We start from the raw sequence: 41,610 nt of genomic DNA on the forward strand, positions 1-41,610 counted from the left end.
TCGCGCGTGAACAGCGGCTCGCAGAAGAAGGGCTTGTCGGCCTGCACCACGTAGTCGATCCAGGAACCAGGGATATCCACGCGCGGCAGCCCGGCGGGGTCGTCCACGATCTCGTTGACCTGGGCCACCACGATGCCGTCGCGGAAAGTGGCGGCCTCCACCAGCGCGGGCGTGTCCTCGGTGCTGGCACCGGTGTAGAGGTTGCCGTCGCGGTCGGCCTTGTAGCCGGCGATCAATACGATGTTGGGCGTCAGGTCCACATAGAGCCGCGCGTACAGCTCGATGTAGGTGTGGATGGCGCCGACCTCCAGTTGGCCGTCTTCGAGGAACTGCGAGATGCGCAGGCTCTGTGCGCCGGCATAGGCAAAGTCCAGTTTCCTGGCGATGCCGCGCTCGAACAGGTCGAGATGTTCCACCCGGCTCACGCTCGGGATGATCATGTGCAGGCCGTGCACTTTGGCCGGATCCACCTCGGCCAGCGAACGCGACAAGAAGTCGGCCTGCTTCTGGTTGTTGCCCTCCAGCACTACGCGGTCGCCCGGCGCGGTGATGGCTTCGAGGAATGGGACGATGTCGGCGGTGGGCACGACCCGTCCGCTGGCAAAGGCGGCGCCGCGTGCCATGCGGCGGCGCTTTTCGCTGCGGCGGGTGTCCCACTGTCGGTCCGTGGCTGGGTTCGGCATCGCGTCTCCGGTGTGCTTGATGCAAGGAATGGCACCAAGATACGCAGCGCGTGCGGCGCAAGCAATGACGCCCGGCGCGGCATCGTTACTCTAGGTGTAAGTGTTCGCGGCCCGACATGCAACACGTCTGGTCCCTGCCCGGGGCGCACAGTACGCCGCCGTGCGCGCCGCGCAAGAGCCGGTCAGGTCACCAGTGCGCCGGATGCCGGCTTCCCGCCATTAATCCCACGCTAACGATTCTCCCGCCGGGTTGATTGATGCAGCGCGATGGCTGGCCTAGATTGCATCCATCAAACCTAGAACCAGCCCGCGCGCAACCCTGCCGACGGGCCAACAGGAGACAGCAACATGATCATCTACGGAACCGCCTTGCTGGCGCTCTGCCACCTCATCGGCTTGTTCCTTGGCGAACTGCTAGGCATTGCGATCGGCGTCAAGGCCAATGTGGGCGGCGTCGGCATCGCCATGCTGCTGCTGATCTCGATACGGCTCTTCCTGCACGGGCGCGGCCTCCTGCCCAAGGAGACCGAGGCGGGCGTTGGCTTCTGGGGCGCGATGTACATCCCGGTGGTGGTGGCGATGGCGGCGCAGCAGAACGTGGTCGCAGCGTTGCGCGGCGGCCCGGTAGCCCTGATCGCGGCAGTCGGCGCGGTGCTGGTCTCGGCCTGCTGCATCGCCGTGCTCAGCCGCACCGGCGACCACGCGCCATTGCCGCCGCTGCCCTCGCCGGAAGCCACCCCCAGCCACGCATCGCGCTAAGGACGCCGCCATGCCGCATTCCATTTCGCACATTATCGAGAACATCCTGCTGCAGAACGCCCTGGTCACCGCGTTTGCCGCGGTTGGCATCATCATGTGGCTGTCGTCAAGGCTCTCGCGCTGGCTGACCTTCGGGCGCGTCCACGGCTCCGCCATCGCCATCGTGATCGGGCTGCTGCTGGCCTACTACGGCGGCATCGTCACCGGCAAGGAAAAAGGCCTGGCCGATCTCTCGCTGTTTTCCGGCATCGGCCTGATGGGCGGCGCCATGCTGCGCGACTTCGCCATCGTCGCCACCGCCTTCGAGGTGCAGGTGACCGAGGCGCGCAAGGCCGGGCTGGTCGGCGCGGTGTCTCTGTTGCTCGGCACCATCCTGCCGTTTATCGTGGGTGCTGCCGTGGCGCGCGCCTTCGGCTACAGCGATGCGGTCAGCATGACCACCATCGGCGCCGGGGCGGTGACATACATCGTGGGGCCGGTGACCGGCGCCGCGCTGGGCGCCAGCTCCGACGTGATCGCGCTGAGCATCGCCACCGGGCTGATCAAGGCCATCATCGTGATGGTGGGCACGCCCATGGCGGCAGGCTTCCTGGGGCTGAACAACCCGCGCGCCGCGATGGTGTTCGGCGGCCTGGCGGGCACCGTCAGCGGGGTATCGGCGGGGCTGGCGGCGACGGACCGCAGGCTGGTGCCTTACGGTGCGCTGGTGGCTACGTTCCACACCGGGCTGGGGTGCCTGCTGGGGCCGTCGTTGTTGTTTCTGGCGACCAAGGCGATCGTTGGCTAGGCCGGTTGCGGCACCCGCATCGTCAGCCGGCAAACCGCCGCCAGCGCCAGCAAGTTCGGATCCCGCTCGCGCCGCCGCAAGAAGCTCAGCCCAATGGTCTGGCGCAGCCGGTACTGCGAGGACAGCGGAACCAGCGTCACCTTGTGCGCAAACACGTCGCGCACGCGGCCGGGCAGCAGCGCGTAGCCCACGCCGCCGCTGACCAGGTTCATCAGCGAGAAGATATCGCCGACCTTCATCACCACATTGGGCGTGAAGTCGGCGATGCGAAAGGCGTCCATGAAGCCCTGGTAGGTGATGAAACCTTCGCTGAGCGTGACGAAGGGTTCGTCCCGGCATTGCCGCAGGTCGATGGAGGCTTGCCGCGCATAAGGCGAATCCGCCGGTGCGGCGAAGTAGATTTCGTCTTCGAACAGCGCAATGGACTCGATCTCGGGGTCCGGCTCGGGCATGGCCATCAGCGCAGCGTCGATGGCGCCTTGCTTGAGCTTGAAGAGCAGGTCGGCGTTGGAGCCGAGCACCAGTTCAGCCTGCAGTTCCGGCCGCCTGACCTTGATGCCGATCACCACGTCGGGCACCGTGCGGATGGTCAGCGAATAGAGCGAGCCGATCTTCATGTGATCGGCCGAATATCCGGCGGCCTGGCGCGTGGCGCGGATGCCGTCGGCCATGGCCTTGATGACATCGGTGGCCACATCCGCCAGCACGTGCGCCGCTTCGGTCGGCTGCAGGTTGCGCCCTTCGTGGCGGAACAACGCGCAGCGCATGCCTTCTTCCAGCGAGTGCAGTGCGCGGTGCACGCTGACCGTGCTCACATCCAGCGCCTCGGCGGCCTTGGCGAGGTTGCCGGTCTCCATATAGGCGAGCAGGACTTCGAGCTTGCGCAGGGTGATTTCTTCGTTGATCCGGTTTCGCATAGGAGGCGCGTCGCGCATGCTGGCGGTGATGGTGACCGGAGCATGATAACCAGATTCGAAACCGGATGGCCCGGGGAGAACCCCGGGGCCTTGCGCGAGCGGCGCCTTTAGCGCGGCGCCATGCGGATCGCGTTCTGAATATAGGTGGCCGGCTCAGAGCCGTTCGATGATGGTGGCGTTGGCCATGCCGCCGGCCTCGCACATCGATTGCAGGCCGTAGCGCTCGCCGCTGTCTTCCAGCGCGTGCAGCATGGTGGTCATCAGCCGCGCGCCCGACGCGCCCAGCGGGTGGCCGAGCGCGATCGCGCCGCCGCGCGGGTTCAGGCGCGCCGGGTCGGCGCCCAGCGCGCGCTGCCACGCGAGCGGCACGCAGGCAAAGGCCTCGTTGATCTCGTAGTGTGCAATCGCATCGAGCGTAAGGCCGCCTTTGTCCAGCGCGCGCTTGCTCGACGGGATCGGCGCCGTCAGCATGGTCAGGGGGCTGTCGCCGCAGGCATCGAAGGCGACGAAGCGCGCGCGGGCGTTCAGGCCCAGGCGGGAGGCGGCGCGCTCGCTCATCAGCAAGATGGCGGCGGCGCCGTCGCTGATCTGCGAGGCGTTGCCGGCGGTCACATGCCAGCCGATCTGCGGGAAGCGCTGGCCGAGCGTCTCGTCGCGAAAGGACGGCGCCAGCGTGGCCAGGCGCTCGGCGGTGGTGGCGGGGCGGATGGTTTCATCGTGCGCGACGAGGCCCGCGGCGGTACGGATCGGCAGGATCTCGCGGCGGAACGCGCCGGCCTCGCGCGCCTGGTGCGCGCGCTGGTGCGATTGCGCCGCGTACTGATCGAGATCGTGGCGCGACAGTTCCCACTGCGCCGCGACCAGCTCCGCCGCGACTCCTTGCGACACCAGCCCGGGCGCATAGCGCGCCTCGAACGACGGGCCGTACGGATTCTGCCCAATGCGTGCCGAGCCCATCGGCACACGGCTCATGGACTCGATGCCGCAGGCAACCACGATGTCGTAAGCGCCCGCCATGATGCCTTGCGCGGCAAAGTGCACGGCCTGCTGGCTGGAGCCGCATTTGCGGTCGATGGTGGTGGAGGGCACATGCTCGGGGAATCCCGCCGCCAGCCAGGCCACGCGGCCGGGCGTGGCGGATTGCTCGCCCACCTGGCTCACGCATCCGGTGATGACGTCTTCCACCAGCCCCGGGTCCAGCTTGTTGCGCTCGACCAGCCCCGCCAGCACCTGCGCCAGCAGCTCCGTGGGATGGAGTTCGGTGAAGGCCGAGCCGGGCTTGGCGCGGCCCATGGGCGAACGGATGGCGTCGACGATGACGGCTTGCTGCATGGCGGGTCTCCGATCTCTCTTGATGGCAATGGGAACGACGATGGATCAGCTCCCGGTGAACTCGGGCTTGCGCTTGTCCAGGAAGGCCGACACCGCCTCGCGGTGATCCGAGGTCTGGTGCGACAGCGCCTGGAAGCCCGCCGACAATTCCAGCAGCGTATCCAGCCGGGTATGCAATGCCTCGCGCAGCAGGCGCTTGGCCAGCCTCACCGCATGCGGCGGATTGGCGGCAATGCGTTCGGCCAGTTCATTGGCCGTGGGCAGCAGCTGATCCGGCGGCACCACGCGCGACACCAGGTTCCACTCCAGCGCCTGGCGCGCATCGATGACCTGTCCGGTGAAGGTCAGCTCGGCGGCGCGCGCAAGGCCGATCACGCGCGGCAGCAGCCAGGCGCCGCCATCCCCCGGAATGATGCCCAGCTTGACGAAGCTCTCGGCAAACTGCGCCTGCTCGGACGCAATGCGCATGTCGCACATGCAGGCCAGGTCCAGGCCCGCGCCCATGGCCGCGCCATTGACGGCGGCGATCACCGGCACCTCCAGGTTGAACAGCGCCAGCGGCAGGCGCTGGATGCCCAGGCGATAGTCCTGGCGAATCTCCATGCCGGGCACCTGGCCCGAAGCCTGGCGTTCCATGTCGCGGATATTGCCACCTGAGGAAAACGCGGTGCCAGCGCCGGTGATGATCACCGCGCGCACGCTGGTGTCGCGGTGGATGCGGTCGATGGCCTCCAGGAAGTCGGCCACAGCGGTGTTGCCGGTGAGGGGGTTGCGCCGCTGCGGCTCGTTCATGGTCAGGGTCACGATGTGGCCCTGCTGCTCATAGCGCAGGAAGCTTGTCATGCGGGTCTCCGGTCTTTGTTGTCGTAGTCGTCGTCGCCTTGGCTCGGGACGGCCGGCGCAGCGCGGTGCCGCCGACAATCGCTAGCCCAAAAGGCTAAGGGACCGTGCCCTCGGGTGTCCAATATTCATTTCGGCGATGCCGATATCCCGCGTATATCAGTCCCGATGATCGGCGCCGATGCCCGGACGCGCAAGGCAGGTTCAAAGGTGATGCCATCTTCATGTGCTTCTTGCGGCATTTCGCATCGTCTTGTTTCAACGGGGATTGCTTTGTAATGTGATAATTTGCATCCTAACTATATGGCTGCTATCATTCCGTCCATGCCTGCCATCGACGCCCTCCGTTTTGCCTTTACCGGCCAGCTCATGCTGGCCGGGCGCCAGTGGCGCCACATTTCGCAGGGCGCCGTTACCGCCTACGGGATTTCCGCGGCGGCGGCGGGGCCCCTGCTGTTTATCCGCCGCCTTGGCGGCGGCGTGCGCCAGGTCACCCTGGCCGACTATGTCGGGCTGGAAGGTGCATCGCTGGTCCGTCTGGTTGACCAGCTCTCCGCCGCCGGCCTTGTGCGCCGGGAAGTGGATGCGAACGATCGCCGGGCCAATGCGCTCTGGCTCACCGACGCCGGCGAGGCGCTCGCCGAAAAAATCGAGGTCGAGCTCAAGCAACTCCGCGCCAGCGTCTTCGCTGGCGTCAGCGAGCAGGACTTCGAGGGCGCCATGCGCGTGCTCAACGCGCTCGCCCAAGCCGCCGAGTCCGCGCCCACCACTGCTTTCGGGTCGTAAGAACATGGTCAGCTGGCCCACCGGACGGGACTGGATCTTCTCCCTCAAAGCCTTTGCGGCAGCCATGCTGGCGCTGTTCATCGCGCTGTACCTTGGTCTGCCGCGCCCGTACTGGGCCATGGCCTCCGTGTATATCGTGGCGCATCCGCTCACCGGCGCCACGCGCTCCAAGGCGCTGTATCGCGTGCTTGGCACGCTGCTTGGCGCGGCCGCATCCGTCGCCATCGTGCCGCCGCTGGTCAATGCGCCAGTGTTGCTGATGGCCGCGGTGGCGTTATGGACCGGCATCCTGCTCTATGTCGCGCTGCTGCACCGCACGCCGCGCAGCTATGTGTTCATGCTGGCGGCCTATACGCTGCCGATGGTGGCCTTGCCCTCGGTGAGCGATCCCTCGGGCGTGTTCGACATCGCCGTGGCGCGGGCCGAGGAAATCTGCCTGGGCATCGTGTGCGCGAGCCTTGTCGGCTCGACCATCTTCCCCGCCAAGGTGGCCACGGTGCTCGGCCAGAAATCCGCCCAGTGGCTGGCGGACGCCGCGCTGTGGGCCACCGATATGCTCTCGGCGCAGCCGGCCGCGAAGGTGTCGCGCCATCACAGCCGCCATCGCCTGGCCGCCGACATCCTCGCGCTCGACCAGTTGATCAGCCATCTCTCCTACGACGCCGAAAGCGCCGCGCGCGTCAAGCACGCGCAGGAGTTGCGTGGCCGCATGACCATGCTGCTGCCCGTGCTGTCGTCGCTGGCTTCCGTGGTGGACGCCTTGCACCAGCACGCCGCGGGCATTCCGCAACGCCTGTCGCACAACATGGCGCTGGTGTCGGCATGGATCAGCGCGGGCGCGCTGGCGCCGCTGCCGGCGTTGCAGCTATCCGCCCACGCGCCGATCGACGACGCCGGCCTGGAGCCTGGCAGTGCCGGGCCAGACTGGCACGCGGCGCTGGCCGCCACGGCCGAAGGCCGTCTGCGTGAGCTGATGGAGTTGTGGCAGGACTGCGTGTCGCTGCAGCGCTGTATCGGCGAGGCGGCACCGCAGGGCGACTGGGCGCCGGTGTTCCGGCGCTGGGGCGTGGGCGCCGCGCGCCACTACGATCACGGCATGCTGCTGTTCTCCACCGCCACAACCGCTCTGGCGATCTTCAGCATGGGCATGGTGTGGATCTGGACAGGCTGGGCGGATGGCGCCGGCGCGGTCGCGCTGGGCGCGGTGTCGTGCTGCTTCTTTGCCGCGATGGACGAGCCGGCGCCGATGATCCGCTCGTTCTTCCGCTGGAACGTGGTCTGCCTGGTGCTCGCTACCATCTACCTGTTCGTGGTCCTGCCGAACGCGCACGATTTCGAGATGCTGGTGCTGATGTTCGCGGTGCCCTACCTGATCATCGGCTTGATGATGGCGCAGCCCCGGCTCGCGTTGATCGCCATGCCGCTGGCCGTGATCACGGCCAACGATATCGGCATCCAGGGCGCCTACAACGCCGACTTCAACGCCTTCTTCAACGGCAACGTGGCCGGCATCGCGGGCATTCTGTTCGCGCTGGTGTGGACCCTGGTGGCCCGCCCCTTCGGCACCAGGGCCGCGGTACGCAGGCTGGTGCGCGCCAGCTGGGGCGATATCGCCCGCAACGCCACCGGGCGCGAGCCGGGCGAGCACGCGCATCTGCGTGCCCGCATGCTGGACCGCCTGGCGCAACTGGTGCCGCGGCTGGCGGCCAGCGAGGATGAAACCACCGGCGACGGCTTTACCGAAGTGCGCGTGGAGCTCAGCACGCTGGCGCTGCAGCGCGAACTGCCCGCGCTGGCGCCGGAGCACCAGCACTCGGTACGGCGCGTGCTGCAGGGCGTTGCCAGCTACTACCAGGCACGCCTGGACGCCCGTGCCGACACGCCGCCGCAAGTGCTGCGCGACCGGCTGGCCAAGGCGATCGGCAAGGTTGCCTCGCGCGCCGACCAGGCTTCGCGCGAGTCCTTTGCCGCGCTGGTGGAAATGCACGTCGCGCTGTTTTCGGCGGCGCCCGTGGCAATGAGCGCGGCGGGTGCCTTGCCCGCGGGCCAGGCGGCAGACCCAATGAGCAAGCAAGCGAGCAACAAGCAATGAGCGGTGAAGTCGACGTCTATGGTGTGTTTGTCCCGAGCCTGCTGGCGTGGATGCTGGTGGCGTTCCTGATCACCGCGTGCGCGCGTGCCGTGCTGGCGCGTGTGGGTTTTTATCGGCTGGTCTGGCACCGGTCCCTGTTCAATCTGGCGTTATATGTGATCGTCCTGGGTGGCACCGTCTACCTGGCCTATCGGCTGCAGTCATGAAACTGAATCTTCGTACGCTTGGACCCATCGTCCTTACCCTTGTCGTCACCGCGGCCGCGGTCGTCGTCGTCAAGCACCTGTGGGATTACTACACCGTGGCGCCATGGACCCGCGACGGCCATATCCGCGCAGACGTGGTGCAGATCGCGCCGGACGTGTCCGGGCTGGTGACCAAGGTCCTCGTCAAGGACAACCAGCGCGTGCAACGCGGACAGCCGTTGTTCGAGATCGACCGCGACCGCTTCGCGCTGGCCTTGCAGCAGGCGCAGGCCACGGCGGCGGCGCAAAGCGCCGTGCTCGCGCAGGCGCGCCGTGAAGCCCGCCGCAGCCAGACCCTGTCCGAGGTCGTCTCCAAGGAAGTGGTGGAAGAAGGCCTGGCCAAGGTCCAGCAAGGCGAAGCGGCGCTGGCGCAGGCGCAGGCCGCGGTCAACCTCGCCAAGCTCAACCTGGAGCGCACCAGCGTGCTCAGCCCGGTCGACGGCTACCTGAACGACCGGCTGCCGCGCCTGGGCGACTACGTCAACACCGGCCGCCCGGTGCTGTCGATGGTGGATGCGAATTCCTTCCACGTGGAAGGCTACTTCGAAGAAACCAAGCTGCACGGCATCCATATCGGCAATCCGGTGGACATCCGCATCATGGGCGAATCCCGCGTGCTGCATGGCCACGTGCAGAGCATTGCCGCCGGCATCGAGGACCGGGACCGCACCAACGGCTCCAACCTGCTGCCGAATGTGAACCCGACGTTCAACTGGGTCCGCCTCGCGCAACGCATCCCGGTGCGCATCGCGCTGGACGAGCCGCCCGCCGACTTGCGCATGGTCGCAGGCCGTACCGCTACCGTGTCGGTGCGTGAGCCCTCGGCCCGGGACAAGGCGCAGGCCGGGCCCGAAGGCCAGAAGGATCAGAAGGACAAGCTCGCGCTGGCCGGCAAGGGAGCCGCCAGCCAGGGAGGCGCGCGGTGAACACGTTGCGCAAAGCCCTGCTGCCCGCACTGGTGCCGTTGCTGTTTGCCGCCTGCACCACGGTCGGGCCCGACTACCATGTGCCGGACAACGCCGCCGTGAAGGCGCAAGCGGCCAACGGCCCGCTGCTCGGCACGAACAACCCCGCCGTATCGATTGCCGAGGTGCCCGATGGCTGGTGGCGCCTGTATGACGATCCGAAGCTCGACCAGCTGGTGCAGCAGGCGCTTGTTGCCAATACCGATTTGCGCGTGGCCGCGGCCAACCTGAAGCGCGCCATCGCGGTCTACCACGAGGTGGAGGCAGAGAACCTGCCGGAAGCCCGGCTCTCCGCCAGCGCGGAACGCGGGCAGATCGCGGGCGAGCCGCTGCTCAAGGAAGAGAAGATCCCGGTGATGAACTTTGGCGATGTCGGCTTCAAGGTTTCCTACCTGATCGACTTCTTCGGCAAGCTGGCGCGCGCGGATGAAGCGGCGCTGGCCGGTGCGCAAGCCAGCCAGGCGGCACTCGACCAGGCCCGTGTTGGCGTGGTGGCCGAGACCGTGCGCGCCTACGTGCAGGGCTGCGCCGCCACGCATGAACTGGTCGTGGCCGAGCATCAGCTGGAGTTGCAGCGCCGCGGCGTCGAGCTGGCCCGCAAGCTGGTCGATGCCGGGCGCGGGCAGCCGGTGGACCTGCTGCGCTCACAGGCGCAGGCCGACGTGCTGCGCGCGGCCTTGCCGCGCTTCAAGGCCGAGCAAGAGGGCGCGGCGTACCGGCTGGCGGTGATGCTGGGCAAGCCGCCCAGCGCCACCTCGCAGGCGGAGTACGCCTGCCACGAAGAACCCAGGCTGCGCCAGGCGCTGCCCGTGGGCGACGGCGCCGCGCTGCTCAAGCGCCGCCCCGATGTGCGCCAGGCCGAGCGCGAACTCGCCTCGGCCACGGCCAAGATCGGCGTTGCCACGGCGGATCTGTACCCGTCCATCCGCATCGGCGCCTCCGCCGGCTTCACCGGCATCCTCGACCACCTCGGCCAGGCACCGACCGCGCACTGGGGCTATGGCCCGCTGATCACCTGGAACATCCCGACCAGCGGCACCCGCGCCCGCATCCATGGCACCGAAGCCGGCGCCGAAGCGGCGCTTGCCCACTTCGACGGCGTGGTGCTCAAGGCGCTGCGCGAAACGCAGTCGGCGCTGAGCAGCTACACGCGTGAGCTGGAGCGCACCCAGGCGCTGCGCGATGCCCGCGACAAGGCCAACGAAGTCGCGCGGCAGAACCGCCAGCTCTACCAGGCCGGCCGCTCGCCGTACCTGTTCAGCCTGGATGCCGACCGCACGCTCGCCAGCACCGAAGCGTCACTGGCGGCGTCGGAAAGCCAGGTCGCGCTGGACCAGATCAATCTCTTCCTTGCGCTGGGCGGTGGATGGCAAAATGCGCCCAAGGTCGAGTCGCGCACGATGAGCGAGCAGGCGCACTGAACGTGCATCGAACGTGTGCTGGGCTGTCATCATGGTTAAGGCCATGCAAGCTGGCGCGCATGGCGGAAAGGAACACAAGCAGCATGTCCAACTTTTCTGGTTTTTCCGGTTTCTCTTATCCCTCCCTCCGGCAAGCGCTGTCCGTCGCGGTCGCCGCGCTCGGCATCGTGGCATCGGGCGCTGCGATGGCGCAGGAGCAGACCCTGCGCGTCGGTACCGTCAGCGGCCCGGACGCGCAAGTCTGGCAGGTGGTGCAGAAGGTCGCCAAGCGCGAAGGGCTCAATATCAAGGTCGTCGAGTTCAACGACTATGTGCAGCCCAACGCCGCGCTCGACGCCGGCGACCTCGACGCCAACAGCTTCCAGCATCAGCCTTACCTGGACAGCCAGGTGAAGCAGCGCGGCTACAAGATGGTCAGCGTGGGCTACACGTATATCTCTCCGCTGGGCATCTACTCGCAGAAGCTGAAGTCGCCCAAGGACCTGCCGCAAGGCGCCAAGGTCGCCGTGCCCAACGATCCCTCCAATGAGAACCGCGCGTTGCTCCTGCTGGCCGCGCAGGGCGTGATCAAGCTCAAGAGCGGTGTCGGTACCAACGGCGTCAACGCCACGCCGCTGGACGTGAGCGACAACCCGAAGAAGCTGAAGCTCGTCGAGCTCGACGCCGCGCAACTGGCGCGCTCGCTGCCCGACGTGGCCGCGGCGGTGATCAACACCAACTACGCGCTCGCCGCCGGCCTGCAGCCCACCCGCAACGCCATCGCGCTGGAAGACATCCACAGCCCGTACGCCAACATCATCGCCGTGCGCACGCAGGACAAGGACAAGCCGTGGGTGAAGAAACTGGTCGCGGCTTACCAGTCAGAAGAGGTACGGCAATTCATGAAGAACGAGTTCAAGGGCGCAATGGTGCCGTCGTTCTGATCGGGCAGGTGGCCGTGGACATTAAGTTGTCCCGGTTGCGCAAGCCTGACAGTCAAGCCCTTTCGGATCGCAAGGACCGAAGGGGCTTTTTGTTTGTGGCCGGCCGCTATTCCCTGGGCATGAACGTGATGTTGACGCCGGGGGGCGCCACGCCGTTCTCGTCGCGCGGCAGCGGGTCGGATCGCTCCACCGCGCGCAGCACGGCGTTGTCCCAGCCGGCATTGCCGCTGGATTTGGTGAGCCGCACCGACAGCAGCGAGCCATCCGGCGCCATGCGCACCGCGACCACCGCGGCCGGGTTGCCGGCGATCTCTTCGGTAAAGATGATGTTCGGCTTCACGCGGCGCCGCACGCGGTCCGCGTAGCCGGGCGAGGCGTTGCCGCCAGCACCGGCGCCGGTGCCCGCGCGGCTGCCTACGCCACCGGTGGTGGGAGCGCTGTTGGCCATGGCCTGCAGGCGCGCTAGTTCGCTCTTGCGCTGCTGCTTCAAGGCCGCCTGGCGCTCCGCCTCTCGTGCCTGGCGCTCGCGCTGGTCGGCCTGCCTGGCTTCCTCGGCCGCGGCGGCCTGCTTGCGCTTCTGAGCCTGCAGGGCGATGTCGGCGTTGTCGTCCGGCTCCGGCTTCAACACGGGCTGCGGTTCCACGGGCGTCGGCTGGACCACCGGCTGGGGCTGCGCAATCTCGGGCACGGTGTCCCACAGCTCCGCCTCCACGCCGGCCGGCGTGCGGCTCTGCCAATGCACCCCGTAGTAAAGCATCAAGCCCAGCAGCATATGCATGAACAGAGCCAGCAGGAAACACTTCAGCGTTCCTCGCTCCTGCACCTGTTGATACGGATGGGCGATGGTCATCATGACGCGCGGCAGGCCACGGACGGGCGATGCATAGTCAGTGCTGTGTCACTCTGGAATCACTCTCACATCCCTGTGGAAGGAGGTGGTGCAATGCTCTGTGCGCGGCCCCGCGCATGGCATCCACTGCATGCAGCTTAGGTCGGCATCGTTGCGGTAGGCAAGCGGGAGTCTCCGCCGCGGGGTGCTCTGAAGGTGGAGCGTAGATCCGGCGAGGATAGAAATCGATCGCAAGAAAGCAGAAGCCCCAAAAGCAAAACCCCTCCCGATCTTGCGATCGGGAGGGGTTTTTGTTGTAGCCCGTTTCCAGGCTTCAACGAATATGGTGGCGAATCAGGGACTCGAACCCCGGACCTGCGGATTATGATTCCGTCGCTCTAACCAACTGAGCTAATTCGCCGAACAAGACCGAGATTATACATGGCATTTTGAGGCTGTCAACACCACTTCTTCAAAAACTTTTGAGGGCGTCGAATGGCACGGCATGCACCCTGCAGCCTGCAAAAAAAAGGCGGGCCTTGCGGCCCGCCGGTGGAGCGACTGACTACCGGATCAGTCGTGCATGAGGCTGGTGCCCTGGACGACGGGCCGGCTCACGCGCCTTCAGTCGTTGGCGTAGATATCCACGTCCTTGGTTTCACGGATGAACAGCGAGCCGAGGACCAGGGTGATGCCCGCGATGATGATCGGGTACCAGAGGCCGTAGTAGATGTTGCCGTTCTGTGCCACCAGCGCGAAGGAGATGGTGGGCAGCAGGCCGCCGAACCAGCCATTGCCGATGTGATACGGCAGCGACATGGACGTGTAGCGGATCCGGGTCGGGAACATCTCCACCAGCATGGCCGCGATCGGGCCGTACACCATGGTCACGTAGATCACCAGGATGACGAGGACCACCAGCACCATGATGGTGTTCATCTGCGCGGGGTCCGCCTTGGTCGGGTAGCCGGCCGAGGCCATCGACTCGCCCACCTGCTTCTTGAACGCAGCGATCTGCTTCTTGCTCGCATCGTCGAAGCTGTGGCCTGCCGGCACCAGCGAGGCGTTGAAGGAAGCGATCTCCTTGTCGCCGATCTTCACCGAGGCTACGGTGCCGGCCGGGGCCTCCACCACTTCATAGCTGGCCGAAGCTTGTGCCAGGGTCCGCTTGACGATGTCGCAGGAGCTGCGGAAATCGATTTCGCGGGCGATCGGGCTGCCCTGGAAGGAGCATTGCTTCGGATCCGCGGTCACCACGATCTGGGCGCTTTGCTGCGCGCGCTCCAGGGCCGGGTTGGCGTAGTGGGTCAGGGCCTTGAACAGCGGGAAGTAGGTCAGCATCGCCAGCGCGCAGCCGGCCATGATGATCCACTTGCGCCCGATCTTGTCCGACAGCGAGCCAAAGAAGATGAAGAACGGCGTGCCGATCACCAGGGCGCCCGCGATCAGCAGGTTGGCGGTGGTGGCGTCGACCTTGAGCACCTGGGTCAGGAAGAACAGCGAGTAGAACTGGCCGGTGTACCAGACCACGGCCTGGCCGGCGGTCAGGCCGATCAGCGCCAGGATCACGATCTTCAGGTTGCGCCATTGGCCGAATGCTTCGGTCAGCGGGGCCTTGGAGGTCTTGCCTTCGGCCTTCATCTTCTGGAAGGCGGGCGATTCGCTCATCGACAGGCGGATGTAGACCGACACGCCGAGCAGCAGGATCGAGACCAGGAACGGAATGCGCCAGCCCCAGACTTCAAAGTTCGCGCCCGTCATGTTGCGGCACACCAGGATCACGATCAGCGACAGGAACAGGCCGAGCGTGGCGGTGGTCTGGATCCATGCGGTATAGGCGCCGCGCTTGCCGTGCGGCGCGTGCTCGGCCACGTAGGTGGCGGCACCGCCGTACTCGCCGCCGAGCGCCAGGCCCTGCAGCATGCGCAGCCCGATCAGGATGATCGGGGCGGCCCAGCCGATGCTGGCAAATCCCGGCAGCAGGCCCACGATGAAGGTCGAGGCACCCATGATCAGGATGGTTACCAGGAAGGTGTACTTGCGCCCGATCATGTCGCCCAGGCGGCCAAACACCAGCGCGCCGAACGGCCGCACGATGAAGCCGGCGGCAAATGCCAGCAGGGCGAAAATGAAGGCGGCGGTTGGATCGAGGCCGGAGAAGAACTGCTTGGCGATGATGGCCGCCAGCGAACCGTAAAGATAAAAGTCGTACCACTCGAACACCGTCCCGAGCGAGGAGGCAAAGATCACCTTCCTCTCTTCGGCAGTCATTGCCGAGTTCTGGGCGCTGCCCCCGGGCATCGCCACGTTTTGTGCGTTGGCCATTGTCTCCTCCGTTTGTGATCGGAATCTTTCGGGCTGGCGGCCGGCACGCTCTCGCTCTCTGGCGGACGCGCGACAACCTCCGAAGTTGCAATGGATTGTGGGAGGCGAACCTTACTGCGTTCTGACAATGTCGGCCGAGTTCGCCACTAAACGCTCGGGGTATACGCTAGGCGCAAAGCAGGCCTGGCGGTGCTGCGCCGCGGTGCGAAAGGTGTCAGGCGGGTCTGTGTGAGTCGGTGATGCGTGGCGGTGCCGGGATCTTGCTATGCAGCATCGTCACGCTGGCGGGCGGGCACGGGCGGCACGCCGGCGTCATCGTCTTCATCGCGGTTCATGCGCCAGGCATAGATTGCCGCCATCAGGACGTAGACGATCAGCGCGCCCTGCGCGCCGACCCAGAACGAGAAGGGCCAGCCGAAGAAATCGAAGCGCAGCTCACGGGCATACCAGGCGACCACGAAGGTGACGACGAACCAGATCGACAGCAGCACGGCAATCCAGCGCAGGTTGCGATGCCACGCGCGGCGCTCGGACTGATCGGCCTGGTCGCGCCCGCCGCGCGTGTGGTCGGGGTCGGTCATGCAGGCTCCAGGGGAGATGGCCGGCGCAGCGTGATGCGAAAGCACGCGCCGGCCAGGCGCGGCTCCGTCTGGTAGACGTGGTCGAGAATGCTCACATCGCCGCCGTGCTGCTGCACGATCTCGCGCACGATGGCCAGGCCCAGGCCACTGCCCTGGGTCTTGGTGCCGAGCACGCGGTAGAACCGTTCCATCACGCGCTCGCGCTCGGCCACCGGGATGCCGGGGCCGGTGTCTTCCACGTCGAGATACGCGAAGGGCTCGAAGGCATCCGCGCTGACGCGCACGGTGGCGTGGCCATCGGCCGGCGTGTAGCGGATGGCGTTGTCGATCAGGTTGTTGAGCATCTCGGTAAGCATCAGGCGATTGCCTTGCACCATCACCGGGTGGTCGTCGGCATCCACGCCGAGATCGATGCGGCGCGCCCACGCCTGCGGCAGCCAGTCCTTGACCACCTCGCGCGCGAGCGCGGCCAGGTCCAGTGGCGCCATGCTGCCGGCGCCGGCCAGGTTCTCCATGCGCGCCAGCGACAGCAGCTGTGTCACCAGGTGGGCCGCGCGCTCCGAGCTGCCGGCGATCTGCGCCAGCGACTTGCGCAGCTCCTCGGGCGATTGCTCGCGCTGCGCCAGCTCCGCCTGCATGCGCAGCCCGGCCAGCGGCGTCTTCATCTGGTGGGCGGCATCGGCGATAAAGCGCTTTTGCGTCTGCACGGAAACGTCGAGCCGCGCCAGCAGGTCGTTGAACGAGGCCACCAGCGGCGTGATTTCCTGCGGCGCGGCGTGTTCGTCGATGGGGCTGGTGTCGCCGGGGTTGCGCGCGCGGATGCGCTGCTGGATCGAGGTCAGCGGGGCCAGCCCGCGTGTGAGGCCGAACCACACCAGCACCACCGCCAGCGGCAGGATCACGAACTGCGGCAGGATCACGCCCTTGATGATTTCATTGGCCAGCCGCGCGCGCTTGTCGAGCGTCTCGCCAACCTGCACCAGCACCGGCTGCGCGTCGCCCGCCTGCTTCAGGTCGACGTAGGTGTAGGCCACGCGCACGTCGTTGCCCGCGATGCGGTCGTCGCGCAGCGAGACCAGCCCGGCGTGGCCGCGATCGTCCTCGCCGGGCAGTGGCATGTCGTTGTCCCCGGCGACGAACTCGCCATGCGTGCCCACCACCTGGTAGTAGATGTTGTCGGTTTCATCGGCCCGCAGGATTTCGCGCGCGGACAGGGGCAACTGCAGCGTGACGCGCCCGTTGACCTCGCGCACCTGCTGCGACAGCACGATGGCGCTGGCCTCCAGCGAGCGGTCGAAGGGCCCGTTGGCAATGGACTTCGCCACCAGGTAGGTCACGGCAATGCTCATCGGCCACAGCAGCAGCAGCGGCGCCAGCATCCAGTCCAGGATTTCGCCGAACAGCGAACGCGGCGACGGATGGCCCGCGCTGTCTTCAAGGTGCGGCAGGGCGTCGGCCAGCGTTTCGTCGCTGACGATCTCATCGGGCGGGGAGGGCGCGCGCGCGGGCCGTGCGGCCCGCGCGCGCCGCCGGGGCAGTCGCAGCAGGCTCATGGGGAGGAGGTGGTCGGGCAGGTCTTGGCGGTGTCGCCGGCATGCCGTCAAAGGGAAACGGCGCCGATGCCGATTCCGATTCCGATTCCGATTCTAATGGCGCTTTCTAGTCGTGCGTCACGGCGGCCTGGAATTTCTCCAGGCAGTAGCCCAGCCCGCGCACCGTGGCAATGCGGATCCCGCCCACCTCGATCTTCTTGCGCAGCCGGTGCACATAGACTTCGATGGCATTGTTGCTGACCTCCTCGCCCCATTCGCACAGGTGGTCGACCAGTTGCTCCTTCGATACCAGCCGCCCGGTGCGGGTGAGCAGGATCTCCAGCAGTCCGACCTCGCGCGCGGAGAGATCCAGCATCTGCTCGTTCAGGTAGGCGATGCGGCCAACCTGGTCGAAGGCCAGCGGGCCGTGGTGCGTGAGCGTGGCGCCACCGCCGGCGCCGCGCCGCACCAGCGCGCGCACGCGGGCTTCCAGCTCGGACAGGGCGAAGGGCTTGGCCATGTAGTCATCGGCGCCCAGGTCCAGGCCCTTGACGCGCTCATCGACGCCGTCCGCCGCGGTCAGGATCAGCACCGGCAGCATGGCGCCGCGCGTGCGCAGGCGCTTGAGCACTTCCAGCCCGGGCATGCGGGGCAGGCCGAGATCGAGGATCAGGAGGTCGAAGGTCTGGGTCGAGAGCGCCGAGTCGGCTTCAACCCCACTGGCAACATGGTCGACGGCATAGCCGGAGTGACGTAATGAGCGTGTCAGGCCATCTGCCAGCACATCGTCATCTTCGGCGATCAGAATACGCATGGTTGTCTCCACCCTGGCCGGCTTAGTCGTCGCTTTACATCAAATGACGCGTGCGGGACTTGCCAAGCATACTGTTTTTTTATACAGTACTCGCTTGATCCGGTCGCGCAGTGAGCGGGCCGGATCGTACTGAATTTAGCAACGAATGTATTACCGACGTTTGCCCAATGTTTGCCCCTGCTGCCAGGTTCATTGTCATCAGGAGTTCGCAGCGCGGCGCGGGTCGGGCGGTTACCCGCAAAAGCAGGCAGCGCGCCACATGCGGCCTATTTATACACCATTGACGGAAGGACGACCATGGATGACGGCAAGAAGGCGGGTGCTGGCGTAAGCGCCGAAAAGCAGAAGGCGCTGGCGGCCGCGCTGGCCCAGATCGAGAAGCAGTTCGGCAAGGGCTCGATCATGAAACTGGGCGAGGCCGACATCGACCAGGATATCCAGGTCGTGTCGACCGGCTCGCTGGGCCTGGACATCGCGCTGGGCGTCGGCGGGCTGCCGCGCGGCCGCGTGGTGGAAATCTACGGTCCGGAATCCTCGGGCAAGACCACGCTGACGCTGCAGGTCGTGGCCGAAATGCAAAAGCTGGGCGGCACCTGCGCCTTTATCGATGCCGAGCACGCGCTCGACGTCAACTACGCCGGCAAGCTCGGCGTGTCCGTGGGCGACCTGCTGATCTCCCAGCCCGACACCGGCGAGCAGGCACTGGAAATCACCGACGCGCTGGTGCGCTCGGGCTCGGTCGACCTGATCGTGATCGACTCGGTGGCGGCCCTGGTGCCCAAGGCCGAAATCGAAGGCGAGATGGGCGATTCGCTGCCGGGCCTGCAGGCCCGCCTGATGAGCCAGGCGCTGCGCAAGCTGACCGGCACCATCAAGCGCACCAACTGCCTGGTGATCTTCATCAACCAGATCCGCATGAAGATCGGCGTGATGTTCGGCTCGCCCGAAACCACCACCGGCGGCAATGCGCTGAAGTTCTACGCCTCCGTGCGCCTGGACATCCGCCGCATCGGCTCGATCAAGAAGGGCGATGAGGTGATCGGCAACGAAACCAAGGTCAAGGTAGTCAAGAACAAGGTATCGCCGCCGTTCCGCGAAGCCTTCTTCGACATCCTCTACGGCCAGGGCATCTCGCGCCAGGGCGAAATCATCGACCTCGGCGTGGACGCCAAGGTCGTCGAGAAGTCGGGCGCGTGGTACAGCTACAAGGGCGAGAAGATCGGTCAGGGCAAGGACAACGCGCGTGAATACCTGCGCGAAAATCCCGACATCGCCGACGAGATCGAGAACAAGGTGCGCGAGTCGCTGGGCGTGGTCCTGATGAACGGCACGCCGGCCACCGCCGGCGCCGTGGTCACCGCCGAAGACTGAGCTTCGCTGGCCGGGGCATGCCCGGCCGCGATCCCCACCCCGGGGCGGGACGCGCAGCGACGCGCGCCGCCCCGGTTTGCATTTTTGAAGTGCATCCATAAAACGCATTGATAAAGCCCGCTGTTCCTGCGCGGTATTCAAGCGCACCTTCCCCATGGCTACCCGTCCACCTCTCTCCCTGAAAGCCCGCGCCGTCGGCTACCTGTCGCGGCGCGAGCACAGCCGGGCGGAGCTGGCGCGCAAGCTGGCCCCGCACGCCGAGTCTCCCGAGGCCCTGGAGCAGTTGCTGGATGCGCTGGAGCGCGAGAACTGGCTGTCCAACGCGCGCTTTGTCGACAGCCTGGTGCACCGGCGCGCGGCCCGCTATGGCGCCGCGCGCGTGATGCAGGAAGCCCGCACCCATCAGCTCGGCGGCGATCAGCTCGCCGACCTGCAGGATCGCCTGCGCGGGTCGGAGCTGGAGCGCGGCCGCGCGGTCTGGCAAAAGCGTTTTGGCACGCCGCCCGCCACGCCCGAAGACAAGGCCAAGCAGATCCGCTTTATGGTCGCCCGCGGCTTTTCCCGCTCGGTGGTGAGCCAGGTGATCAAAGGGGCGGACGAGTGGCTGGATGGCAGTGACTGACGTTCGCCGACACGGCCGCCTCAAGTTCAAGTGATGCCGCTGTGATGCCGCGGTAATGTCACGGCCATGTCCTGCACCGGTTTCGGGCGCATACCTGCTTTGCCAGTAGGCGTATTCCGAATCTTCGCACCCTGTTCATGTCTTGATGCTTTAGGCCGTTTGCGCCGCAATGCCGTGATTTTTCCGCATGCGCGGGGCTTGCCCGTCGCTCGACAATCGCCGACAACAGCACCGCGCGCAGTTTGTTCCCGGCGAGCGTTGTCCGGCATGTTAAAATCCTGCGGTTTTCCGGCCCAGCCGTCCATTTCTCCCGCTCCTGCCTGGTGTTATGCCGCTTTCCCCGCCCGTCAATCGCGCCCTGCGTCACCGTCGTGCCATCACGGCGGAGGCCTATCTTAGGGACGATGGCCTATGGGACATCGAGGCGCGCCTGACTGACACCAAGCCGCGCGAGATTCCGCTGGCCGGCGGCGGCGTGCGCCCGGTGGGCGAGCCGCTGCACGATTTGTGGCTGCGCGTCACCATCGACCTGCGCATGAACGTCGTGGACGCCGATGCCTGTTCCGACTGGGTGCCTTATCCCGGCCAGTGCGACACCATCGGCCCGGCCTACCGCAAGCTGATCGGCCTGAACCTGATGAAGGGTTTCCGCAAGTCGGTGAAAGAGCGCCTGTCGGGCGTGGCCGGATGCACCCATTTGACCGAGTTGGCCGGCGTATTGCCGACCACCGCGATCCAGGCATTCGCCGGCGATGTGTTCAACATTCGCGACGGCGGTGCAGAAGACACCAGTACCGAACCGCCTTACCAGTTGCACGGCTGCCATGCCCTGCATTTCGAAGGCGAGGTCGTACGCCAGTTTTACCCCCGCTGGTATGGTCACCAGCCAAAACCGAGGATCAAGACCGAAGGGTCATCGACCCCGGCGGCGCAGCCAGCGGAGGCGCTCGCCGCCCCCGCCGACGGCGCCATGTCCCGCAGGTCAACCGGCACTTCTGGCTAAGCCAGGCCGGCCTGCAGTCCGCCGAGATTTCATCTCCACACTTTTACGCCTACCCGAAAGGAAACACGCATGAATATCCATGAGTACCAAGGCAAGGAAATCCTGCGCAAATACAATGTGCCGGTTCCGCGCGGCATCCCCGCGTTCTCGGTCGAAGAGGCCCTGAAGGCTGCTGAACAACTGGGCGGCCCGGTATGGGTCGTCAAGGCGCAGATCCACGCGGGCGGCCGCGGCAAGGGCGGCGGCGTGAAGGTGGCCAAGAGCATCGACGAGGTCAAGACCTACGCCACCAACATCCTCGGCATGACCCTGGTCACGCACCAGACCGGCCCGGAAGGCAAGAAGGTCAACCGCCTGCTGATCGAAGAAGGCGCTGACATCAAGAAGGAACTGTACGTCAGCCTGGTGGTTGACCGCGTTTCGCAAAAGGTCGCCCTGATGGCCTCCAGCGAAGGCGGCATGGACATCGAGGAAGTCGCTGCCCACAGCCCGGAAAAGATCCACACGCTGATCATCGATCCGTCGGCCGGCCTGCTCGACGCGGACGCTGACGACATCGCCCGCAAGATCGGCGTGCCCGACGCAAGCGTGGCGCAAGCCCGCCAGGCCCTGCAAGGCCTGTACAAGGCATTCTGGGACACCGACGCCTCGCTGGCTGAAATCAACCCGCTGATCCTGACCGGCGACGGCAAGGTGATCGCACTGGACGCCAAGTTCAACTTCGACTCCAACGCCCTGTTCCGTCACCCGGAAATCGTCGCTTACCGCGACCTGGACGAAGAAGATCCGGCTGAAATCGAAGCGTCGAAGTTCGACCTGGCCTACATCTCGCTGGACGGCAACATCGGCTGCCTGGTGAACGGCGCTGGCCTGGCCATGGCCACCATGGACACCATCAAGCTGTTCGGCGGCGAGCCGGCCAACTTCCTGGACGTGGGCGGCGGTGCCACCACCGAGAAGGTGACCGAAGCCTTCAAGCTGATGCTGAAGAACCCGAACCTGAAGGCCATCCTGGTCAACATCTTCGGCGGCATCATGCGTTGCGACGTGATCGCCGAAGGCGTGATCGCTGCATCCAAGGCCGTGTCGCTGTCCGTGCCGCTGGTCGTGCGCATGAAGGGCACCAACGAAGAGATCGGCAAGAAGATGCTGGCCGACTCGGGCCTGCCCATCATCGCTGCCGATACCATGGAAGAAGCTGCCCAGAAGGTCGTGGCTGCTGCCGCGGGCAAGTAAGCCAGACGCGAACACGAACGCCAGCAGCGCGCCGGGGCCAGGCCTTCGCGCGCTGCTTTGAGCCAAGCAAAGGATTACAGCATGTCGATTCTGATTAATAAAGACACCAAGGTCATCACCCAGGGCATCACCGGCAAGACCGGCCAGTTCCACACCCGTGGCTGCCGCGACTATGCCAATGGCAAGAACTGCTTCGTTGCCGGCGTGAACCCGAAGAAAGCGGGCGAAGACTTCGAAGGCATTCCCATCTACGCAAGCGTCAAGGATGCCAAGGCATCGACCGGCGCCACCGTGTCCGTGATCTACGTGCCGCCCGCAGGCGCCGCTGCCGCCATCTGGGAAGCCGTTGACGCTGACCTGGACCTGGTGGTCTGCATCACCGAAGGCATCCCCGTGCGCGACATGATGGAGCTCAAGGACAAGATGGCCAAGGGCAACAAGAAGACCCTGTTGCTGGGACCGAACTGCCCGGGCCTGATCACGCCTGACGAAATCAAGATCGGCATCATGCCGGGCCACATCCACCGCAAGGGCCGCATCGGCGTGGTGTCGCGCTCGGGCACGCTGACCTATGAAGCAGTCGGTCAGCTGACCGCGCTGGGCATGGGCCAGTCGTCGGCAGTCGGCATTGGTGGCGACCCCATCAACGGCCTGAAGCACATCGACATCATGAAGATGTTCAACGACGATCCCGAAACGGACGCCGTGGTCATGATCGGCGAAATCGGTGGTCCGGACGAAGCCAACGCGGCTTACTGGATCAAGGAAAACATGAAGAAGCCGGTGGTTGGCTTCATCGCTGGCGTGACCGCGCCTCCGGGCAAGCGCATGGGCCACGCCGGCGCGCTGATCTCGGGCGGTGCCGACACGGCGCAAGCCAAGCTGGAAATCATGGAAGCCTGCGGTATCAAGGTCACCAAGAACCCGTCGGAAATGGCTCGCCTGCTCAAGTCGATCCTGTAAATACCGATATGCAGCCTCCCGCCTCCGGGCGGGAAAGCTTGCCGGAGCCGGAGCGCTCGCGTGACTGCGACCGCACACCGGCTCTCCATGCCCCCGCCACCGTGCGGGGGCATGTCATTCTGGAGTACCGTTACCTAGGGTATCTCCCAAGGTGCGCGACATGCCGATTGAAACCGAATCGAAAGCTTGATACGGTAAATCTTCATGTCTGAAGACTCAGACATCCGAAATTCCGCAGGCGTCGCAGTTTTTGGCGGCGCCATGTGGCGTTCGAATCATAATTTAAGAAACTCGAGGAGCTTTACCGTGGAACTGCTGTCCTCCACCGCTTTCTGGATTGCGTTGGGATCCATCATCCTGACCAACATCGTGCTATCCGGCGACAACGCCGTGGTGATCGCGCTGGCCTCCCGCAACCTCCCGCCCGCCCAGCAGAAGAAGGCCATCTTCTGGGGCAGCGCCGCCGCCATCATCATGCGGGTGGTGCTCACGGTAGCCGCGGTCAAGCTGCTGAGCCTGCCGTACCTGAAGATCGTCGGCGCCATCCTGCTGGTCTACATCGGCGTGCAACTGCTCACCGGCGATGACGACGAAGAAGGCCACTCGGCCAAGGACAACATCTGGGCCGCGATCCGCACCATCCTGATCGCCGACCTGGTGATGTCGCTCGACAACGTGGTGGCCGTGGCCGCCGCGGCGCAGAAGGGGCCGGAAGGCAGCCAGCTGATGCTGCTGATCCTGGGCCTGGGCCTGTCGATCCCCCTGATCGTGTTCGGCAGCACCATCCTGCTCAAGGTCATGGACCGCTTCCCCATCATCATCGTGCTGGGCGCCGCGCTGCTGGGCTACCTGGCCGGTGAAATGCTGGTCAGCGACCCGGTGGACGCCGCATGGTTCGAGATGCACGTGCCGCATGCCCACCTGGTGTTCGGCGTGATCGGCGCCGCGCTGGTGGTGGTGGTTGGCAAGCTGCTGAGCAGGCGGGCGCCACAGACGGCCTGACAGGCTTTGTGGATAAGGTGGTGCCCCGTTGGGGCGCTGCCGGACAGACGGGTGGCCCGGGAGCCGCCCGTTTTGTTTTTGTGCTGTAGCGCAGGCCATGTCGCAGGCATGGCAGAGATTTCAGTGCGGTTTCAGACTGACTTAAGCCAAAACGCAGGTTTACTGACCCGCCGCGTCATACTTAGTGACAAAATTTGCGCGGGATCAACACCCGGGATGGCCCGAAGTGGCGAAAATTGTCACTCGCCGACGAGACATCAAGGCTTGGCGGCGCTGGCACGCTAAGTGCTAAGAACGTACAGCATCACATGAAACAAAATGTTTCGATTTGTATCCAAAATTCCTTCGAGGGGTCAATCATGCAACAACGGGTGCAACAAATGAAAAAACTGGGCCGCCGAGTCCAGAAGGGCTTCACGCTGATCGAACTGATGATCGTGGTTGCGATTATTGGTATCTTGGCTGCTGTGGCAATCCCCCAGTATCAGGACTATACGACCAAGGCTAAGGTCACGAATGCACTGGCATCGGTGGACTCAATTAAGACGGCGATTGCACTGTGTGGGCAAGAGGCTGGTGGCGTTCTCACGAATTGCACTACCACCGCTGCAGGCGCGGTTACAAACATTCCCGTCTTCACAGCAACGAAGGAAGTTGCTTCCGCATCCGTGACTGGTGGGACTATTACCATCAACCTGGCGACCGGAATTGCAAGTGGCGTAGATGGTCTGGTCATTACGGTTGCGCCGACCATGAATGCCGATACCGTCTCTTGGAAAAACACGACGACTGTTACCAATGCAGCCGCGCTGACTGTCATTAATAAGAATAACGCGTCCTAATGGCTCGGTGCCTACCTGACGGCGATTGCCTTAGGCTACTTTCCGGTGGCGATGAGGGATTTCCTTCAGGGCACTGGCAGTCACAATGGACTGTGCTGATGGAGCCGGTCCGCTAAGGGATCATGGAAAGCGCCTTCGGGCGCTTTTTCTTTCTCCACTCCCCAAGCTATCATCCGCCTTCTGCCCACAAGGCATAACAAGGCACCCCACATGCTGCCCTCCCGGTCAGCCATCCCTCTCAGTTTCCTGGCCGTAGCCGTCACGCTACCGCTGCTGGTCTCCCGGCACACGCTTCCGCTCGCCACCTTCTACGGCGAATGGACCTCGGCATTGCTGTTTGCGCTTGCCGTCATCGTGCTGGGCGCCTCGGCACAGCGGCAGGGCAGGAGCACGGCCTACCAGGCTGTTCCCGCCCAGTTCCCCTGGATCATTCTCTTTCCCCTCTGGCTGATCGCCACCGGCATTACGCAAACGCTGACCGGCATGGCCGATGTGTCGGGTAGCCGGTTGCTGACGGAACTCTCGCTGGCGCTGGGCGCGGCGGTGATGTGGGCTGCGTGGCGACAGGGCCGTGCTGCGTCGTCCGTGGAGCGGCAGGTGATGGTGGATGTGCTGGCCATCGCCTGGCTGGTGGCGGGGTTGCTGGGGACGCTGGCGCAATGGGTGCAGGTGTTTGGCCTGGAGCCGGACACGCTGGGGATGGTGTCCACTTACTTTTACGATGACAACCGCCGCTTGTGGGGCAACCTGAACCAGCCCAATCACCAGGCGACGGTTGCGGGCATCGCGCTGGCGGCGGCGGTGTGGCTGGCGGCGCGCGGGTGGTTGCGGGTGCCGGCCTGGCTGGCGGCGGCGTTGCTGCTGGTGAGCGGCATCGTGCTGTCCGGCTCGCGCACGGGTGTATTGCATGTGGGGCTGGCCGCGGTGTATGCGCTGGTTGCTGCCTGGATGGCGCGGGGCGGGGCGGCGTTTGGCGGTCCGGGCGATCTGGGTGGATTCGCGGGCGCCATGCAGCGCGCCGGCCACGCCGGGCGCAATCCCATGCGGCGTCCCGCCGGGCTGGCGTTTGCCGCGGTGGCCATGGTGGTTTTGCTGCTGGTCCTGCAGCCGGCGATCAAGAGCGCCGGGCAGGCCATGGACTGGCACCTGTTCGATACCGTGGCGCAGCTGCAGGGGGGCGACCAGCTCTCGTGGCGGGCTGCGATGTGGGCGCACGCGTGGGCGATGTTCCGCGCCCATCCGTGGCTTGGGGTGGGCTGGGGTGAGTATGGCTGGGCGCAGTTCCAGCAGCTCGCGCAGGTGGGCGTGAAAGTCGAGATGTCGCTGCATGCGCACAATGCCGTGCTGGATATGCTGGCCAAGATGGGCGTGATCGGCGCGGCGGGTGTGTTCCTGAGCCTGCTGGCGTGGCTATGGCGCGTGGCGCGCCAGCGCTTGTGGCGCGGGGATGCGCGCGAGCGCGCGCAGACGGGGCTGGTGCTGACCTGGCTGGCGATGCTGTGCGCGCATTCGATGCTGGAGTACCCGCTGCACTACTTGTATTTTGTGTTGCCGTTCTGCTTCATGCTGGGCTGGCTGGAGCCATCGGGGTTCGGCCGGCTGCGCATGCCGCGCGGGTTTGCCGTGCTGGCGGGCCTGGCATTCGCCGGCGTGGCGGCAGCCATCCTGACGACAATGTGGCAGGACTACCGCCGTGCGGAGGCGCGCGAGTATGCCCGTGCCGAGCGCCGGGCCGCATTGCCGATGCCGAACTTCTGGTTCCGGCAGGCTGCCGCGTCGGACGCGATCGAGGAGGCCAGGATCACGCCGGAGAACGCAGCGCAGTTGCTAGGCGCCCATATCGCCGCGGTACACCTGCTGCCGACTCCGACGCTGATCTCGCGCACCGCGTGGCTGATGGCGCTGACCGGCGACCCGGTGCAGGCCCGGGCGTGGCTGGAGCGCCTGCGTTTCTACTTTGCGGGGGATGAGGCTAACCAGTTCGCGGAACTCGCTCGCTCCTGCGCTGAAGTCGACGCAGCGGCGCGGCCGCGGGACTTCTGCGACTGGGTACAGCTGCGCGCGAAACATAAACCGGAGTGAGCCTCCCCGGCTCCCCAAGCTGCGCCGCGCCGGGCTATTGCGGCCCGTAGCCCGGGGGCGGCGGTGGCGGGTAGTAGTACGTTGGCGCAGCCACTGGACGCGGGGCCGAGGCCATATGGCCGTAGACCGGCACCCGGTTGCCGCTTGCGTACATGCATTGCACATACGCCGCGTCGTACTGGCGCTGGCTGCCGTAGCCTGCATACTGGGCATTGCCTGCCCCTACCGCCGCGCCGGTAAGCAGGCCGACCCCAGCACCCACCGCCGCGCCCGTGCCGCCATTGAAGGCCGCGCCGGCCGCCGCGCCCAAGGCGGTGCCCACCACGGCACTGCCTACCGCGCTATTGGCGGCAGCCTGATTGGCGGTGACGCCGCCCACCTGTCCAAAGGCGAACTGGCGGCAAATGTTGTCGTCGGCCCGGAACTGGTCGAAGTTCTTGCCGGTGCCTGGCAACACCATCACGCTTGGCCCGCTGGGCATCACCGCGCACCCGGCCAGCACCATCGCCGCGAGCGGCAGGCTCAGCAGCATTGGCAGGCTGGGGCGGTTGAAGTGGTTAAGGACGTTCATCTCGGCACCTCGGTACCTCGGTCATCGGAAATCAGGCGGGCATCAGGCACGCATCAGGCACGCATCAGGCACGCATCAGGCGTCAGGCGGGTGGCTGTGCCGGCACCTTCTGCCAGCCGCCAGGGCAGGCCTTGATATACGGGTAGTAGCCATCCGGCCGCGTGCAGTGGTACCAGTACGCCTGCTGCTGGGGCGCGGGTGCCGCGACACCGCCGTTGTCCATTTCCATCGTGCCGTCCTGGCCTTGCTCGATGTACTGCGCCGGCGCCGCAGGTACCCCGACGACCGCGGGCCCATAGGCGTAGCCGGGCGGATAGTAGTACGGGTAGGGGTAGCCCCACCCATAGCCGTAGCCGAATCCGGGGCCGATATAGACGCCTACGCCGCCGTGCCAGCCGCCATGCCAGCCGCCGCCGCCGTGCCATCCACCACCACCGTGCCAGCCTCCACCGCCACCTCTTCCCGCCAGCGCGGTACCGCTCGCGCCCAGCGCCGCCAACACCAGCAAAAGCTGGCCAACCCTACGCCCGTTCATGTTGCCCACCTTGGATCGACGCGGAACGTGGTTCCGCTGGCAGCGCAGCTTGCGCCTCCTAACTGCATTGAATACCAATTTGCCGCGCGCCGCGACGCGCCGCCCTCTGGCGAAATGCGGCGTTACGCTTGTTACAGCGGAAGCGGCGCCGGCGCGGGACTGTGTCAGGATTGACAAGAAAGGCGGCTCATATCGGCGACGCGGATCAGGCACATGCGGCGGGTGGCGCTGGCCTCGTCCATTGCGTAATCCACCGCCACCTTGGTGAGCGAGATCGGGTGGCATAGCGGGATCAGGTCAGAGGTGCGCTTGGTGGCCATGATGGCGGCCACGCGTGCAATGCCCAGCACGCCGACTTCGGAAGCGATGCCGCGAACTGCATCGCTGATCGCTGTGGATTCTTCTACCTTCCGCTTGGCCCGCAACATTCGTCAGGGCAGGCCGGAAGCAGGGAGATTTCGACACGCCTCCCGTTGCTCACATCGCCCGGCCTGTACACGCCAAAGTGTTCTTGCACAGGCACCTGATTGAAGTTCGTCTCTTTCAAGGTACGCGCGACCGCGTGGAGACGTTCCGCCGCCAGAGATTTGGGGCTACGCTCGCCTTCCTCGGCATAGCCCCCGACCGTGATGGCCTTTTGCCTCGGGTACTTGATGCGCTGATCGACCATCCAGTTCGCCAGGCGCAGCATTTCGGATGCGGTCACGACACTTGAGTTGGACGCGAAGTAAACGTCGATGTTCTTGCCTGGCATGCACGCATGCGCGCACTGCATCGACAAGAATGCTGACAGTGCAAGAACGATGTTAGCCGCGCTCATAGATCACATACCCCGCAATGCTGTCAGCGTTCTGAAGTGTCAGTTCTGGCCGAGTTTTTGCGAACTTCAAACGCTGAAGATAGCCCAATGAAATCAGATGCTTAGGTCTTTTCCGCCACCCAATCCCCCGATTTCCCGCCATGCTTCTCCAGCAACTTAACATCCCCCATCACCATGCCCCGGTCCACCGCCTTGCACATGTCGTAGATGGTCAGCAGCGCCACCTGCACGCCGGTCAGCGCTTCCATTTCCACGCCGGTCTGGCCGTGGGTCTCGGTGCGTACGGTGCAGCGGATGGTGGCGCTGGCCTCGTCCATTGCGTAGTCCACCGCCACCTTGGTGAGCGAGATCGGGTGGCATAGCGGGATCAGGTCGGCGGTGCGCTTGGTGGCCATGATGGCGGCCACGCGGGCGATGCCTAGCACGTCGCCCTTCTTGGCCGTGCCGTCGCGCACCAGCGCAAAGGTGGCGGGCAGCATGGTGATGGTGCCGGTGGCGATGGCCACGCGGTGGCTGTGCGCCTTGGCGCCGACGTCGACCATATGGGCTTGTCCGGCGGAATCGAAATGGGTGAGCTGGCTCATGGCGTGGACCTGGCGGATGCGGGGGAATGAATGCGTGACGGATGCGCTTGCCGCGCATGCCGGGGCAGGGCGTGGCAAGACCGGGCGACGCCCGATGGGAATGGCTTCCGGAGGCCGCTATCATAGCAACATGCGCAAGAATCAAACGCTCGCCGGAGCGCTCTCCTCGCCTGCCCGCCAGGCGCGCCTCATGTCTTCCTGGACTCCCGTGGGCCTTGCCCGCCGCTCGCTGGTGGCGCTGGTGGCGCTGACGATCGCGTTGCCCGCCTGGCCCCAGCAGCGCCTGCTGCTCAACGACCCCACGCGTACTGCGGCGGCGGCCGCGCCGGGGAGCGATAGCCGCGACGGCAGCGACCAGGTCTACGACAACCTGAACCGCAGCGTGAAGGCGGGGCAGAAATCCGATTTTGGCCTGCGTAGCAACAACACCGTGGTGGAGACCTCGGGCGTGCAACTGCCCGACCTGGGCGATCCGTCCACCGCGTCGCTCACGCCCGACATGGAGCGGCGCCTGGGCGACCGCATCATGCGCGACATCCGGCGCGACCCGGACTATGTGTCCGATCCGCTGCTGGCCGACTACCTGAACGCGCTTGGCTATCGCCTGGTGCAGGCGGCGCGCCGGCAGAACATCTCCGGCTCCACCGGCGCCGGCACCTTTGCCACGGGGTTCGAGCTGTTCGCGGTGCGCGATCGCACCATCAACGCCTTTGCGCTGCCCGGCGGGTATATCGGCGTGCACACCGGCCTGCTGGTGCAGTCCGATACCGAGTCCGAGCTGGCCTCGGTGCTGGGCCACGAAATCGGCCACGTGATGCAGCGGCATATCGCGCGCGGCATCACCACGCAGGACCAGTCGATGTGGATCGCGCTGGCCTCGATGGTGCTGGCCGGGCTGGCCGCCACCAAGAGCGGCGACGCGGCCGCGGCGCTGGCCATGGGCGGGCAGGCGGCGGCGGTGTCCAACCAGCTGTCTTTCTCGCGTGGCGCGGAGCGCGAGGCCGACCGGGTCGGCTTCCAGATCATGACCGCTGCCGGGTTTGACCCGCAGGGCATGCCTGACTTCTTCAAGCGGCTGCAGCGCGTGATGGGGATTTCGGAAAGCTCGGTGCCGTCGTACGTGCGCACCCACCCGCTCACCTCGGAGCGCATCGCCGACATGCAGGACCGCGTGAGCCATGTGGCGGTGCGCCACGTGGCGAGCACGCCCGAGTACGAGTTCGCGCGCATGCGCGCCCGCATCCTGCAGGAAACCTCGCCTAGCGATCTGCAGAACGCGCGCGCGGCGCTGCAGGCGCAACTGGCGTCGGCCTCGCCGGCGCGCTTGCCCGCGCTCCACTACGGCATCGCGTTCGCCGAGCAGCGTCTGGGCCGCAACGCCGCGGCCGAGCAGTCGCTGGCCGAAGCCCGCCGCTTGTACGGCACGATCCCGGGCGCTACCTCGGGCAGCCCCATGCTGGATGTGATGGCGATCGAGCTGGCGCGTGCCCAGGGCCGGAAGCAGGACGCGCTGAACCAGGCGGCGGCGTCGATGAAAGCGTTCCCGTTGTCGCACGCGTTGGCGCTGAGCTATGCCGCGACCTTGCTCGACGCCGGCCGCACGGACCAGGCGGTGACCTTCCTGCGCGAGCGCACGCGCGAGGAAATCGCCCGCTCCGAGTGGTGGGATCTGCTGGCGCGGGCCTATGCCGCGCAGGGCCGGCGCGTGCAGCAGCACCAGGCGCTGGCGGAGAAATACGCGATGGATGGCGCCTACCAGGCCGCCATCGAGCAGTTGCAGATCGCACGCAAGGCGGGCGACGGCGATTTCTACACGCTGTCGGAAGTCGATGCGCGGCTGCACCAGCTGGAGCGCCAGTACCGCGAGGAAAAGCAGGACAACAAGGGCATGCCTAACTGACGCCCAGGCTCAGGCCGCCTGCTCAGGCCGCTTGTTCTCCCGCAGGCGGTTGCGGCTGGCGCACAAAGCCGTAGCGCGCCGGCACTTCGTCCTCGGCGATCGGCTCGATCTGCACGTCGGCGCCGTTGAAGTGAAACACGCCGAGATTGGCCCCGCAGGCCTCGCCATGCCAGGTGCAGGCGCTGCTAAAGCCATCCAGGTCGTGGTCGTGCAGCAGCGCGGCTTGCAGGCCGCCAGCGCTATCACCTTCCACCGTGCCCACCAGCACCACGTTGCCGTGCTCGTCCGCATGGCAGCCGTGCAGCGTGAAGGCGCGCTGCGAGGTGGTGTGCAGCTTGCCCTGGTGCAGCCGCACGATCCACGGCGCATAGGCCAGCGACACGAACACGCGCTGCGGGCCGTTCTGGAAATACCAGCCACCGCGTTCGTCGCGCTGGTAGTTGCGCTCGATAAAAGCGATCAGCGCCTCGTGGCGGATCGGGTCGCCGGACAGGCCGTGCTGCTGGGCGTACTCGTTGCGCATGCGCCATTGCCCGCGCCGGTCCAGCGCCAGCCAGCCGTAGCAGTTGGGTACGTTGGGCCAGCGGGCCATGGCTTGCTTGACTGTCTCATCCATCTTCGGTGCCTCCTTGCGGGACCACCCGTGCCCGGGCATCCCGCTCGCATTCGTTCTGGTGACGCTGAGCCGCGGGTGCGGCCCGAAATTGAATCCACTGCGCTAATCCACGCGCTAAGCCACGGCGTCGAAAAACCGCAGGATGCGCGCTGGCAGCCACTCGATATGCCCCGCATAGGGCAGCACCGGCAGCGCGCGCAGCCAATCTTCGCGCGGTGTCATGAAACCAACGTGACCGCCATGCTTGGGCTGCTCCAGCCAGACCTGCGGGCTGACATCAGCGGGGCCCGGCAGGTGGCGCGCCGGCAGGAAGGGATCGTTGCGCGCGTTGAGCACCAGTGTGGGCACCTTGATTTCGCCTAGCACCGGCTTGCTGGACGCGCGTGCCCAGTAGTCATCGGTATCGCGAAAGCCATGCAGCGGCGCCGTCACGATATTGTCGAAGGCGTACAGGTCGCGGCTGGAGAGCATGGCTTGGCGGTCGAACAGCCGGGGATATTGGCTCAGCTTGGCCAGCGACTTGCGCTTCAGGGTTTGCAGGAACATGCGCGTGTACAGCATGTTGAAGCCTTGCGACAGCGCCGCGCCGCCGCCGGCCAGGTCCAGCGGCGCCGAGACCGATGCCGCCGCGCTGATATGGCCCGCGGCGCTGCCTTGTTCGCCCAGCAAGCGCAGCAGGGCATTGCCGCCGAGCGAAATGCCCACCACCAGCAGCTTGCGCCCGTGGCCGCAGTACTGCCGGTGCAGCCGCTCCAGGATCCAGTGGAGCTCCTCGGCATCGCCCGAGTGATAGAAGCGCGGCGCCAGGTTCAACTCACCCGAGCAGCCACGAAAGTGCGGGATCACGCCCTGCCAGCCGCGCAATGCCAGCGCATGCATCATGGCCTGCGCGTAATGGCTGCCGGAGTCGCCTTCCAGGCCATGGAACATCACCAGCAGCGGGGTATCGGGCGTGACCGGGTGCGTGGTCCAGTCCAGGTCGACGAAGTCATCGTCCGGGGTGGTCCAGCGCTCGCGCTTGAAGGTCACGCGCGGCGGGCGCTGTGTGAAGCGCGCCGGAATGATGGTCTGCGCATGCCCGCCGGCGAGCCACCAAGGCATGCGGCGGCCGCCGCCGAACGAATCGGTGGCGCGGAGGTCGTCCGGCGCGGGCCGGTGGTGCGAAGGCGGAAGCTGGCTCATGCCTGCAAGGCGATAGGCGGTCAAGCGACGCGCGTGACGGGCTGGCCGGCCCGTCACGCCGCGTCCAATCCTAGTGGAGGGCCTGGCCCGGCGCCGTGCTCACGGTCGCGACCTGGGCGGCGTTGGCCGGACTGCAATGGATGTGCGCCAGGCGCCAGCCCTCGTGGTTCTGCATCAGCACATAGGTGGTGTGCACATAGAGGTCGGCTTCGACGCGGTCGTCGCCAAAGCGCAGGGCTTCGGTCACGTCGAAGATGGCGACGCCCATCGAGGTATGGCTGCTGGTCTCGATCACGTCGATCAGCACCGGCTGTACGTCCAGCAGCTGCGCAAAGGCCTGGCGCAGGTGCTCGTGGCCGATCAGGCGCTGGCCGTCCGGCATCACGCAGGTAACCGAGTCCTCATCCAGCCACAGGCGCAGCGCGCCGTCGGCATCGCGTAGCTTCATGGCCTCGCGAAAGGCTTCTACGATGTCTTCGGCGGAATCGAACAGGCGGGCAAAACGAGGCATGGTGGACTGGGCTCAGGGATTCGTTGGCCGGATAAACACGAACGGCGGGTCAGCGCTTCAGGCCCGGTGCAGGAGCTTGCGCAGCTCCACAAACACCATTTCGGGCTCGATGTCCTTCAGGCAGCGCAGGTGGCCAAGCGGGCACTCGCGCTTGAAGCACGGACTGCATTCGAGCTGCAGCCACATGATACTCGCAGCCTGCGACAGCGGGGGTGTATGGCGCGGGTCACTGGAGCCGAACACCGCCACCTGTGGCCGGTTCAGCGCCGCGGTGACGTGCATCAGGCCGGAGTCGTTGCACACGGCGGCTTCCGACATCGCCAGCAGGTCGACCGCATCGTCCAGCGAGGTCTGGCCGCACAGGTTGCGCACGAAGGGGGCGGCCTTGACGATCTCGTCGGCGATCTCGGCGTCCTTGGGCGAGCCCAGTGTGACCATTTGCGCATACGGGAACGAGCGCTTGAGCATCTGCGCCAGCTCGGCGAAATGCGCGGCCGGCCAGCGCTTGGCCGGGCCGAACTCCGCGCCGGGGCAGAATGCGATCAGGCGCGTCTGCGGCGCAATGCCGAAGCGCTCCGCGGTCTTGGCCATGCGTACCGGATCGGTCCGCAGGCGCGGCTCGGGCAGGTTCTCCGGCAGGCGGGCGCCGGGCTTGAGCGCCAGCCGCGCGTAGTGCTCCACCATGGGCGGGCGCTGGTCGCGGGGCGGGTTGCCGTGGCGGATATTGAGCAGGCCGAAGCGGGCTTCGCCGCGATAGCCGACGCGCAGCGGGATCGCGGCCAGCCAGGGGATCAGCGCGGACTTGAGCGAATTCGGCAGCACATAGGCTGCGTCGTAGCCTTCGTTCTTGAGCTGCTGGGCGAACATCAGGCGGGCCGAGAGCTGCAGCTTGCCGTGCGCCAGCTCGCTGGGGAAGACCTGGTGGATCTCGGGCATGCGGGCCAGCACCGGCGCCACCCATTTAGGGGCGAGGGCGTCGATCTGCAGGCGCGGATGGCGCGCTTTCATGAGGGTGAAGAGCGGCTGCGCCATCAGGGCGTCGCCGATCCAGTTGGGGGCGATGACGAGGGCTTTTTTCATGAATGGGGCGCTGCCGGAAGGGTGGGCGTGGCGCTTGCTGCGCGCGCCACGCACGCCGACGCTCCAGCGCGCCGCAGGGCGGGCCGGAGCATCGGGGTGGTGCGGTCAAGCGTGGGCCGTGTCAGTGGTGACCCTTGATCACGGTGCCGGGCTTGAGCTTGTAGACGGTACCGCAGTACGGGCACTTCACTTCGCCGGTGTCGGTCACGTCGAGGAAGACGCGCGGATGGTAGTTCCAGGTCGGCGTGTTGCCGGTGGGGCAGTGCAGCGGAAGGTCTTCCGCGCCGATTTCGATCAGGGAGGCGGTTTGCGTCATGGTGTTGCGGGGATGGCTTTCGTTTTTAATCTTTAGTCTGTTGGATGGACTGAAGTATGACTGGTTAACTGGTTAAACGGTTCGTGATTGCCTGGCGCGCCTTCGGGACCCGGGCGGCGCGCAGGGAGTGACCCATGTCGATGGCGGATCGCGACGGAAAAATCTGGATGGACGGCAAGTTGATCGAATGGCGCGATGCCAAGGTTCATGTGCTGACCGCTGCACTACGGCATGGGCGTGTTTGAAGGCGTACGTGCCTACAAGACGCCGGCCGGCACCGCGATCTTCCGCCTCAAGGAGCACACCCGCCGCCTGTTCAACTCGGCCAAGATCTTCCAGATGCAGATGCCTAGCCATGCAAAGGAGACATTGTAAACCCCGGGACCCCCTGTGCCAACGCGGGGGCGGGCCCGCCGGGGTCTAAAATCATCACATTGTGTATGCCGCCACTGCCGCCCGTGACCCTGCCGCCGCCGTTTGGACCCTCCGCCTCCCATCGTGAATCACCAGGCCGCATGCACGCCAGGCGGCTGCGCGAGATGCTGTTCTCAGGCGCCTCGGAGGCGGCGATCGGCGAAATGCTGGCGCCTTGGGGGCAGGGAGCCGAGCGCGCCGAAATGCTGGTGGAAGCGGCGTTGGCCAGCGGCGACGCCGCGTTGCTGGACCGGGTGGTGCCACCCTGGCGCTGGCGCATCTTGCTGGCGATCCTGGACTGTCTCTATTTCGACTGGGATCCCCGCTTCCAGCCCTACGTGGATTACGGGCTGGCCTGCCACGCCGACGATCCGCAGGCGCTGCCGGTCCCCATTCGCACCGCGCTGGCCGAGGGCCGGCTGTACGCCGGCGAGCGCCCGGCGGCCCTGGCCTTGCTAGCCACGACGGGCGACGCCGGCGGCGGCGATGGCGACGCCCTGCGTGCTTTTGCCCACTTGCAGGAAGGTGACTGGCCAGCCGCGCAGGCGGGCTTCGAGGCTGCGCTCAAGCGGCTACGGACCGAAAGGCGCCAGCGAACCGGCTTGTTGCCGCCCTCGCTGGCGCCTTGCTACCCGCTGTCCTTGCTGGCCCAGCGCACGCCGGCCCACCTCGAACAGGCCCGCAAATTCTGCCAGGCGGAAGCGGGCACGCGCAGCCCGGTGCCGACCGAGCGCTGGGGGCTGTGGTGCCACGTGCTGGCCGTGCACAAGGGGGATGCGCGGCTGGACGAGTCCGCGTTCGAATTGCGCCCCGAGGTGCCGCCGCTTGCGCAGTTCTGGCGCGTGCTGCTGCGCGCCTGGCTCGGCGACGTAAAGCAAGCCAGCGGACGGCGCCAGCCGGCGGCCGCCCGCGCCGAGGCCGTTGCGGCCCTGCGCGCGCGCCTGCAAGGCTGCGGCCTGCACTGGTTCGCGCAGCAACTGGACGCCGCGCTGGCGCTGGAAGCGGGCGAGCCGGTGCCGCAAGCTTTCTTCGCCGGCCAGCGCCAGGAAAGCTGGCGGCTCGCGCTCGAAGCGTTGCAGGCCCTGGCGGGCGAGACGCGCGCGCCCGACGGCGCCAGCGCCAGCCGCCTGTTGTGGGCGTTGACCATCGACGCCGACGGCGCGGTCGGCACCATCGAGCCGCTGGAGCAGCAGCGCGGCCCGCGCGGCTGGAACAAGCCGCGTCCCGTGCCGCTGGCCCGCCTTGCCGAAGACGACCGGCTGGAGCCGTGGGACGCCCGTGTCGCCCGTGCGGTCCGCCGCGACCAGTCCTATCACCGCCGCTACGTGCTCGATCGCGCCGCCGCCATGCTGGCGCTGGTCGGGCATCCGGGCGTGGTGCTGGCGCAGGCGCCCGAGCAGACGCTGGAAGTGGTGGAGGGCGCCCCCACGCTGGAAGTGGTGCGCCAGGGCGGCCGCTACACCTTGCGGGTCTCGCCCCCGGTGCGCGAGGCCCCGGCGATGGACAGCTTCCTGCCCGCCGGCAGCCGCGCGGACGCCGAGGCCTTGCGCCAGATCACCGTGCTGCGCGAAGGCTCGCAGCGCCTGCGCGTGATCCGCCTCACGCCTGCGCAGCAGGGCGCGGCGCAACTGATCGCCGACGGGCTGGCGGTGCCGGCCGAGGCCCATGCGCAGCTCGACGCCACGCTGCGCGCGCTGTCCGGTCATTTCCAGGTGCACTCTGACCATGACGGCAGCGCCCGCGAGCTCGAGACCGAGAGCCGGCTGCGCGCCGAGTTGTCCCCGCTGGGCGAAGGCCTTTCGCTGCGCCTGGTGGTGACGCCGCTGGGTCCCCTCGGGCCACGGCTGGCCCCGGGCAGCGGGCGCGAGCGCCTGATGGCGGCGGTCAAAGGGGAGAGCCTGGCCACGGTGCGCGACCTCAAGGCTGAGTTGGCGAGCGTGGCTGAAGTGTTCGACGCGCTGCCCTTCCTGGTGCCGCGCTCGCCCGAAAGCGGCGAATACGACTGGACCCTGGCCGACCCGGAGGAAGCGTTGTCGGTGGTCGAGCAATTGCCCGGGCTGCCCGCCGTGCTGGCGGTGGAGTGGCCCCGGGGCAAGGAAATCCGCGTGGTGGGTGCCGACATCCCGCAACTGGCGGTGCATATCGAAACCGAGAGCGAATGGTTCAAGCTGGTCGGCGAGCTGGGCGTGGCCGAGGGACTGGTGCTGCAGCTCGGCGAGTTACTGGCCTGGGCCGGCAGCCATGCCGGGCGCTTCATGCCGATGGGGCAGGGCGTGTACGTGGCGCTCACGCGTAGCCTGCGCGCCAGGCTGCGCGACCTGGCCAGCGTGGCGCACAACGTGCCCGACGGCATCAAGGTCCCGCTGATGGCGGCGCCCTGGCTGGACGACGTGCTGGCCGGCGCCGGCATCGACCCCGACCAGCATTTCCGCCAGCGCGTGGCGCGGCTGCGCCGGGCGCGCAACAGCGACGCCGTGCTGCCGGCCAACCTGGCCGCGCAACTGCGGCCCTACCAGGAAGACGGCTTCCGCTGGGCCATGTCGCTCGCCGAGGCCGGCTTCGGCGCCTGCCTGGCAGACGACATGGGGCTGGGCAAGACGCTGCAGGCGCTCGCCGTGATGCTGGCGCGCGCTGACGGCGGCGCCGCGCTGGTGATCGCGCCGACCTCCGTGTGCGGCAACTGGGCCGAAGAGGCAAGGCGCTTCGCGCCGACGCTGCGCGTGCACATCTATGCCGAGGGCGAGCGCGCGGCCTTGCTGGAACAGGCCGGCCCGCATGACGTGGTGATCGTCTCGTACACGCTGCTGCTGCAGGCGCGCGACGCCTTCTGCCAGCGCGCGTGGCACACGGTGGTGGCCGACGAAGCGCAGGCGTTCAAGAACGCCGCCACCAAACGCTCGCAAGCGGTGTTCGAGCTGCGGGCCGATTTCCGCATGGCGCTGTCGGGCACACCGGTGGAAAACCGGCTGGCCGAGCTGTGGTCGATCATGCGTTTTTGCAACCCCGGCCTGCTCGGCTCGCTGGCCCGCTTCAACGAGCACTTCGCCGTGCCGATCGAGCGCAATGGCGTGCGCGAGGCGGCCCAGCGGCTGCGCCGCATGATCGCGCCGTTCGTGCTGCGCCGGACCAAGGCCCAGGTGCTGGACGAACTGCCGCCGCGCACCGAACTGGTGTTGCGCATCGAGCAGGACCCGATCGAGGCGGCCCACTATGAAGCGCTGCGCCGCCAGGCGCTCGCCGAAGCCGAGGCCGTGGTCAAAGGCCCGAAGGCCCGCAAGACCGCCGCCGGCCAGCCCGCCGCCGAGGCGCGCATCCATGTGCTGGCGCAACTCATGCGGATGCGGCGCGCCGCCTGCGACGCGCGCCTGGTCACGCCCGAGCTGCAACTGGAACTCGGGCAGGCGGGCGCCAAGGTGCGCGCCTTCGTGCAACTGGCGGGCGAGCTGGCCGCCAACGGGCACAAGACGCTGGTCTTCAGCCAGTTCGTCGACTTCCTGCAACTGCTGCGCCAGGGGCTGGACGAGGCCGGCCTGGCCTGGCAGTACCTCGACGGCGCCACGCCGGCGGCCGAGCGCACGCGGCGCGTGGCGGCGTTCCAGGCCGGCGAGGGCGATGTCTTCCTGATCAGCCTGAAGGCCGGCGGCTTCGGCCTCAACCTGACGGCCGCCGACTACGTGATCATCGCCGACCCCTGGTGGAACCCGGCGGCAGAGGACCAGGCCATGGGCCGCGCCCACCGCATCGGGCAGCAGCGCCCGGTGACCGTCTACCGGCTGATCAGCGCAGGCACCATCGAGGAACGCATCCTCACGCTGCATCACGGCAAGCGCGCGCTGGCCGATGGCATCCTGGAGGCGGGCGAGGACGCCGGGGCCGGATTCATCGGCACGGCGGCGGCGCTGCCCGACATCGACGAACTGGTGGGGCTGCTGCGCAGCTAGGGGTGCAAGGGGCGCTTTCGCCTTTCACCTGTGCGGGTGGCGGCGGGACGCCGGTCCATGTCTGCTTATACCAACATGGCATACCTTCAAGCGAACTCCATCGTTGGTAATGCGGCGGATCGTTGGTATCTTGCTGTTTTGGCCCGGGGCGCCAGACCCCGGCCGGCAGCCCCGACCCGCATTCCACTTTTCGACGGTACCCCCATGTTCCGCACTGCTACCCGCCGCATCTCGTCCGCTTTCCATTCGTCTCGTTCGTCTCGTTCGTCCCGCGCTTCCCGCCTGGCCGCCGGCCTTGGCTTGCTGGCCGCGCTAGGCACGCTGGCCGCACCGGCCCGCGCGCAGGACCCGGCCTGGCCGACCCAGCCGATCACCATCCTGATGGGCTTTACCGCCGGCTCCGGCGTGGACATGGTAGGACGCACGCTGCAGGAATCGCTGCAGAAGTCGCTCAAGGCCACCATCATCTATGACTACCGCCCCGGCGCTGGTGGCAACGTGGCCTCCGAAGTGGTGGCCCATGCCAAGCCCGACGGCTACACGCTGCTGCTCGGCACCGCCGCCACCCACGGCATCAACCCGGCCCTGTACAAGAGCCTGCCGTTCGACGCCGAAGCCGATTTCACGCCTGTCGCGCCGCTGGTGGAAGTCTCCAACGTGCTGACCGTGAATCCCGCCGTGATCGACGTGAAGTCGGTCAAGGAGTTCATCGAGAAGGTCAAGGCCAACCCCGGCAAGTACAACTACGCGTCGACCGGCAACGGCACCGGCACGCACCTGGCCTTCGCCGAATTCAACGCGCGCGCCGGCCTGGATATGGTCCATGTGCCGTACAAGGGCGGCCCCGATGCGCTGCAAGCCGTGCTCAAGGGCGAGGTCTGCTGCATTTTTAATCAGGTGCAGAGCGTGTTGCCGCAATATCGCGCCGGCAAGGTGCGGCTGCTTGGCGTGACCACCAAGAGCCGTGTGGCAGTGATTCCCGAAGTGCCGACGATTGCCGAGAGCGGGTTGCCCGGCTTCAACAGCACCATCTGGTTTGGCTTCTTCGGCCCCAAGGGGCTGGATCCCAAGATCAGCAGGAAGATCAACGATGCGGTCAAGGTCGCGCTGGAAACGCCGGCGATCCGGCAGAAACTGATCGAGGCGGGGAATTCGCCGCGGATCGAGACGGTTGAGCAGTTCAGGACTACTGTGAAGGCGGATCGGCAGAAGTGGGCGGGGGTGGTTAGGAGTGTTGGGGCGTCTATTGATTGATATGGCGTTGGTTGTTGGGTGCAAGGGCAGAACCGTTGGATCTTGTCCAAGCTTCGGATTTGATTGATGCGGCGTTGGTTTTTGCACCCAAGGGCCATACGACATCCCCCTGCGGGGGCTGCCGGTCACTTTTCTTTGACCGGCAAAGAAAACTAACGAAAAGAAAGCCGCCCTGCCGGGGGCAGAGCAATAAGGCTTGTGGGCCTCGGTGGTTGCGTCGTACGGCCCGGAGTGTTGGCTGGCGTGTCCAACCGGCTTGGAGGTCATCGCTACGGCATGACCCAATGGTCACGGGGTGGTGCCCCTGATCGCTTTGCTCGGTGCGCGTTCGGGCATCTGCCGTTCGCGGTGCGTAGCACCACGATCCTGCCTGCCTTGGTGGTTTCGTGGTTTTGTCTCTGGCGGCGGGCGCCCGGCCATTTGATGCCCTGCCGTACCGGCGCGAGCGGTGCCTTACTCTCAACTCCCCTGGTTTCGTGGTGGGCACCGTGACCGTCCGCGAGGGCCGCGCTCACACACACGTTCGGACATCACCGCGCTCGTCCTCCGAGACAAAACCACGAAACCAGCCACACCCGAAACGGCGCAGCACTTCGCCCCGCGAACGGCAGATGTGGGAACGGTCACCGCACACGAGGTCAGGGGCTGCACGACGTAACCCATAGGTCATGCAGAAATGATGTCCTTGGGGCCGGTAGGATTCGCTAGCCAACACTCCGGGCCGTACGACGCAACCACCGAGGCAAAAACAGCCTGATTGCTCTGCTCCCGGCAGGGCGGCTTTCTTTTCGTTAGTTTTCTTTGCCGGTCAAAGAAAAGTGACCGGCAGCCCCCGCAGGGGGATGTCGTATGGCCCTTGGGTGCAAAAACCAACGCCGCAGCAAACCAACCACAAGCGCCAGCCAGCCAGCCAACCAGCCCACCCCTCAACAAG

Annotated in this window: 39 protein-coding genes, 1 tRNA gene and 2 pseudogenes (1 of these 42 cut by a window edge); 20 read left to right on the forward strand and 22 right to left on the reverse strand. The window is 66.5% G+C overall.

Translation table 11 applies throughout. The features are described 5' to 3' along the window. Positions 1 to 683, reverse strand: the 5' end (the start) of a protein-coding gene (mdcA, locus tag A9975_RS20955) for a malonate decarboxylase subunit alpha (RefSeq protein ID WP_183034496.1). 976 nt of this gene lie to the left of the window's left edge; 683 of the gene's 1,659 nt are visible here — the first part of the coding sequence; its start codon is at positions 681 to 683; its stop codon lies off the left edge, out of view. A gap of 348 nt (positions 684 to 1,031) precedes the next feature. Between mdcA and madL the strand changes: the two genes are divergently transcribed. After that, positions 1,032 to 1,442, forward strand: a complete 411-nt coding sequence (gene madL / locus A9975_RS20960; protein ID WP_174427787.1) for a malonate transporter subunit MadL — start codon at positions 1,032 to 1,034, stop codon at positions 1,440 to 1,442. Between the two features lie 10 nt (positions 1,443 to 1,452). Beyond that, positions 1,453 to 2,229 (forward strand): malonate transporter subunit MadM, encoded by a 777-nt coding sequence (gene madM / locus A9975_RS20965; protein ID WP_220810837.1) that lies wholly within the window; start codon positions 1,453 to 1,455, stop codon positions 2,227 to 2,229. Here madM and A9975_RS20970 read toward each other — a convergent pair. The 3 genes from A9975_RS20970 to A9975_RS20980 all read right to left on the reverse strand — a co-directional run bounded on the left by A9975_RS20970 (position 2,226) and on the right by A9975_RS20980 (position 5,321). After that, positions 2,226 to 3,146, reverse strand: a complete 921-nt coding sequence (locus A9975_RS20970) for a LysR family transcriptional regulator (RefSeq protein WP_183034497.1) — start codon at positions 3,144 to 3,146, stop codon at positions 2,226 to 2,228. The two genes, madM and A9975_RS20970, sit on opposite strands and share 4 nt — an antisense overlap. A gap of 153 nt (positions 3,147 to 3,299) precedes the next feature. Beyond that, entirely contained in the window at positions 3,300 to 4,478 is a 1,179-nt protein-coding gene (locus A9975_RS20975; protein WP_183034498.1) for a thiolase family protein, read from the reverse strand. Positions 4,479 to 4,523: 45 nt separating this feature from the next. Further along, on the reverse strand, positions 4,524 to 5,321 hold the full coding sequence (locus A9975_RS20980) for a crotonase/enoyl-CoA hydratase family protein (protein ID WP_183034499.1): 798 nt from the start codon (positions 5,319 to 5,321) through the stop codon (positions 4,524 to 4,526). A gap of 300 nt (positions 5,322 to 5,621) precedes the next feature. On the opposite strand from A9975_RS20980, the gene A9975_RS20985 reads away from it, so the two are divergent. From A9975_RS20985 to A9975_RS21010, 6 genes are all read left to right on the forward strand, one after another. Beyond that, positions 5,622 to 6,104 carry a MarR family winged helix-turn-helix transcriptional regulator gene (locus A9975_RS20985; RefSeq protein ID WP_370565122.1) on the forward strand — a complete coding sequence of 161 codons (483 nt, stop codon included), beginning with the start codon at positions 5,622 to 5,624 and terminating at the stop codon, positions 6,102 to 6,104. A 4-nt stretch (positions 6,105 to 6,108) separates the two neighbouring features. After that, on the forward strand, positions 6,109 to 8,196 hold the full coding sequence (locus A9975_RS20990; protein ID WP_183034500.1) for an FUSC family protein: 2,088 nt from the start codon (positions 6,109 to 6,111) through the stop codon (positions 8,194 to 8,196). Continuing rightward, the gene (locus A9975_RS20995) at positions 8,193 to 8,402 is read left to right on the forward strand and encodes a DUF1656 domain-containing protein (protein WP_183034501.1); all 210 of its coding nucleotides are present in this window, start codon (positions 8,193 to 8,195) and stop codon (positions 8,400 to 8,402) included. The genes A9975_RS20990 and A9975_RS20995 overlap by 4 nt, the downstream gene beginning before the upstream one ends. Further along, on the forward strand, positions 8,399 to 9,367 hold the full coding sequence (locus A9975_RS21000; RefSeq protein ID WP_183034502.1) for an efflux RND transporter periplasmic adaptor subunit: 969 nt from the start codon (positions 8,399 to 8,401) through the stop codon (positions 9,365 to 9,367). The genes A9975_RS20995 and A9975_RS21000 overlap by 4 nt, the downstream gene beginning before the upstream one ends. After that, positions 9,364 to 10,827: an efflux transporter outer membrane subunit gene (locus A9975_RS21005; RefSeq protein WP_183034503.1), complete on the forward strand. Its 1,464-nt coding sequence runs from the start codon at positions 9,364 to 9,366 to the stop codon at positions 10,825 to 10,827. Before A9975_RS21000 ends, A9975_RS21005 begins: the two co-directional genes overlap by 4 nt. 83 nt (positions 10,828 to 10,910) lie before the next feature. Next, positions 10,911 to 11,750, forward strand: coding sequence for a MetQ/NlpA family ABC transporter substrate-binding protein (locus A9975_RS21010; protein ID WP_183034504.1), 840 nt, complete (start codon positions 10,911 to 10,913; stop codon positions 11,748 to 11,750). A 106-nt stretch (positions 11,751 to 11,856) separates the two neighbouring features. On the opposite strand, the gene tolA is transcribed toward A9975_RS21010, so the two are convergent. The 6 genes from tolA to A9975_RS21040 form a co-directional block, all read right to left on the reverse strand. Beyond that, positions 11,857 to 12,603 (reverse strand): cell envelope integrity protein TolA, encoded by a 747-nt coding sequence (tolA, locus tag A9975_RS21015; protein WP_183034505.1) that lies wholly within the window; start codon positions 12,601 to 12,603, stop codon positions 11,857 to 11,859. A 320-nt stretch (positions 12,604 to 12,923) separates the two neighbouring features. Next, positions 12,924 to 13,000, reverse strand: a tRNA-Met gene (locus tag A9975_RS21020). Positions 13,001 to 13,203: 203 nt separating this feature from the next. Continuing rightward, positions 13,204 to 14,904 (reverse strand): MFS transporter, encoded by a 1,701-nt coding sequence (locus A9975_RS21025; RefSeq protein WP_183034506.1) that lies wholly within the window; start codon positions 14,902 to 14,904, stop codon positions 13,204 to 13,206. Positions 14,905 to 15,167: 263 nt separating this feature from the next. Further along, complete coding sequence (locus A9975_RS21030) at positions 15,168 to 15,485, reverse strand: DUF4212 domain-containing protein (protein WP_183034507.1); 318 nt, start codon at positions 15,483 to 15,485, stop codon at positions 15,168 to 15,170. After that, positions 15,482 to 17,038 carry a sensor histidine kinase gene (locus tag A9975_RS21035; protein ID WP_183034508.1) on the reverse strand — a complete coding sequence of 519 codons (1,557 nt, stop codon included), beginning with the start codon at positions 17,036 to 17,038 and terminating at the stop codon, positions 15,482 to 15,484. Before A9975_RS21035 ends, A9975_RS21030 begins: the two co-directional genes overlap by 4 nt. A 106-nt stretch (positions 17,039 to 17,144) precedes the next feature. After that, positions 17,145 to 17,831 carry a response regulator transcription factor gene (locus A9975_RS21040; RefSeq protein ID WP_150991885.1) on the reverse strand — a complete coding sequence of 229 codons (687 nt, stop codon included), beginning with the start codon at positions 17,829 to 17,831 and terminating at the stop codon, positions 17,145 to 17,147. Positions 17,832 to 18,128: 297 nt separating this feature from the next. On the opposite strand from A9975_RS21040, the gene recA reads away from it, so the two are divergent. Together recA and recX are read left to right on the forward strand one after the other, a co-directional pair. Then, entirely contained in the window at positions 18,129 to 19,202 is a 1,074-nt protein-coding gene (recA, locus tag A9975_RS21045; protein WP_174428686.1) for a recombinase RecA, read from the forward strand. A 154-nt stretch (positions 19,203 to 19,356) separates the two neighbouring features. Beyond that, entirely contained in the window at positions 19,357 to 19,824 is a 468-nt protein-coding gene (gene recX, locus A9975_RS21050; protein WP_183034509.1) for a recombination regulator RecX, read from the forward strand. Between the two features lie 26 nt (positions 19,825 to 19,850). Here the strand turns inward: recX and A9975_RS21055 are convergent, their stop codons facing one another. Then, positions 19,851 to 20,129 carry a hypothetical protein gene (locus A9975_RS21055; protein WP_183034510.1) on the reverse strand — a complete coding sequence of 93 codons (279 nt, stop codon included), beginning with the start codon at positions 20,127 to 20,129 and terminating at the stop codon, positions 19,851 to 19,853. Positions 20,130 to 20,152: 23 nt separating this feature from the next. Between A9975_RS21055 and A9975_RS21060 the strand changes: the two genes are divergently transcribed. The 6 genes from A9975_RS21060 (at position 20,153) to A9975_RS21085 (ending at position 26,952) form a co-directional block, all read left to right on the forward strand. Then, positions 20,153 to 20,827, forward strand: a complete 675-nt coding sequence (locus A9975_RS21060) for a DUF2889 domain-containing protein (RefSeq protein WP_183034511.1) — start codon at positions 20,153 to 20,155, stop codon at positions 20,825 to 20,827. 69 nt (positions 20,828 to 20,896) lie between these two features. Next, positions 20,897 to 22,063, forward strand: a complete 1,167-nt coding sequence (gene sucC, locus A9975_RS21065) for an ADP-forming succinate--CoA ligase subunit beta (protein WP_043343899.1) — start codon at positions 20,897 to 20,899, stop codon at positions 22,061 to 22,063. Between the two features lie 81 nt (positions 22,064 to 22,144). Further along, complete coding sequence (gene sucD, locus A9975_RS21070) at positions 22,145 to 23,026, forward strand: succinate--CoA ligase subunit alpha (RefSeq protein ID WP_043343904.1); 882 nt, start codon at positions 22,145 to 22,147, stop codon at positions 23,024 to 23,026. Positions 23,027 to 23,332: 306 nt separating this feature from the next. Continuing rightward, a complete protein-coding gene (locus A9975_RS21075; protein WP_006158059.1) occupies positions 23,333 to 24,028 on the forward strand; it encodes a TerC family protein in 696 nt (231 codons plus the stop codon). 380 nt (positions 24,029 to 24,408) lie between these two features. Further along, positions 24,409 to 24,870 (forward strand): prepilin-type N-terminal cleavage/methylation domain-containing protein, encoded by a 462-nt coding sequence (locus A9975_RS21080; protein WP_183034527.1) that lies wholly within the window; start codon positions 24,409 to 24,411, stop codon positions 24,868 to 24,870. A gap of 210 nt (positions 24,871 to 25,080) precedes the next feature. Continuing rightward, the gene (locus A9975_RS21085; protein WP_183034512.1) at positions 25,081 to 26,952 is read left to right on the forward strand and encodes a Wzy polymerase domain-containing protein; all 1,872 of its coding nucleotides are present in this window, start codon (positions 25,081 to 25,083) and stop codon (positions 26,950 to 26,952) included. Positions 26,953 to 26,986: 34 nt separating this feature from the next. On the opposite strand, the gene A9975_RS21090 is transcribed toward A9975_RS21085, so the two are convergent. From A9975_RS21090 to moaC, 5 genes and pseudogenes are all read right to left on the reverse strand, one after another. Next, positions 26,987 to 27,484, reverse strand: coding sequence for a YMGG-like glycine zipper-containing protein (locus A9975_RS21090; protein WP_370565137.1), 498 nt, complete (start codon positions 27,482 to 27,484; stop codon positions 26,987 to 26,989). A 121-nt stretch (positions 27,485 to 27,605) separates the two neighbouring features. Beyond that, positions 27,606 to 28,058 (reverse strand): hypothetical protein, encoded by a 453-nt coding sequence (locus tag A9975_RS21095; protein WP_183034514.1) that lies wholly within the window; start codon positions 28,056 to 28,058, stop codon positions 27,606 to 27,608. 221 nt (positions 28,059 to 28,279) lie between these two features. After that, positions 28,280 to 28,429: pseudogene (locus A9975_RS38145) on the reverse strand (cyclic pyranopterin monophosphate synthase MoaC); the annotation flags it as partial. Positions 28,430 to 28,461: 32 nt separating this feature from the next. Next, positions 28,462 to 28,812: a hypothetical protein gene (locus A9975_RS21105; RefSeq protein WP_183034516.1), complete on the reverse strand. Its 351-nt coding sequence runs from the start codon at positions 28,810 to 28,812 to the stop codon at positions 28,462 to 28,464. Positions 28,813 to 28,979: 167 nt separating this feature from the next. Beyond that, positions 28,980 to 29,462 (reverse strand): cyclic pyranopterin monophosphate synthase MoaC, encoded by a 483-nt coding sequence (gene moaC, locus A9975_RS21110; protein WP_150991868.1) that lies wholly within the window; start codon positions 29,460 to 29,462, stop codon positions 28,980 to 28,982. A gap of 190 nt (positions 29,463 to 29,652) precedes the next feature. On the opposite strand from moaC, the gene A9975_RS21115 reads away from it, so the two are divergent. Further along, positions 29,653 to 31,362, forward strand: a complete 1,710-nt coding sequence (locus A9975_RS21115) for a M48 family metalloprotease (protein WP_183034517.1) — start codon at positions 29,653 to 29,655, stop codon at positions 31,360 to 31,362. 22 nt (positions 31,363 to 31,384) lie between these two features. On the opposite strand, the gene A9975_RS21120 is transcribed toward A9975_RS21115, so the two are convergent. The 5 genes from A9975_RS21120 to A9975_RS21140 form a co-directional block, all read right to left on the reverse strand. After that, complete coding sequence (locus tag A9975_RS21120) at positions 31,385 to 31,978, reverse strand: DUF2946 family protein (RefSeq protein WP_183034518.1); 594 nt, start codon at positions 31,976 to 31,978, stop codon at positions 31,385 to 31,387. A 114-nt stretch (positions 31,979 to 32,092) separates the two neighbouring features. Then, a complete protein-coding gene (locus A9975_RS21125) occupies positions 32,093 to 33,160 on the reverse strand; it encodes an alpha/beta fold hydrolase (RefSeq protein ID WP_183034519.1) in 1,068 nt (355 codons plus the stop codon). Positions 33,161 to 33,230: 70 nt separating this feature from the next. Continuing rightward, on the reverse strand, positions 33,231 to 33,671 hold the full coding sequence (locus tag A9975_RS21130) for a nuclear transport factor 2 family protein (protein WP_150991864.1): 441 nt from the start codon (positions 33,669 to 33,671) through the stop codon (positions 33,231 to 33,233). 57 nt (positions 33,672 to 33,728) lie between these two features. Then, a complete protein-coding gene (gene waaF / locus A9975_RS21135) occupies positions 33,729 to 34,751 on the reverse strand; it encodes a lipopolysaccharide heptosyltransferase II (RefSeq protein WP_183034520.1) in 1,023 nt (340 codons plus the stop codon). A 121-nt stretch (positions 34,752 to 34,872) separates the two neighbouring features. Next, positions 34,873 to 35,067 carry a zinc-finger domain-containing protein gene (locus A9975_RS21140; protein WP_006158072.1) on the reverse strand — a complete coding sequence of 65 codons (195 nt, stop codon included), beginning with the start codon at positions 35,065 to 35,067 and terminating at the stop codon, positions 34,873 to 34,875. 134 nt (positions 35,068 to 35,201) lie between these two features. Between A9975_RS21140 and A9975_RS21145 the strand changes: the two are divergent. The 3 genes and pseudogenes from A9975_RS21145 to A9975_RS21155 all read left to right on the forward strand — a co-directional run. Further along, positions 35,202 to 35,418, forward strand: a pseudogene (locus tag A9975_RS21145) (branched chain amino acid aminotransferase); the annotation flags it as partial. 1,076 nt (positions 35,419 to 36,494) lie between these two features. After that, positions 36,495 to 39,422, forward strand: coding sequence for a DEAD/DEAH box helicase (locus A9975_RS21150; RefSeq protein ID WP_370565139.1), 2,928 nt, complete (start codon positions 36,495 to 36,497; stop codon positions 39,420 to 39,422). Between the two features lie 204 nt (positions 39,423 to 39,626). Continuing rightward, on the forward strand, positions 39,627 to 40,676 hold the full coding sequence (locus tag A9975_RS21155) for a tripartite tricarboxylate transporter substrate binding protein (protein WP_183034521.1): 1,050 nt from the start codon (positions 39,627 to 39,629) through the stop codon (positions 40,674 to 40,676). 666 nt (positions 40,677 to 41,342) lie between these two features. Here the strand turns inward: A9975_RS21155 and A9975_RS37815 are convergent. After that, positions 41,343 to 41,610 (reverse strand): hypothetical protein (locus tag A9975_RS37815; protein WP_220810838.1); only part of this gene is annotated, 268 nt, incomplete at its 5' end.

It is taken from the genome of Cupriavidus sp. UME77 (genome assembly GCF_014170355.1).
Classification (GTDB): domain Bacteria; phylum Pseudomonadota; class Gammaproteobacteria; order Burkholderiales; family Burkholderiaceae; genus Cupriavidus; species Cupriavidus basilensis.

Coding starts and splice junctions, on each gene's coding strand:
- madL (WP_174427787.1), top strand. CDS start 1,032: ATGATCATCTACGGAACCGCCTTGCTGGCGCTCTGCCACCTCATCGGC.
- madM (WP_220810837.1), top strand. CDS start 1,453: ATGCCGCATTCCATTTCGCACATTATCGAGAACATCCTGCTGCAGAAC.
- A9975_RS20970 (WP_183034497.1), bottom strand. CDS start 3,146: ATGCGAAACCGGATCAACGAAGAAATCACCCTGCGCAAGCTCGAAGTC.
- A9975_RS20975 (WP_183034498.1), bottom strand. CDS start 4,478: ATGCAGCAAGCCGTCATCGTCGACGCCATCCGTTCGCCCATGGGCCGC.
- A9975_RS20980 (WP_183034499.1), bottom strand. CDS start 5,321: ATGACAAGCTTCCTGCGCTATGAGCAGCAGGGCCACATCGTGACCCTG.
- A9975_RS20985 (WP_370565122.1), top strand. CDS start 5,622: ATGGCTGCTATCATTCCGTCCATGCCTGCCATCGACGCCCTCCGTTTT.
- A9975_RS20990 (WP_183034500.1), top strand. CDS start 6,109: ATGGTCAGCTGGCCCACCGGACGGGACTGGATCTTCTCCCTCAAAGCC.
- A9975_RS20995 (WP_183034501.1), top strand. CDS start 8,193: ATGAGCGGTGAAGTCGACGTCTATGGTGTGTTTGTCCCGAGCCTGCTG.
- A9975_RS21000 (WP_183034502.1), top strand. CDS start 8,399: ATGAAACTGAATCTTCGTACGCTTGGACCCATCGTCCTTACCCTTGTC.
- A9975_RS21010 (WP_183034504.1), top strand. CDS start 10,911: ATGTCCAACTTTTCTGGTTTTTCCGGTTTCTCTTATCCCTCCCTCCGG.
- tolA (WP_183034505.1), bottom strand. CDS start 12,603: ATGATGACCATCGCCCATCCGTATCAACAGGTGCAGGAGCGAGGAACG.
- A9975_RS21025 (WP_183034506.1), bottom strand. CDS start 14,904: ATGGCCAACGCACAAAACGTGGCGATGCCCGGGGGCAGCGCCCAGAAC.
- A9975_RS21030 (WP_183034507.1), bottom strand. CDS start 15,485: ATGACCGACCCCGACCACACGCGCGGCGGGCGCGACCAGGCCGATCAG.
- A9975_RS21035 (WP_183034508.1), bottom strand. CDS start 17,038: ATGAGCCTGCTGCGACTGCCCCGGCGGCGCGCGCGGGCCGCACGGCCC.
- A9975_RS21040 (WP_150991885.1), bottom strand. CDS start 17,831: ATGCGTATTCTGATCGCCGAAGATGACGATGTGCTGGCAGATGGCCTG.
- recA (WP_174428686.1), top strand. CDS start 18,129: ATGGATGACGGCAAGAAGGCGGGTGCTGGCGTAAGCGCCGAAAAGCAG.
- recX (WP_183034509.1), top strand. CDS start 19,357: ATGGCTACCCGTCCACCTCTCTCCCTGAAAGCCCGCGCCGTCGGCTAC.
- A9975_RS21055 (WP_183034510.1), bottom strand. CDS start 20,129: ATGGACGGCTGGGCCGGAAAACCGCAGGATTTTAACATGCCGGACAAC.
- A9975_RS21060 (WP_183034511.1), top strand. CDS start 20,153: ATGCCGCTTTCCCCGCCCGTCAATCGCGCCCTGCGTCACCGTCGTGCC.
- sucC (WP_043343899.1), top strand. CDS start 20,897: ATGAATATCCATGAGTACCAAGGCAAGGAAATCCTGCGCAAATACAAT.
- sucD (WP_043343904.1), top strand. CDS start 22,145: ATGTCGATTCTGATTAATAAAGACACCAAGGTCATCACCCAGGGCATC.
- A9975_RS21080 (WP_183034527.1), top strand. CDS start 24,409: ATGAAAAAACTGGGCCGCCGAGTCCAGAAGGGCTTCACGCTGATCGAA.
- A9975_RS21085 (WP_183034512.1), top strand. CDS start 25,081: ATGCTGCCCTCCCGGTCAGCCATCCCTCTCAGTTTCCTGGCCGTAGCC.
- A9975_RS21090 (WP_370565137.1), bottom strand. CDS start 27,484: ATGCTGCTGAGCCTGCCGCTCGCGGCGATGGTGCTGGCCGGGTGCGCG.
- A9975_RS21095 (WP_183034514.1), bottom strand. CDS start 28,058: ATGAACGGGCGTAGGGTTGGCCAGCTTTTGCTGGTGTTGGCGGCGCTG.
- A9975_RS21105 (WP_183034516.1), bottom strand. CDS start 28,812: ATGCCAGGCAAGAACATCGACGTTTACTTCGCGTCCAACTCAAGTGTC.
- moaC (WP_150991868.1), bottom strand. CDS start 29,462: ATGAGCCAGCTCACCCATTTCGATTCCGCCGGACAAGCCCATATGGTC.
- A9975_RS21115 (WP_183034517.1), top strand. CDS start 29,653: ATGTCTTCCTGGACTCCCGTGGGCCTTGCCCGCCGCTCGCTGGTGGCG.
- A9975_RS21120 (WP_183034518.1), bottom strand. CDS start 31,978: ATGGATGAGACAGTCAAGCAAGCCATGGCCCGCTGGCCCAACGTACCC.
- A9975_RS21125 (WP_183034519.1), bottom strand. CDS start 33,160: ATGAGCCAGCTTCCGCCTTCGCACCACCGGCCCGCGCCGGACGACCTC.
- A9975_RS21130 (WP_150991864.1), bottom strand. CDS start 33,671: ATGCCTCGTTTTGCCCGCCTGTTCGATTCCGCCGAAGACATCGTAGAA.
- waaF (WP_183034520.1), bottom strand. CDS start 34,751: ATGAAAAAAGCCCTCGTCATCGCCCCCAACTGGATCGGCGACGCCCTG.
- A9975_RS21140 (WP_006158072.1), bottom strand. CDS start 35,067: ATGACGCAAACCGCCTCCCTGATCGAAATCGGCGCGGAAGACCTTCCG.
- A9975_RS21155 (WP_183034521.1), top strand. CDS start 39,627: ATGTTCCGCACTGCTACCCGCCGCATCTCGTCCGCTTTCCATTCGTCT.